Genomic DNA, 57671 nt, shown 5'->3' with positions numbered 1-57671 from the left:
TTAGGCCCTGGTAGAGCACATAGGGGAACTCGAATCGCACCTTGAAGATCGGGATCAAGAACCCGAAATAGAAGAACAGCAGCAGCGGCTTGAACAGGTTGTGAGTGAAGTTCACCCAGAACTCATGCAGCATTGGCGCCTCCCATACCTGGTGCGGCGATCCAGGAAGCACCCAGCGTCAGGGGAGCGACCAGGAATATCAAGTCGAATCTAGAAAGTGTGGCTCGGGCTTATTGAGCCGTTGAGACCAGGGATGGTCTAACGCCGACCCCCCGCTTGCGGTGTGTCACCGACCGCCACGCCGACGGCGAGTAGTGCGTGGTGGTTTCCTCGAACCCGTCGACCCGGCAGACCGTGAGGACGCCGGTTGCTGGGTTAATCGTCAGCTCGTCGCACTCGCCGTGGACTTCTTCGCCGTCGGCGAGCCGGATTACGAACATCGTCGGGTCCTCTCTGTTGACTGGCTAACGATCGGGCGATGCCTGGGCAGACCCAGCGGACATACCGAGCTTGGCGAGCCACGCGTACCGCGACTACGTCGTCGACCGGATGGTCTACGTGGTTAGTGAGTGATGTTAGGAGAATTCCGGCGAAGGCAAAACCTTGCTTTGTAGCTAGCCAGTAAACGGTTGGCAAAGGTTTCACGATTTCGTGTGCGTGAGTTGGCGGGCATGGTAACCGGCGAGCACCGGCCGCGACCGCCTCTGCCTGCGGAAATGATTACGCTGCGAAACGCAGTCCGCGGACCGTCCGGCCGTGGGTGGGTCCTGTCGCCGCCCCGGCTGGTGCCATTTGCTCCCGACGAGCATTTTCTTCCAGTCGAGCACGTTGGACATGCGACGACCCCGGGGGGCTGCGACCCATTAAGTAGGTTAGGCTACATTTACTAGCTGTGTCCGAGCTCAGCGTCGCGACAGGCGCCGTCAGCACCGCGTCGTCGTCCATCCCGATGCCCGCCGGTGTCAACCCCGCCGACCTGGCAGCGGAGCTGGCGGCGGTGGTTACCGAGTCCGTCGACGAGGATTACCTGCTCTACGAGTGCGACGGCCAATGGGTCCTGGCCGCCGGTGTGCAGGCGATGGTGGAGCTAGACAGCGACGAACTGCGCGTCATCCGTGATGGCGTTACGCGGCGACAGCAATGGTCGGGTCGCCCGGGAGCGGCCCTGGGCGAAGCCGTCGATCGGCTGTTGCTGGAAACCGATCAAGCTTTTGGCTGGGTCGCCTTCGAATTCGGCGTGCACCGCTATGGGTTGCAGCAGCGGCTGGCGCCGCACACCCCACTGGCCCGGGTGTTTTCGCCCCGAACCCGGATCATGGTGAGCGAAAAGGAGATTCGCCTGTTCGATGCTGGGATTCGCCACCGCGAGGCCATCGACCGATTACTCGCCACCGGGGTGCGAGAGGTGCCGCAGTCCCGCTCCGTCGACGTCTCCGACGATCCATCCGGCTTCCGCCGTCGGGTGGCGGTAGCCGTCGATGAAATCGCTGCCGGCCGCTACCACAAGGTGATTCTGTCCCGTTGTGTCGAAGTGCCTTTCGCGATCGACTTTCCGTTGACCTACCGGCTGGGGCGTCGGCACAACACCCCGGTGAGGTCGTTTTTGTTGCAGTTGGGCGGAATCCGTGCTCTGGGTTACAGCCCCGAACTCGTCACGGCGGTGCGCGCCGACGGAGTGGTGATCACCGAGCCGTTGGCCGGTACCCGCGCCTTGGGCCGTGGTCCCGCCATTGACCGACTGGCTCGTGATGACCTGGAATCAAACTCCAAAGAAATTGTCGAGCACGCCATTTCAGTGCGCTCTTCGCTTGAGGAGATTACCGACATCGCCGAACCAGGGAGTGCTGCGGTCATCGATTTCATGACGGTGCGCGAGCGCGGCAGTGTGCAGCACCTCGGCTCCACCATCAGAGCACGGTTGGATCCATCGAGCGACCGGATGGCCGCCCTGGAAGCCCTTTTTCCTGCTGTCACTGCATCCGGAATCCCGAAAGCAGCTGGCGTTGAGGCCATCTTTCGCCTCGATGAGTGCCCACGTGGGCTGTATTCCGGTGCGGTGGTGATGCTTTCGGCGGATGGCGGGCTAGACGCCGCGCTGACGCTGCGGGCGGCATACCAGGTCGGCGGGCGGACTTGGCTGCGGGCCGGCGCCGGCATCATCGAAGAATCGGAGCCAGAGCGCGAATTCGAGGAGACTTGCGAAAAGCTATCCACATTGACGCCTTATCTGGTTGCACGCCAGTAACGTTCAGAGGTCTCCACGTGCTGTTGTACTGCGGATGAACTGGGCAACATAGGTCATGGCTTTGGCCGCTTCGGGCGTCATCCGCGGCAGGGCCTGGAACACATGCATCTGATCAGGCCACACTTGCAACTCGCATATGCCGCCGGCAGCGCGGATGTCGGCATCGAGTTGTCTCGCATCGGCCTCGAGTATCTCGGCTCCACCCACCTGGATCAGCGTCGGTGGCAGCGGTGGCCCGCCGGCAACATCGAGCGCCAGCCGGTGGTGGGCGGGATCGACTCCGGTGTAGTACAGCGCAACCGACCGGGCCGCACGGTCAGCGCGCACGACAGGATCGGGGCGCTGCAGCTCACGACTGGCGCCCAGCCGGAAGGTGAGGTCGATCAGCGGCGAAAACAACACCACCGCCGCCGGAGGTCGGGCGGCGACCTCGGGTTGCAGCAGCATGTCGACGGTCAGATGGCCACCCGCGGAATCCGCGGCGATCACCATGTGCTCCGCGGCTAAGCCGCATACGTGCGCTAACCAATCCCAGGCTGCCCGCACGTCGGTGGCCGCGGTCGGGAAACGGTAGCGCGGCGCCAGTCGGTAATCGACACTGAATACCGGTAGCCCGGTCAATGACGACAGCCAGGATGTCAGCCGCCGGTGGGTTCGGGGCGAACACATCGTGTAACCGCTGCCGTGTACGTAATAGATGGCGCCGCCACCGGGTCCGGCATTGATCGCGTTGTTGTGCGGTCCATACACCCATTCGCCGACGACCCGGCGTCCGTCCGGCAGAACGGAGTTGACTTGTTCCACTCGGGTGCCCGCGAGCGAGGGCCCGAACGTGCCCATGAGTCCGGCGATGATCCGGCGCGAGGCCCATATCCCCCACGGCCCGTCTGGCGGAATCGCCCCGGTGATGGGCCGCAACACCATCGAGCTCACCGCTACCGCGCCGCGTGATCGAAGTGACCCGCGGGCCGGAACACCGTCGGTCATGCAACGCAGTCAATTCAACTTGTTGACGTCAGTCAATGGCAGCGCTGGGTCGTCACGGGACCCGTCGCGATGCCGAGCTGGCGGACGATCGCTCGTTTGTCGATCTTCCCGATCGGCGTTGTGGGCAGCGCCGGCATCGCGACCAGCTGGTCGGGTCGCGTATGCGCGGCCACACCACGCCGGTCAAGGTAGCCGTTCAACTCCGCAAGCGTAATCGGAGCTCCAGCGAAAACGACTGCAGCGCAGATTTTTTCCCCCAGATACTGGTCAGGTAGTCCCACCGCCGCGGCCGAGAAGATCGCCGGATGGCTCAGCAGCTGTTCTTCGAGGTCGCTGGCGGCGATGGTTTCTCCCGCACGGCAGATGACATCCTTGACGCGCCCGGTGACCACCAGATTGCCGTCGTCGCGGCGGCGGACCAGGTCGCCGCTGCGGTAGAAGCCGTCCGGATCGAAGCAGCGCTCGTTGTCGCGTTCGGCAGCAAAATAGCCGTTCAGCGTGTAGGGCCCGCGCACCAAGAGTTCGCCTTCCTCCCCGGGCCCCACCGGCTCACCATCGGCGTTGACGATGCGCAGTTCGTCGGCCGGGCATAGTGGCCGCCCCTGGGTGTGCTCCACCACTTCGGGTGGGTCGCCGATGCGGGTGAAGTTCAGCAGCCCCTCCGCCATGCCGAACACCTGCTGCAGGCCCGGGGTGAGCGCGGTGCGTACCCGGCGAGCGTCCTCGGGTTCTAGCTTGGACCCGCCAACCTGCAACAACCGCAGTGACTTCGGTGTCACCGGCTCCCACTCACAGGATTGGGCCCACAGTTTGGCCAGTGCCGGAACCAACGCGGTGACGGTGACACCGTGGCGCTCGATGGCGGCGAAGGCGGCCTCCGGGCTGGGATCGGGGGCGAACACGGCGGTGGCCCCGACGGTCATCGCGCCGAGCAGGCCCGGGCAGGCCAGCGGGAAATTGTGGCCGGCGGCCAGCACCACCAGATAGACGTCGTCGGCGCTAAGCCGACAGAGTGCGGCGCTGGCCGTCGCGTTGAACACGTAGTCGTCGTGGGTGCGTGGAATGAGTTTGGGCATGCCAGTGGTGCCGCCGGAGACCAGCAGCAGCGCTGGCGATCCGGGATCGGCCGGCGGTGCCGGCGAACCGGTGCCGGCCTGGGCGCACAGCTGCGCCCACGACACGAACGGTCCCGGATCGCCATCGACGATGACATGGCGCAGGGTGGGGTGATCGGCAACAAGTTCGCGCGCCATCGGCCGATAGTCGAACCCGCTGGCCACATCGGCGACCACCAGCCCGGTGGCCGCGCTGACGGCGGCGAAGTGGCCCAATTCGGCGGCGCGGTGACCGGGCAGGCACATCACTGGGATCGCTCCCGCCCGCAATAACGCGAACAGGGCAACCGCGAACTGGCAGCCGTTTGGCAGCTGGAGCAGTACCCGGTCGCCTGGCGTGATGCCCAGGCCGTGCAGCGCCGCGGCGGCCCGGTCGGCCCGCTGGTCGAGTTCGGCGTAACTGAGGCCGCCGTGGCCGGGACGATCACCGGCGTCGGCCACCGCGAGGCGGTCAGGCCAGCGCCGCGCGGCATCGGAGAGCACGGTGTCCAGGGTTCGCCCCGACCAATAGCCGGCCGCCCGGTACGACGCGGCCCGATCCGCGGGGAACGGTACAAAGCCACCCAGTCCGCCGTCGGGACTGGGTCGGCGGCCATCTGCCGCCTTCGGTGGCATGTGGGCTCCTTAACAGGGGGGCTGGTAGCGCAGGTGCGTGGTTCGAAGATAGGGTAACCACTAAAATTAGGGCAGCCTGTGCTAACAGGGGAGGGTTTGTGGTGCATGCTACGGCGTGCTCGGAGATCATTCGCGCCGAGGTCGCAGAGTTGCTCGGTGTCCGCGCCGATGCTCTGCACCCCGGCGCCAACCTCGTTGGTCAGGGCCTGGACTCGATCCGGATGATGTCGCTGGTGGGGCGCTGGCGCCGGAAGGGCATCGCCGTCGACTTCGCCACACTGGCCGCCACACCCACAATCGAGGCCTGGTCCCAACTGGTGTCCGCCGGCACCGGCGTCGCGCCCACGGCAGTTGCCGCACCAGGGGATGCCGGGTTATCCCAGGAAGGCGAGCCTTTCCCGCTGGCGCCGATGCAGCACGCGATGTGGGTCGGCCGCCACGACCACCAACAGCTCGGCGGGGTAGCTGGGCACCTCTACGTCGAGTTCGATGGTGCCCGGGTCGATCCGGACAGGCTCCGCGCGGCGGCCACCCGGTTGGCGCTGCGGCACCCGATGCTGCGGGTGCAGTTCTTGCCCGACGGCACCCAGCGCATCCCGCCGGCGGCGGGATCTCGCGACTTTCCCATCAGTGTTGCCGACCTGCGTCACGTGGCCCCGGATGTCGTCGATCAGCGGTTGGCGGGGATCCGCGACGCCAAATCGCACCAGCAGCTCGACGGTGCGGTATTCGAACTTGCGTTGACGTTATTACCGGGGGAGCGCACCCGCCTACATGTCGACCTGGACATGCAGGCCGCTGACGCGATGAGCTACCGCATCTTGCTGGCCGACCTGGCGGCCCTCTATGACGGCCGTGAACCGCCGGCACTGGGCTACACCTACCGGGAATACCGGCAGGCTATCGAGGCGGAGGAGACGCTGCCCCAACCGGTTCGCGACGCCGACCGGGACTGGTGGGCGCAGCGCATCCCGCAGCTGCCGGATCCGCCCGCGCTGCCTACCCGGGCCGGCGGCGAACGCGACCGGCGCCGCAGCACCCGGCGCTGGCACTGGCTAGACCCGCAGACCCGCGACGCGTTGTTCGCCCGAGCCCGGGCCCGCGGCATCACCCCGGCGATGACGCTGGCCGCGGCCTTTGCCAACGTGCTGGCGCGTTGGTCAGCGTCGTCGCGGTTCCTGCTGAACCTGCCGTTGTTCAGTCGCCAGGCCCTGCATCCAGACGTCGACCTGCTGGTCGGTGACTTCACCTCCTCGCTGTTGCTCGACGTCGATCTGACCGGTGCGCGCACGGCGGCGGCGCGGGCGCAGGCGGTGCAGGAAGCCCTGCGCAGCGCCGCAGGCCACAGTGCATACCCCGGGCTGTCTGTGCTGCGTGACCTCAGCCGCCACCGTGGCACCCAGGTGCTGGCACCGGTGGTATTCACCAGCGCGCTGGGGCTCGGCGACCTTTTCTGCCCGGACGTCACCGAGCAATTCGGCACACCCGGATGGATCATTTCGCAGGGGCCCCAGGTGCTGCTCGACGCCCAGGTCACCGAGTTCGACGGCGGTGTGCTGGTGAACTGGGATGTCCGCGAGGGGGTCTTTGCACCCGGCGTCATCGACGCCATGTTCACCCACCAGGTCGACGAATTGCTCCGGTTGGCCGCCGGGGACGACGCCTGGGATGCGCCGAGCCCGTCCGCGCTACCCGCCGCGCAACGCGCGGTGCGCGCGGCGCTGAACGGTCGCACCGCCGCCCCCAGCACCGAGGCGCTGCACGACGGGTTTTTCCGCCAGGCCCAACAGCAGCCCGACGCGCCGGCGGTGTTCGCCAGTTCCGGCGACTTGAGCTACGCCCAACTGCGCGACCAGGCATCGGCGGTGGCCGCGGCGCTGCGTGCTGCGGGCCTACGAGTCGGCGACACCGTCGCGGTGCTGGGTCCGAAAACGGGCGAACAAGTGGCGGCTGTGCTGGGGATTTTGGCCGCCGGCGGGGTCTATCTGCCGATCGGCGTCGACCAGCCCCGCGACCGCGCGGAGCGCATCCTGGCGACCGGTTCGGTCAACTTAGCGCTCGTTTGCGGCCCGCCATGCCAAGTGCGGGTGCCGGTCCCGACGCTGTTGCTGGCTGACGTGCTTGCCGCCGCGCCGGCAGAATTCGTGCCCGGGCCTAGCGATCCCACCGCGCTCGCCTATGTGTTGTTCACCTCGGGCTCAACCGGGGAACCCAAGGGTGTCGAGGTGGCGCACGACGCCGCGATGAACACCGTGGAGACCTTCATCCGGCACTTCGAGCTAGGCGCCGCAGATCGCTGGCTTGCCCTGGCGACGCTGGAGTGCGACATGTCGGTGCTGGACATCTTCGCCGCCCTGCGCTCCGGCGGAGCGATCGTGGTGGTCGACGAAGCGCAGCGCCGCGATCCCGACGCCTGGGCCCGGCTTATCGACACTTACGAGGTCACGGCGTTGAATTTCATGCCGGGCTGGTTGGACATGCTGCTCGAAGTCGGCGGGGGCCGGCTGTCGTCGCTGCGAGCGGTGGCCGTCGGCGGCGACTGGGTGCGTCCCGACCTGGCCCGCCGCCTGCAGGTGCAAGCGCCGAGCGCACGGTTCGCGGGGTTGGGTGGAGCCACCGAAACCGCGGTCCACGCAACCATTTTCGAGGTCCAGGACGCGGCCAATCTGCCACCGGACTGGGCCTCGGTGCCATACGGCGTCCCGTTTCCCAACAACGCCTGCCGGGTAGTGGCCGACAGCGGCGACGACTGCCCCGATTGGGTGGCCGGTGAGTTGTGGGTGTCCGGTCGCGGAATCGCCCGGGGTTACCGTGGCCGTCCCGAGCTGACCGCGGAGCGCTTCGTCGAGCATGACGGCCGCACCTGGTATCGCACCGGTGATCTGGCCCGCTACTGGCACGACGGCACCCTGGAGTTCGTCGGCCGTGCCGATCACCGCGTCAAGATCAGCGGGTACCGCGTCGAACTCGGCGAGATCGAAGCCGCGCTGCAGCGCTTGCCCGGTGTGCACGCGGCGGCGGCCACCGTGCTTCCTGGCGGGTCCGATGTGCTGGCCGCGGCGGTCTGCGTCGACGATGCCGGCGTGACCGCGGAGTCGATTCGACAGCAGCTCGCCGATCTGGTGCCCGCGCACATGATTCCGCGCCACGTCACGCTGCTAGACCGCATCCCCTTTACCGACAGCGGCAAGATCGACCGCGCGGAGGTTGGCGCCCTGCTTGCCGCCGAGGTCGAGCGGTCTGGCGACAGATCGGCACCCTATGCGGCGCCGCGAACGGTGCTTCAGCGGGCACTGCGCCGCATCGTCGCGGACATCCTGGGCCGTGCCAACGATGCCGTGGGCGTGCACGACGACTTCTTTGCCCTGGGCGGCGATTCCGTGCTTGCGACCCAGGTCGTCGCCGGTATCCGGCGGTGGCTGGATTCGCCGAGCCTGATGGTCGCCGACATGTTTGCCGCCAGGACCATTGCCGCGTTGGCCCAGTTGCTCACCGGTCGGGAAGCCAACGCCGACCGACTCGAACTGGTCGCCGAGGTGTACTTAGAAATCGCGAATATGACAAGTGCCGACGTGATGGCGGCGCTCGATCCGATCGAGCAGCCCGCACAGCCAGCCTTCAAACCGTGGGTGAAGCGGTTCACCGGTACTGACAAGCCCGGCGCGGTGCTGGTGTTTCCACACGCCGGCGGCGCTGCCGCGGCTTACCGGTGGTTGGCAAAATCGTTAGTGGCCAACGACGTTGACACGTTCGTGGTGCAGTACCCGCAGCGGGCTGACCGGCGCAGCCACCCGGCGGCAGACAGCATCGAGGCGCTGGCGCTCGAGCTGTTCGAGGCGGGCGACTGGCACCTGACGGCTCCGCTGACGCTGTTCGGCCATTGCATGGGTGCGATAGTGGCCTTCGAGTTCGCTCGCCTCGCCGAGCGCAATGGCGTGCCGGTACGTGCACTGTGGGCTTCCTCCGGTCAGGCTCCGTCGACGGTGGCCGCGTCCGGACCGTTGCCGACCGCCGACCGTGACGTCCTGGCCGACATGGTGGATCTTGGCGGCACCGATCCCGTGCTGCTCGAGGACGAGGAATTCGTTGAACTGCTGGTGCCGGCGGTCAAGGCCGACTATCGGGCCCTCAGCGGCTATTCATGTCCACCCGACGTGCGCATCCGCGCCAACATCCACGCGGTCGGCGGCAACCGCGACCACCGCATCAGCCGGGAGATGTTGACCAGTTGGGAGACTCACACCTCCGGTCGCTTCACGCTGTCGCACTTTGATGGTGGTCACTTCTATCTCAACGATCACCTCGACGCCGTGGCCCGGATGGTGAGTGCCGATGTCCGATAACGACCCGGTCGTCATCGTCGGGCTGGCCATCGAGGCACCCGGTGGTGTCGAAACCGCCGACGACTACTGGACACTGCTCTCCGAACAGCGCGAGGGACTCGGACCGTTCCCCACCGATCGAGGTTGGGCACTTCGCGAGCTGTTCGACGGGTCGCGTCGAAACGGATTCAAACCGATCCACAACCTTGGCGGATTCCTTTCCAGCGCAACTACATTCGATCCTGAGTTCTTCCGCATCTCACCGCGCGAGGCGACGGCGATGGACCCGCAGCAGCGGGTGGGGCTGCGAGTAGCATGGCGCACCCTGGAGAACAGCGGGATCAATCCCGATGACCTGGCCGGTCACGATGTGGGCTGTTATGTCGGTGCCTCGGCGCTCGAATACGGTCCCGCTTTGACCGAATTCTCCCACCACAGTGGCCATCTGATCACCGGGACGTCGCTGGGTGTCATCTCCGGGCGCATCGCCTACACCCTTGACCTGGCCGGGCCGGCGCTGACCGTCGATACCTCGTGTTCGTCGGCGCTGGCGGCCTTTCACACCGCGGTTCAAGCTATCCGGGCCGGCGACTGCGACCTGGCACTCGCCGGCGGCGTGTGCGTGATGGGTACGCCCGGCTATTTCGTCGAGTTCTCCAAGCAGCACGCGCTATCCGACGACGGCCACTGCCGGCCCTACAGCGCGCACGCCAGCGGAACCGCCTGGGCAGAGGGCGCCGCCATGTTCCTCCTGCAGCGCCGGTCGCGGGCAACCGCTGACCGGCGTCGTGTCCTCGCCGAGGTGCGTGCCAGTTGCCTGAACTCCGATGGACTTAGCGACGGGCTGACCGCGCCCAGCGGCGACGCGCAAACGCGACTGCTCCGGCGCGCCATCGCGCAGGCAGCAGTTGTGCCCGCCGATGTCGGGATGGTCGAAGGGCACGGCACCGCGACCCGGCTCGGCGATCGCACCGAATTGCGGTCACTGGCAGCCAGCTACGGCACCGCCCCGGCCGGACGCGGGCCGCTGTTGGGATCGGTCAAGTCAAACATCGGGCATGCTCAGGCGGCGGCGGGCGGGCTGGGCCTTGTGAAGGTCATTCTGGCCGCCCAGCACGCCGCGATCCCGCCGACACTGCACGTCGACGAGCCCAGCCGCGAAATCGATTGGGAGAAACAGGGTCTGCGGCTGGCCGACAAACTCACGCCGTGGCGGGCCGTTGACGGATGGCGCACCGCGGCGGTGTCCGCGTTCGGGATGAGCGGTACCAATAGCCACGTGATCGTTTCGATGCCGGACACCGTTTCCGCGCCCGAGCGTGGCCCCGAGTGTGGGGAGGTGTGATGGCCCCCAAACAGCTGCCCGATGGGCGGGTTGCGGTTTTGCTCAGCGCCCATGCCGAGGAACTGATCGGGCCGGACGCTCGGGCCATCGCCGACTACCTCGAGCGCTTTCCGGCTACGACCGTGACCGAAGTGGCTCGGCAGCTGCGCAAGACCCGACGGGTCCGTCGGCATCGGGCGGTGCTTCGGGCCGCCGACCGGCTGGAACTCGCCGAGGGCTTGCGCGCGCTGGCCGCCGGACGCGAGCATCCGCTCATCGCGCGGTCGTCGTTGGGCTCGGCCCCGCGCCAGGCGTTCGTCTTTCCCGGCCAGGGTGGTCATTGGCCGGGCATGGGCGCCGTCGCCTACCGCGAGCTGCCGACCTATCGGACCGCGACCGACACGTGCGCCGCCGCATTTGCGGCCGCTGGTGTCGACTCGCCGCTGCCATACCTGATCGCCCCGCCCGGAACCGATGAGCGGCAAGCGTTCTGCGAGATCGAGATCGAAGGCGCGCAGTTCGTCCATGCCGTTGCGCTGGCGGAGGTATGGCGTTCCTGCGGTGTGCTGCCCGATCTAACAGTCGGTCATAGCCTCGGCGAAGTAGCGGCGGCCTATCTCGCAGGAAGTATCACCTTGTCGGATGCTGTGGCCGTGGTGGCGGCCCGCGCCAACGTGGTGGGCCGCTTGCCTGGTCGCTATGCGGTGGCGGCGCTGGGCATCGGTGAACAGGACGCGAGCGCGCTGATCGCGACCACCGGCGGCTGGCTGGAACTGTCTGTGGTCAATGCCTCCTCGACCGTCGCCGTGTCCGGTGAGCGCCAAGCGGTAGCGGCCATCGTTGACACAGTCCGGTCCAGCGGTCACTTCGCCCGCGGGATCACCGTGGGCTTCCCGGTGCATACCAGCGTGCTCGAATCGCTCCGCGATGAATTATGCGAGCAGCTGCCTGACTCCGAATTTATGGAAGCGCCAGTGCAATTCATCGGCGGAACCACCGGCGACGTGGTGGCGCCAGGCACCACTTTCGGCGACTACTGGTACGCAAACCTGCGCCATACGGTGCGTTTCGACCGCGCTGTCGAATCGGCAATCCGCTGTGGAGCACGGGCGTTCATCGAGATATCGGCCCATCCCGCGCTGTTGTTTGCGATCGGTCAGAACTGTGAGGGCGCCGCCAACCTGCCGGACGGTCCCGCTGTGCTGGTCGGGTCGGCACGTCGTGGCGAGCGGTTTGTTGATGCGTTGTCGGCGAATATTGTTAGCGCGGCGGTCGCTGACCCTGGCTACCCGTGGGGTGACCTGGGCGGTGACCCACTCGACGGCGACGTCGATCTGTCCGGGTTCCCGAACGCGCCGATGCGTGCGGTGCCGATGTGGGCGCACCCCGAACCGCTGCCGCCGGTGTCCGGACTGACCATTGCGGTTGAGCGGTGGGAACGGATGGTGCCGTCGACACCGGTCGCTGGGCGGCACCGTCACCTCGCAGTGCTCGATCTCGGTGCTCACCGCGCGCTGGCTCAAACACTGTGCGCAGCAATTGATTCGCACCCCGATACCGAGCTGAGTGCTGCGCGGGACGCCGAGTTGATCCTGGTGATCGCGCCCGACTTCGAACACACCGACGCCGTCCGGGCCGCCGGTGCACTCGCCGACCTCGTCGGGGCCGGTTTGCTGGACTATCCGATGCATATCGGTGCCCGTTGCCAATCGGTATGTCTGGTCACCGTCGGCGCCGAGCAGGTCGACGCAGCGGACGCGGTGCCGTCGGCCGGCCAGGCCGCGCTGGCCGCGATGCATCGAAGCATCGGATTCGAGCATCCCGAACAGACTTTCAGCCACCTGGACTTGCCGTCGTGGGACTTGGACCCGGTCCTCGGCGTCTCGGTCATAACGGCGGTACTGCGGGGCTTCGGTGAGACCGCGCTACGCGGCTCGGTAAACGGGTACACGCTGTTCGAGCGAACCCTCGCCGATGCCCCGGCCGTCCCGAACTGGTCGTTGGACTCCGGCGTGCTCGACGATGTCGTCGTCACCGGTGGCGCGGGTGCCATCGGGATGCACTACGCGCGGTATCTCGCCGAGCATGGCGCACGGCGCATCGTGCTGCTCAGCCGGCGCGCCGCGGATCAGGCGACGGTGGCCATGCTCAGAAAGCAACATGGCACCGTGATCGTGTCGCCGCCGTGCGATATCACCGATCCCACCCAGTTGTCAGCGATTGCAGCCGAATACGGTGGCGTCGGCGCCTCGTTGATCGTGCACGCGGCAGGCAGCGTGATCTCTGGTACCGCACCGGGGGTGACGTCGGCCGCCGTCGTTGACAACTTCGCGGCCAAGGTGCTCGGCCTGGCCCAGATGATCGAGCTGTGGCCGCTGCGCCCGGATGTGCGAACCCTGCTGTGTTCCTCGGTGATGGGGGTGTGGGGTGGACACGGGGTGGTCGCGTACTCGGCGGCCAACCGGCTGCTCGACGTGATGGCCGCCCAGCTGCGCGCCCAGGGCAGGCACTGCGTGGCGGTGAAATGGGGCCTATGGCAGGCCCCCAAGGCCGGCGAACCAGCTCGGGGAATCGCGGATGCGGTTACGATCGCCCGCGTCGAGCGGTCTGGACTCCGCCAGATGGCGCCCCAGCAGGCGATCGAGGCGAGCCTGCACGAATTCACTGTCGACCCGCTAGTGTTCGCCGCCGACGCGGCCCGGTTGCAGATGTTGTTGGACAGCAGGCAATTCGAACGGTACGAGGGTCCAACCGACCCCAACCTGACGATCGTGGACGCGGTGCGCACCCAATTGGCGGCCGTGCTCGGGATCCCGCAGGCCGGCGAGGTGAACCTGCAGGAATCGCTGTTCGATCTCGGTGTCGATTCCATGCTGGCACTGGACTTGCGTAACCGACTCAAACGATCAATCGGCGCGACGGTGTCGCTGGCCACGCTCATGGGCGACATCACCGGTGATGGACTTGTCGCGAAACTCGAAGATGCCGACGAGCGCTCACACACCGCACAGAAAGTGGACATTTCGCGTGACTAATACCGCCGACATCGGCGCCCGCCTCGACGAGGCCCGATTGGAGCTGCTGCGTCGCAGGCTCGCCGACCGCGGCCTGTCCTCGGCTGCGCAGGACATTGGCCCGCACACTGACGATCGGCTCTCCGACGGCCAGGCCCGGATGTGGTTCGTGCAGATGGCCGACCCCAGCGGTGCGTTACTCAACATCTGTGTGTCCTACCGCATCACCGGTGACATCGATCTGGCCAGGTTGCGCGACGCAGTCAACGCCGTCGCCCGTCGCCATCGGATACTGCGTACCACCTACCCTGTCGGCGACGACGGAGTCGCCCAGCCGACCGTGCACGCGGATCTTCGCCCCGGCTGGACACAATACGACCTGACGGACCTGTCCCAACGCGCCCAGCGGCTGCGCCTGGAGGTGTTGGCTCAGCGCGAATTCTGCGCTCCCTTCGAGCTTTCCCGCGACGCGCCATTGCGAATCACGGTGGTGCGCACGGCTGCCGACGAACACGTGCTGCTGTTGGTGGCCCACCACATCGCCTGGGATGATGGTTCGTGGCGGGTGTTCTTCACCGATCTCACCCAGGCGTACTCGCGAGCTGACCTAGGGGCCGATCTGGGGCCAGAACACCGTCCGTCGGCCGCATCCGGACCCGACACTACCGAGGCCGACCTCAACTATTGGCGCGCGATCATGGCCGATCCGCCAGAGCCGCTGGAACTTCCCGGCCCAGCCGGAACGTGTGTGCCGACCAGTTGGCGTGCCGCGCGCGCCACGTTGCGGCTGCCCGCCGACACCGCTGCGCGGGTGGCCACGATGGCGAAGAACACCGGTTGCACTCCCTACATGGTGCTGCTGGCCGCGTTCGGTGCCCTGGTGCATCGCTACACCCACAGTGACGACTTCCTCGTGGCGGCTCCGGTGCTCAACCGTGGCGCCGGAACCGAAGATGCCATCGGCTATTTCGGCAACACGGTAGCGATGCGGCTGCGACCGCAATCGGCGATGAGTTTCCGGGAGTTGCTGACCGCCACCCGCGACATCGCCAGCGGGGCGTTCGCACACCAACGGATCAACCTCGACCGCGTGGTAAGGGAACTGAACCCCGATCGCCGGCACGGTGCCGAGCGCATGACCCGGGTCAGCTTCGGTTTCCGGGAGCCCGACGGCGGCGGATTCAACCCGCCAGGCATCGAGTGCGAGCGCTACGACCTGCGCAGCAACATCACGCAGCTGCCGTTGGGCTTCATGGTCGAATTCGACCGCGCGGGTGTGCTGGTCGAGGCCGAACACCTGGTGGAGATCCTGGAACCCGCCCTGGCCAAGCAGATGCTTCGACACTTCGGTGTGCTGCTCGACAATGCGCTGGCCGCCCCCGACAACACGTTGTCGGGGCTGGCGCTGATGGATGAGCGCGACGCCGCCAGGCTGCGCGAGGTGTCGCGCGGCGAGCGGTTCGATACCCCTGTCAAAACCCTCGTGGACCTGGTGAACGAGCAGACCACGCGGACTCCCGACGCCACCGCCGTGGTGTATGAGGGCCAACACTTCACCTACCACGACCTCAATGAGGCGTCGAACCGGTTGGGGCACTGGCTGATCGAGCAGGGGATAGGCAGCGAAGACCGGGTCGCGGTACTTCTTGACAAATCGCCGGACCTGATCGTCACGGCCTTGGGGGTGGTCAAGTCCGGGGCGGTGTATGTGCCCGTGGATCCCAGCTACCCGCAAGACCGGCTGGATTTCATCCTCGCCGACTGCGACGCGAAACTGGTGCTGCGCACGCCAGTACGTGAGCTGGCCGGATACCGCAGCGACGACCCCACCGACGCCGATCGAATCCGGCCGCTACGGCCAGACAACACGGCCTATCTCATCTACACGTCCGGTACCACCGGATTGCCCAAAGGTGTCGCGGTGCCACACCGCCCCGTCGCCGAGTACTTCGTCTGGTTCAAGGGCGAATACGACGTCGACGACACCGACCGGCTACTGCAGGTCGCCTCACCCAGCTTCGACGTCTCGATCGCCGAGATCTTCGGCACGCTGGCCTGTGGCGCGCGGATGGTGATACCACGCCCCGGGGGACTCACCGACATTGGATATCTCACCGCCCTGTTGCGCGACGAGGGCATCACGGCAATGCATTTCGTGCCGTCCCTACTCGGGCTGTTCCTGTCGCTGCCGGGTGTGAGCCAGTGGCGGACGTTGCAGCGGGTACCCATCGGCGGGGAGCCGCTACCCGGTGAGGTGGCCGACAAGTTCCACGCGACATTCGATGCGCTGCTGCACAACTTCTACGGTCCAACCGAAACCGTGATCAACGCCAGCCGGTTTAAAGTGGTGGGCCCACAGGGCACCCGCATCGTGCCCATCGGCCGGCCCAAGATCAACACCACCATGCACCTGCTCGACGATTCGTTGCAGCCGGTGCCGACCGGTGTGATCGGCGAGATCTATATTGGAGGGACGCATGTCGCATACGGATACCATCGCCGCGCCGGGCTGACCGCGGAGCGATTCGTTGCCGACCCGTTTAATCCCGGTTCCCGCATGTACCGGTCCGGGGATCTGGCGCGCCGCAATGCTGACGGTGACATCGAGTTCGTGGGCCGTGCCGACGAGCAGGTCAAGATTCGCGGATTCCGAATCGAACTCGGTGACGTAGCAGCGGCCATCGCGGTCGACCCTACGGTCGGGCAGGCCGTTGTGGTGGTTAGCGACCTGCCGCGGCTGGGCAAGAGTCTGGTGGGCTACGTGACACCCGCCGCGGGCGGCGACGGACCCGCCGATGTCGGCGTCGATCTCGACCGCATCCGCGCCCGGGTGGCCGCGGCACTGCCTGAATATATGCTGCCCGCGGCCTATGTTGTGCTGGATGAGATTCCGATCACCGCGCATGGCAAAATCGACCGCGCCGCGCTGCCGGAACCGCAGATCGCGTCGGACACCGAGTTCCGCGCGCCGCAGACCGCCACCGAGCGGCGCCTTGCCCAACTGTTCGGTGAGCTGCTCGGCCGCGACCGAGTGGGTGCTGACGACTCGTTCTTCGACCTCGGCGGTCACTCGCTGCTGGCAACCAAACTCGTTGCGGCCGTGCGCAACGCGTTCGGCGTCGATGTCGGTGTGCGGGAGATCTTCGAATTCGCCACGGTGACCGCGTTGGCCGGACACATCGATACGTTGGATTCGGATTCGGCGAGGCCGCGGCTGACCCGGGTGGATCATGACGGGCCAGTGCGATTGTCGTCGTCTCAAATGCGTAGCTGGTTCAACTATCGCTTCGACGGGCCCAACGCCGTCAACAACATTCCCTTCGCCGCGGCATTGCATGGGCCCTGCGACACCAACGCGTTCGCGGCGGCCATCACCGATGTGGTGGCACGCCACGAGATCCTGCGCACCGTCTACCGCGAGATCGGCGGCGTGCCACACCAGATCATCCAGCCGCCCGCCGAGGTGCCGGTGCGGTGCGCCGCCGGGTCCGACGCCGCGTGGCTGCGAGCCGAACTGAACAACGAGCGAGGTTACGTTTTCGACCTGGAAACCGACTGGCCGATCCGGGCGGCGCTGCTGAGCACGCCGGAGCAGACCGTGTTGTCGCTGGTGGTGCATCACATCGCCGGCGACCACTGGTCGGCTGGGGTGTTGTTCACCGATCTGCTGACCGCATACCGGGCCCGCAGCACCGGACAACGGCCGTCGTGGGCACCGCTGCCGGTGCAGTACGCCGACTACAGCGTGTGGCAGTCGGCGCTACTCGACGACGGTGCGGGCATCGTCGGTCCGCAACGCGACTACTGGATCCGCCAGCTGGGGGGCCTGGCAGGCGAAACCGGTCTGCGCCCGGACTTCCCGCGCCCGGCCCTGCTCAGCGGTGCCGGTGACGCGGTCGAATTTCGTCTCGGCGCCGCGATCCGCGACAAATTGGCTGCCGTGAGCCGAGACCTCGGTGTCACCGAGTTCATGCTGCTACAGGCCGCCGTCGCGGTGGTGTTACACAAGGCCGGCGGCGGGGTAGACGTCCCCATCGGCGCCCCGGTGGCCGGTCGCAGCGAGGCTAACCTGGACCAGCTCATCGGGTTCTTCATCAACATCGTGGTGTTGCGCAACGACCTGCGCGGGAACCCCACGCTGCGCGAGGTGCTGCAGCGCACCAGGCAGATGGCGCTGGCAGCGTATGCACATCAGGACCTGCCGTTCGACCAGGTGGTGGAGGCGGTCAACCCCCAGCGGTCGCTGTCCCGCAATCCGTTGTTCGACATTGTTGTGCACGTTCGCGAACAAATGCCGCAAGACCACGTCATCGACACCGGGCCCGACGGTGACACCACGTTGCGCGTGCTGGAGCCGACATTCGATGCCGCGCAAGCCGATCTATCGGTCAACTTCTTCGCCTGCGGCGACGAGTACCGCGGCCACGTCATCTACCGCACCGAGTTGTATGAGCGCGCCACCGCACAACGCTTCGCCGACTGGCTAGTCCGTGTCGTCGAGGCGTTCGCCGACCGTCCGGACCAACCGCTGCGCGAGGTCGAGATGGTCAGCGCGCAAGCCAGACGGCGCATTTTGGACCGGTCCAATGCGGGCGCCGGAACGGCCCGGGTGTACCTGCTTGACGACGCACTTAAGCCCGTTCCGGTAGGCGTGGTGGGTGACGTTTATTACGGTGGCGGTCCCGCCGTCGGTGCCCGGTTGGCCCGGCCATCGGAGACCGCGACCCGATTCGTTGCCGATCCGTTCGCCGCGCAACCGGGTTCTCGGCTCTACCGCAACGGCGAGCGCGGAGTGTGGAAGGCCGACGGCCAACTGGAGCTGCTGGCCGAAATCGAACGGCTGCCAACGGCGCAGGCGGCACCGGTGCCGGCCGAGCCCGCCGACACCGAAACCGAGCGCGCGCTGGCTGCCATCCTCGCCGACGTGCTCGAGGTGGGGGAGGTCGGACGCTACGACGACTTCTTCAACCTCGGCGGCGACAGCATCCTCGCGACTCAGGTGGCTGCCCGGGCTCGAGATGGCGGGATACCGCTGACCGCGCGGATGGTTTTCGAGCATCCCGTTTTGTGTGAGCTCGCCGCCGCGGTCGACGCCAAGCCTCACGTCGAGGCCGAGCCGGACGACAAGCATCACGCGCCGATGAGCACATCAGGGCTTTCCCCAGACGAACTGTCGGCCCTGACCGCGTCATGGGACCAGTGGCCGTGACGCGAGCCGACGCGCGGGGCGCCATCGACGATGTGATGGCGCTCAGCCCATTGCAACAGGGACTGTTTTCTAGGGCGACACTGGTCGCCGCGGAGTCCGGCTCTGAGGCCGCAGAGGCCGACCCGTATGTGATCGCGATGGCGGCCGACGCGGCCGGCCCGCTCGACATCGCCTTGCTTCGCGACTGCGCTGCCGCGATGCTGACCCGGCACCCCAACCTGCGGGCGAGCTTCCTACACGGGAACCTGAGCCGGCCCGTGCAGGTAATACCATCCAGTGCCGAGGTGCTTTGGCGTCACGTGCGCGCCCACCCCAGTGAGGTCGGGGCGCTGGCAGCCGAAGAGCGCCGGCGCCGCTTCGACGTCGGCCGCGGACCACTCATCCGGTTCCTGCTCATCGAACTACCGGACGAATGTTGGCATCTGGTCATCGTCGCGCACCACATCGTCATCGACGGATGGTCGTTGCCGCTGTTCGTCTCCGAGCTGCTCGCCTTGTATCGGGCTGGTGGTCACGTCGCCGCGTTGCCGGCAGCGCCGCGGCCGTATCGCGACTACATCGGCTGGCTGGCCGGCCGCGATCAGACGGCTAGCCGCGCAATGTGGGCGGACCACCTCAATGGCCTGGACGGCCCGACTCTGTTATCGCCGGCACTCGCCGACACTCCTGTGCAGCCGGGTATTCCGGGACGCACCGAAGTGCGCCTTGACCGTGAAGCCACCGCGGAGCTGGCCGATGCCGCCCGCACCCGTGGCGTCACGATCAGCACACTTGTTCAAATGGCTTGGGCTACCACGCTTTCAGCATTCACCGGTCGTGGCGATGTGACGTTCGGTGTGACGGTGTCCGGCAGGCCCAGCGAACTGTCCGGCGTGGAAACGATGATCGGCCTGTTCATCAATACGGTGCCACTGCGGGTCCGCCTGGACGCCCGCGCTACCGTCGGCGGGCAATGCGCTGTCCTACAACGTCAATTCGCCATGTTGCGCGACCACAGCTATCTCGGTTTCAACGAGTTTCGTGCCATCGCCGGTATCGGTGAGATGTTCGACACCCTACTGGTGTATGAGAACTTCCCGCCCGGCGAGGTGGTGGGCACCGCGGAGTTCGTCGCAAACGGGGTGACGTTCCGTCCGGTGGCGCTAGAGAGTTTGTCGCACTTTCCGGTGACCGTCGCCGCGCACCGCAGCACCGGTGAGCTCACGCTGCTAGTGGAGGTGCTCGACGGTGCGCTGGGCACGATGGCGCCCGAAAGCCTCGGCAGGCGGGTGCTGGCTGTGTTACAGCGCTTGGTCAGCCGGTGGGATCGGCCGCTGCGCGACGTCGACATTCTGCTGGACGGCGAGCACGATCCGACCGCACCCGGCCTGCCGGATGTGACGACGTCGGCACCCGCGGTGCATACCCGGTTCGCCGAAATCGCTGCGGCACAGCCTGACTCGGTGGCGGTCAGTTGGGCGGATGGTCAGCTGACGTACCGGGAGCTGGATGCATTGGCCGACCGGCTGGCCACTGGGCTGCGCCGCGCGGACGTGAGTCGCGAGACCCCGGTGGCCGTCGCGCTGTCCCGTGGTCCGCGCTACGTGGCCGCCATGCTGGCGGTCCTCAAGGCGGGTGGCATGATCGTGCCGCTGGACCCGGCGATGCCCGGTGAGCGTGTCGCCGAGATCTTGCGCCAGACATCGGCTCCGGTGGTCATCGATGAGGGCGTGTTCGCCGCTTCGGTTGGCGCTGACATACTCGAGGATGACCGTGCCATCACGGTGCCGGTGGACCAGGCGGCCTACGTGATTTTCACCTCCGGCACCACCGGTACCCCGAAAGGTGTCATCGGCACCCATCGGGCGCTGTCGGCCTACGCCGACGACCACATCGAGCGCGTGTTGCGGCCGGCGGCCCAGCGGCTCGGGCGCCCGCTGCGAATCGCGCATGCCTGGTCGTTCACCTTCGACGCGGCGTGGCAGCCGTTGGTCGCACTGCTTGACGGCCACGCGGTGCACATTGTCGACGACCATCGTCAGCGGGACGCAGGGGCGCTGGTCGAAGCGATCGACCGATTCGGTCTGGACATGATTGACACCACGCCGTCGATGTTCGCCCAGCTGCACAACGCTGGACTGCTCGACCGGGCGCCGTTGGCGGTGCTTGCGCTCGGCGGCGAAGCCTTGGGCGCCGCGACGTGGCGGATGATCCAGCAGAACTGCGCGCGCACGGCCATGACGGCCTTCAACTGCTACGGGCCTACCGAGACCACGGTCGAAGCCGTGGTCGCCGCCGTTGCTGAGCATGCGCGACCGGTCATCGGACGTCCGACCTGCACCACCCGCGCCTACGTCATGGACTCCTGGCTGCGGCCGGTGCCCGATGGCGTCGCCGGCGAGCTGTATCTGGCGGGCGCCCAGTTGACCCGCGGTTACCTCGGCCGCCCGGCCGAGACTGCGGCGCGCTTTGTCGCTGAGCCAAACGGGCGCGGTAGCCGAATGTACCGCACCGGAGATGTGGTGCGCCGCCTGCCCGACGGTGGACTGGAGTTCCTCGGGCGCAGCGATGACCAGGTGAAGATCCGCGGTTTCCGCGTCGAGCCGGGTGAGATTGCCGCGGTGCTCAACGGCCACCATGCGGTGCACGGTTGCCATGTGACGGCCCGCGGCCATGCCAGTGGCCCCCGGCTGACGGCGTATGTGGCAGGCGGACCACAACCGCCACCGGTGGCCGAATTGCGGGCGATGCTGCTAGAGCGGTTGCCGCGTTATCTAGTCCCGCACCATATCGTCGTCCTCGACGAGTTACCGCTGACTCCACACGGCAAGATCGACGAAAACGCTTTGGCGGCAATCAATGTCACCGAAGGACCGGCAACTCCGCCGCAGACACCGACCGAGCTGGTGCTGGCCGAGGCGTTCGCCGATGTCATGGAAACCTCGAACGTCGATGTCACCGCGGGCTTTTTGCAGATGGGTCTAGACAGCATCGTGGCGCTGTCGGTGGTGCAGGCCGCGCGCCGTCGTGGGATTGCGTTGCGGGCCAGGCTGATGGTGGAGTGCGACACCATCCGTGAACTCGCGGCGGCCATTGACTCCGATGCCGCATGGCAGGCACCGGCCAACGATGCCGGCGAGCCGATCCCGGTGCTACCCAACACTCATTGGCTCTACGAGTACGGCGACCCGCGCCGGCTGGCACAAACCGAGGTCATCAGGTTGCCCGACCGGATCACCCGCGAACGCCTGGATGCCGTGTTGGCCGCGGTCGTCGACGGACACGAGGTGTTGCGGTGCCGGTTCGACCGGGATGCGATGGCCCTTGTCGCACAACCGAAAACGGACATTCTCAGCGAGGTTTGGGTCAGCGGTGAACTGGTCACCGCGGTGGCCGAGCAGACTCTTGGCGCGCTGGCGAGTCTCGACCCCCAGGCCGGCCGACTGCTCTCGGCGGTGTGGCTGCGCGAACCCGACGGGCCCGGTGTTCTGGTGCTGACCGCCCATGTGCTGGCGATGGACCCAGCCTCCTGGCGGATTGTGCTGGGTGAACTCGACGCCGGCCTGCACGCGCTGGCGGCCGGGCGCGCGCCCAGCCCAGCGCGCGAGAACACCAGCTACCGGCAGTGGTCGCGGCTGCTGGCGCAGCGGGCTAAGGCGCTGGATAGCGTTGATTTCTGGGTCGCCGAACTCGAGGGCGCCGATCCGCCGTTGGGTGCCCGCAGGGTGGCGCCGCAGACCGACCGGGTTGGTGAGCTAGCGATCACCATGTCGATCTCCGACGCCGATCTGACCGCGCGGCTGCTTTCGACGGGACGGTCGATGACCGATCTGCTGGCTACCGCCGCTGCGCGGATGGTGACCGCCTGGCGCCGGCAACGCGGTCAACAAACACCAGCACCGCTGTTGGCGTTGGAGACGCATGGCCGCGCGGACGTCCACGTCGATAAGACTGCCGACACCAGCGACACGGTCGGGCTGCTCAGCGCGATCTATCCGCTGCGCATCCACTGCGACGGCGCGACCGACTTCGCGCGGATACCCGGCAGCGGCATCGATTACGGCCTGCTGCGGTACCTGCGCGCCGATACCGCGGAGCGACTACGCGCCCACCGCGAACCCCAGCTGCTGCTGAACTATCTGGGTAGCCTGCACGTCGGGGTGGGAGATCTGGCGGTCGACCGCGCACTACTGGCTGATGTGGGGCAACTGCCTGAACCCGAACAGCCGGTGCGCCACGAACTGACGGTGCTGGCGGCGCTCCTCGGGCCCGCCGACGCTCCCGTGCTAGCCACGCGGTGGCGCACGCTGCCCGACATCCTGTCCGCCGACGACGTCGCCACGCTGCAATCACTGTGGCAGGGCGCGCTGGCGGAGATAACAGCATGAATCCGACGCTCGCGGTCCTGGGCGCTGGAGCCAAGGCGGTGGCGGTCGCGGCCAAGGCATCCGTGCTGCGTGACATGGGGGTCGACGTGCCCGACGTGATCGCCGTCGAACGCATCGGGGTCGGGGCCAACTGGCAGGCCAGCGGTGGCTGGACCGACGGAGCCCACCGGCTGGGCACCAGCCCAGAAAAGGATGTCGGTTTTCCCTACCGGTCGGCGCTGGTGCCACGGCGCAACGCAGAATTGGACGAGCGGATGACCCGCTACAGCTGGCAGTCGTATCTGATCGCCACCGCGTCGTTCGCGGAATGGATCGACCGGGGCCGCCCGGCGCCCACCCATCGCAGGTGGAGTCAGTACCTAGCCTGGGTGGCCGATCACATTGGCCTCAAGGTGATCCACGGCGAGGTCGAACGGCTCGCCGTCACCGGTGACCGCTGGGCGTTGTGCACCCACGAGACCACCGTGCAGGCCGACGCGTTGATGATCACCGGGCCCGGCCAGGCTGAAAAGTCGCTACTGCCCGGAAACCCGCGCGTGCTCTCAATCGCACAGTTCTGGGACCGTGCCGCCGGCCACGACCGGATCAACGCCGAGCGGGTCGCGGTGATCGGTGGCGGAGAGACGGCCGCATCGATGCTCAACGAGCTGTTCCGGCATCGGGTCTCAACCATCACCGTCATCTCCCCGCAGGTAACCCTGTTCACCCGCGGCGAGGGATTCTTCGAGAACTCACTGTTTTCCGATCCGACCGACTGGGCGGCCTTGACGTTCGACGAACGGCGCGACGCGCTGGCCCGCACCGACCGAGGAGTGTTCTCGGCGACCGTGCAGGAAGCGCTGCTGGCCGATGACCGCATCCATCATCTGCGTGGCCGGGTCGCCCACGCGGTGGGCCGTCAGGGGCAGATCCGGTTGACGCTGAGCACCAACCGGGGCAGCGAGAACTTCGAGACCGTGCACGGATTCGATCTCGTCATCGACGGCTCGGGCGCCGATCCGCTGTGGTTCACCTCACTGTTCAGTCAGCACACCCTCGACCTGCTCGAGCTGGGACTGGGTGGACCGCTGACCGCCGACCGCCTGCAGGAAGCGATCGGCTACGACTTGGCAGTCACCGACGTCACGCCCAAGCTGTTCCTGCCCACCCTGTCCGGACTCACCCAGGGGCCCGGGTTCCCCAACCTGAGCTGCCTCGGCTTGTTGTCGGACCGGGTGCTCGGCGCCGGCATCTTTACGCCGACCAAACACAACGACACAAGGAGAAGCGGTGAGCACCAATCCTTTCGATGACGACAACGGCGCATTCTTCGTGCTGGTCAACGACGAAGACCAGCACAGCCTGTGGCCGGTGTTCGCCGATATCCCGGCCGGCTGGCGCGTGGTGCACGGCGAAGCCAGCCGTGCCGCCTGCCTGGACTACGTGGAAAAGAACTGGACCGATCTGCGGCCGAAGAGCCTGCGTGACGCCATGGCCGAGGACTGACCGCTCGCTCACAGCTACGACACAGACTTGCCCGGCGCGTGCACCGGTAGTTTGAACCAAACGCACAATCGACGGGCAAACGAACGGAAGAACACAACCATGAAGATGGTGAAATCGATCGCCGCAGGTCTGACCGCCGCGGCTGCAATCGGCGCCGCTGCGGCCGGTGTGACTTCGATCATGGCTGGCGGCCCGGTCGTATACCAGATGCAGCCGGTCGTCTTCGGCGCGCCACTGCCGTTGGACCCGGCATCCGCCCCTGACGTCCCGACCGCCGCCCAGTTGACCAGCCTGCTCAACAGCCTCGCCGATCCCAACGTGTCGTTTGCGAACAAGGGCAGTCTGGTCGAGGGCGGCATCGGGGGCACCGAGGCGCGCATCGCCGACCACAAGCTGAAGAAGGCCGCCGAGCACGGGGATCTGCCGCTGTCGTTCAGCGTGACGAACATCCAGCCGGCGGCCGCCGGTTCGGCCACCGCCGACGTTTCCGTCTCGGGTCCGAAGCTCTCGTCGCCGGTCACGCAGAACGTCACGTTCGTGAATCAAGGCGGCTGGATGCTGTCACGCGCATCGGCGATGGAGTTGCTGCAGGCCGCAGGGAACTGATTGGCGGGCCGGCTTCAGCCCGCTGTTCAGCTACGCCGCCCGCCTGGTGACGCGTCCATGTCGAACACTCGCGCGTGTAGCACGGTGCGGTTGCGCAGGGCCGCACGCACCGCCCGGTGCAAGCCGTCCTCGAGATAGGTGGTGCCTCGCCACTTCACCGCGTGGGGGAAAAGGTCACCGTAAAACGTGGAGTCCTCTGACAGCAGGCGGTCCAGCGCGAGCACCGTAGTCGTGGTGACCAACTCGTCGAGCCGGATCTGTTGCGGCGGTATCTGAGACCAGTCCCTATAGGACAGTCCATGCTCGGGATACGGCTTGCCTTCCCGCACCCCTTTGAAGATCATTGGCGGATCTTCCCTACCGAGTGGCTGAAGCCCGACGAGATCATGCTGGACACGTTAGTCGGGGCACACGCCCCCTGACCATCGGCAGACGCCTGCTAGATGACGGTCAGTGGCCGCCGAGAACGTAAAATGAAGCCGGTCAGGCAGCGTAAGAAGTGAGGTGAGCAGTCGATGGGAAGCGCCGACGAGCGTCGCTTTGAGGTGCTGCGTGCCATCGTCGCCGACTTCGTTGCAACCCAGGAACCGATCGGCTCCAAATCCCTGGTGGAACGCCATAACCTGGGAGTCTCGTCGGCCACAGTCCGCAATGACATGGCGGTGCTGGAAGCCGAAGGCTATATCACTCAGCCACACACCAGTTCCGGACGCGTGCCCACGGAGAAGGGCTACCGCGAGTTCGTCGACCGGCTCGAGGACGTCAAACCCCTATCGTCGGCCGAGCGCCGGGCGATCCAGAGCTTCCTTGAATCCGGTGTCGATCTCGACGACGTGCTGCGCCGTGCCGTGCGATTGCTGGCGCAGCTGACCCGCCAGGTGGCCGTCGTGCAGTACCCGACGTTGTCAACGTCGACCGTTCGCCACTTGGAGGTGATCGCGCTGACACCGGCCCGGCTGCTGATGGTGGTCATCACCGACTCCGGCCGGGTTGATCAGCGCATCGTCGAACTCGGCGATGTCATCGACGATCACCAGCTAGCCCAGCTGCGTGAAATACTCGGCCAGGCGCTGGAAGGCAAGAAGCTTTCAGCGGCTTCGGTGGCGGTCGCCGACCTCGCCAGCCAGCTGGGCGGCGCCGGCGGATTGGGCGACGCCGTGGGCCGCGCGGCGACCGTATTGCTGGAGTCGCTAGTGGAGCACACCGAGGAACGCCTTTTGCTGGGCGGTACCGCCAACCTAACCCGCAACGCTGCGGACTTCGGTGGTTCACTGCGGTCAATATTGGAAGCACTTGAGGAGCAGGTGGTGGTGTTGCGGCTGCTGGCGGCTCAGCAGGAAGCCGGCAAGGTGACGGTTCGCATAGGTCATGAGACGGCGTCTGAGCAGATGGTGGGCACCTCGATGGTGTCGACGGCCTACGGTACCGCCCATACCGTCTACGGCGGTATGGGTGTGGTGGGCCCCACCCGGATGGACTATCCGGGAACTATCGCCAGCGTGGCTGCGGTTGCTCTTTATATCGGCGACGTCCTGGGTGCTCGATGAACGCGCACCTGCTGCAGGGTTTGTGGATAGCCGCTTGAGAAGCGGCATAAAGACGCGGCATAGGAGAATCAAGCGTGGCACGCGATTATTACGGGCTGCTCGGCGTGAGCAAGAACGCCAGCGACGCGGACATCAAACGCGCCTACCGCAAGCTGGCGCGCGAGCTGCATCCCGACGTCAACCCGGACGAGGCTGCGCAGGCGAAATTCAAAGAAATCAGCGTCGCCTACGAGGTGCTCAGTGACCCGGACAAACGTCGCATCGTCGACCTGGGCGGGGATCCGCTGGAGAGCGCCGCTGCGGGCGGCAATGGGTTCGGTGGCTTCGGCGGCCTCGGCGACGTGTTCGAGGCGTTCTTTGGCGGGGGTTTCGGTGGGGGCGCGGCGTCCCGAGGGCCGATCGGCCGGGTCCGGCCGGGTTCGGACTCGCTGCTACGAATGCGGCTGGATCTCGAAGAGTGCGCAACAGGTGTCACCAAGCAGGTCACCGTCGATACCGCGGTGTTGTGCGACCGGTGCCAGGGCAAGGGCACCAACGGCGATTCGGTTCCGATACCCTGCGACACCTGCGGTGGCCGCGGGGAGGTGCAGACCGTGCAGCGATCGCTGTTGGGTCAGATGTTGACGTCGCGGCCGTGTCCCACCTGCCGCGGCGTCGGGGTGGTTATCCCCGACCCGTGCCAGCAATGCATGGGCGATGGCCGGATCCGGGCCCGTCGGGAGATCAGCGTCAAGATCCCGGCCGGTGTCGGCGACGGGATGCGAGTTCGGCTCGCCGCTCAGGGCGAGGTCGGGCCCGGGGGAGGGCCGGCGGGTGACCTCTACGTCGAGGTCCATGAGCAGGCGCACGACGTCTTTGTCCGCGAAGGTGACCATCTGCATTGCACGGTTTCGGTGCCCATGGTCGACGCGGCGCTGGGTGTTACGGTCACGGTGGACGCCATCCTGGACGGCCTGAGCGAGATCACCATTCCACCCGGCACGCAGCCAGGTTCGGTGATCACGCTGCGCGGTCGAGGAATGCCGCACCTGCGTTCCAACACGCGTGGCGACCTGCACGTTCACGTGGAGGTGGTGGTCCCGACCCGGCTGGATCACCAGGACATCGAACTGCTGCGCGAGCTGAAGGGTCGCCGCGACCGCGAGGTGGCCGACGTCCGTTCGACCCACGCCGCCGCCGGCGGACTGTTCAGCCGGTTGCGCGAGACCTTCACCGGGCGCTAATCACGGCCCGCACATGGTGGCGATGCTGTTTTACGTCGACACACTGCCCGACACCGGTGCGGTGGCGGTCGTAGACGGCGACGAAGGATTTCACGCCGCCACCGTGCGGCGGATCCGTCCCGGCGAGCAGTTGGTGCTTGGTGACGGTGTCGGTCGCCTGGCCCGCTGTGTGGTGGAGCAGGCCGGACGTGGCGGGCTGCGGGCCCGGGTGCTTAGGCGCTGGAGCGTCCCGCCCGTGCGGCCACCGGTGACCGTGGTGCAGGCGCTGCCCAAATCCGAACGCTCCGAATTGGCAATCGAGCTGGCCACCGAAGCCGGAGCCGACGCGTTCCTGGCATGGCAGGCGGCGCGCTGCGTGGCGAACTGGGACGGGGCGCGTGTCGACAAGGGTTTGCGTCGGTGGCGAGCGGTGGTCCGCTCGGCGGCCCGGCAATCTCGTCGGGCGCGCATCCCGCCGGTCGACGGCGTGTTGTCGACGCCAATGCTTGTACAGCGTGTCCGAGAAGAGGTGGCCGCCGGCGCGGCGGTGCTGGTCCTGCACGAGGAGGCGACCGAGCGGATTGTGGATATCGCTGCGGCGCAAGCTGGTTCGTTGATGCTCGTGGTTGGACCCGAGGGTGGGATCGCACCGGACGAGCTTGCCGCGCTGACCGATGCCGGCGCCGTCGCGGTCCGGCTGGGCCCGACGGTGCTGCGGACATCGACCGCGGCCGCGGTGGCATTGGGTGCTGTCGGTGTGCTCACATCTCGTTGGGATGCATCAGCGAGCGACTGTGAATACTGCGACGTGACACGCCGGTAGCCGGTCGTCAGAATCCCACTCGCCGGCTTGGCCGGGCGCACCCGAGCCGCCGGCCCCGCCGTTGCCCGGTCTCGGGCGCCCCAGCGGCCCCATCACCATCAACGGGCGACCCAGCCAAAGAGCGCCACGACGTCCGCCGACACCTCATCGGCGCCGGCGGCCAGCACGCTGGTGGTCGGTCTCGCCGCCGCCGCGGTGTCGGGCGCACCGATCGACGACCCGATGCGCGCCACATCCGGTACCGCCGTCACCACCAACTCCGGGGCCACGCTGACCAACGACATCGAGACCTCCTGAACGCTAAATGTCGACGACTCGGCAGGCGCACGGCCCGCTGCCGCCGCGGTGGGTAACCGTTCATCCCAATAATCCCGAACGCGCCACACCGGCTAAACGTCCACCACGGCTGAAGGAGTAAACCTCACCAACATTCCCCAGAACGTGGTGCACAACGCACCTAGGCAACTAGTCTCATCTCGTGGTATTGCCCAAACCCACACCGCGCGGACGTGAACTCATCCGCCAAGCAGCAAAAGTCGCCCTGCACCCCACCCCGGAATGGCTCGACGAACTCGACCGCGCCACCCTCGCCGCCCACCCATCCATCGCCGCCGACCCCGCCCTAGCAACAGTGGTCAGCCGCGCCAACCGCTCCCACCTGATCCACTTCGCCACCGCCAACCTGCGCAAACCCGGCCAACCCGTACCGGCAAACCTCGGCCCCGACCCGCTACGCATGGCCCGCGACCTGGTGCGCCGCGGACTAGACGCCTCAGCGCTGGACGTCTACCGCGTCGGACAAAACGTCGCCTGGCAACGATGGACCGAAATCGCGTTCGGACTCACCACCGACCCCCAAGAACTGCACGAACTGCTCACCCTGCCGTTTCGCTCGGCCTCCGAATTCATCGACGCCACCCTGGCCGGCCTGGCCGCACAAATGCAGCTCGAATACGACGAACTGACCCGCGACGTCCACGCCGAACACCGCCGCATCGTCGAACTGATCCTCGACGGCGCCCCCATCAGCCGCCAAAGCGCCGAAGCCAAACTGGGCTACCCCCTAGACCGATCCCACACCGCCGCCATCATCTGGTATGACGATCCCGACGACAACCAAAACCACCTCGACCACACCGCACGCGCGTTCGGCCGCGCACTGGGATGCCCACAGCCCCTGATCGCGGTCGCCAGCGCGGCCACCCGCTGGGTATGGGTCAGCGACGCGGCAACCCTCGACACCGACCGAATCCACCAGGTGCTCGACCACGCACCACATGCCCGCATCGCGGTCGGGACCACCGCACGAGGAATCGACGGGTTTCGGCGCAGCCACCGCGACGCCCTGGCCACCCAACGCATGCTGGCCCGGCTTCGATCCCAACAGCGCCTGGCTTTCTTCGCCGACATCCACATGATCGCGGTACTCACCGAAAACCCGGACAGCGCAGCCGATTTCATCACCAGCACCCTCGGGGACCTCGAATCGGCCAGCCCTCAACTGCTCACCACCGTATTGACCTACATCAACGAACAATGCAACGCCTCCCGCGCCGCGCACGTACTACACACCCACCGCAACACCCTGCTACGCCGACTCGAAACCGCCCAACGACTCCTACCCCGACCCCTCGACCACACGATCATCCAGGTCGCCGTGGCCATCAGCGCCCTCCAATGGCGCGGCAGTCAGACCAGCGACCCCGTGGAAACCCCCGTCGAAGGGATTACTAGCCCGCCACCCGAATCATTGGGGCGCCGACGCTCACGGCTGGCCCAGCTTGAGCGGTGATCGTCGGCTTGGCGGACCGGCATGGGCACGGTCGGGATGTTGCCGCGCACCGGCAGGCACAGCTGGCAGGCCCGAGAGTGGCTGCCGTTCGTCGGCATCGAACGGGCGGACACAGACAGGCCTCATCGCGGATAAAGGTGAGCGCGCACGGGCTCGGCGTTGTGCGTTGTGCTCCGACGCCGTCCCTGACCGGCGTTAGAATGAAACTTCAACACTCGTCAGTTCGACAGGTTCCAGTCGATAGGCCAGAAAGCAGGCATCAGAAGCCAGGTGACGTCCCGCGAGACCCGCGCTGCTGACGCGGCTGGAGCCCGGCAAGCCGACGCTCAAGTTCGCAGCAGCATCGACGTTCCGCCTGACCTCGTCGTGGGCTTACTCGGTTCGGCCGACGAAAATCTGCGTGCCCTCGAACGCACGCTGAGTGCCGACCTGCACGTGCGCGGCAACGCGGTGACCCTCTGCGGTGAGCCGGCGGATGTCGCGCTAGCCGAACGGGTGATCTCCGAACTGATTGCGATCGTGGCCAGCGGCCAGTCGCTGACCCCAGAGGTAGTGCGCCACAGCGTTGCCATGCTGGTCGGCACAGGCAACGAGTCACCGGCCGAAGTGCTCACTCTAGACATTTTGTCGCGTCGGGGGAAGACGATCCGGCCCAAGACGCTCAACCAGAAACGCTACGTGGACGCGATCGACGCCAACACCATCGTCTTCGGAATCGGCCCGGCCGGCACCGGAAAGACCTATCTTGCGATGGCCAAAGCGGTCCACGCGCTGCAGACCAAGCAGGTGACCCGCATAATCTTGACCCGACCCGCGGTGGAAGCCGGTGAACGCCTTGGATTTCTGCCGGGCACGCTGAGCGAAAAGATCGATCCGTACCTACGACCGCTCTATGACGCGCTGTACGACATGATGGACCCCGAGCTGATCCCGAAGCTGATGTCCGCTGGAGTCATCGAGGTGGCACCGCTGGCGTACATGCGGGGTAGAACCCTGAATGACGCGTTCATCGTCCTGGACGAGGCGCAGAACACCACGGCCGAGCAGATGAAGATGTTCCTCACCCGCCTGGGCTTCGGATCCAAGGTCGTGGTCACCGGAGATGTCACCCAGATCGACCTGCCGGGCGGCGCCCGGTCGGGTCTGCGGGCGGCGGTCGACATCCTCGAAGACATCGACGACATCCATATCGCGGAGCTGACCAGCGTGGATGTGGTACGCCACCGTCTGGTCTCGGAGATCGTGGACGCTTATGCGCGGTACGAGGAGCCCGGGTCGGGGCTGAATCGGGCGGCTCGGCGGGCGTCCGGCGCCCGCGGTCGCCGATGATGGGTGCGTGAGCATCTTATGAGCATCGAGGTAGCCAACGAGTCAGGCATCGACGTCTCGGAAGCGGAACTAGTCAGTGTCGCACGGTTTGTCATCGCCAAGATGGACGTCAATCCGTGCGCCGAATTGTCGATGCTGCTGCTGGACACCGCGGCGATGGCCGACCTACACATGCGCTGGATGGATCTTCCCGGGCCGACCGACGTGATGAGCTTCCCGATGGACGAGCTCGAGCCGGGTGGTCGCCCCGACGCCCCCGAACCGGGACCGTCCATGCTGGGCGATATCGTGCTGTGCCCGGAATTCGCCGCTGAGCAGGCGGCTGCGGCCGGCCACAGCCTGGGCCACGAATTGGCCCTGCTGACCATCCACGGTGTGCTTCACCTGCTCGGCTATGACCACGCCGAGCCAGACGAGGAAAAAGAGATGTTCGCCCTGCAGGACCGGTTGCTTGAAGAGTGGGTAGCCGACCAGGTTGAGGCCTACCAGCACGACCGGCAGGACGAGAAGGACCGCCGGTTGCTCGACAAGTCAAGGTATTTTGACCTTTGACCGGGTACTACCAGCTGCTCGGCTCGATCGTATTGATCGGTTTGGGTGGGTTGTTCGCCGCGATTGACGCCGCCATCAGCACCGTGTCTCCGGCCCGGGTGGATGAGCTAGTACGCGACCAGCGGCCGGGCGCGGGGTCGCTGCGTAAGGTGATGGCCGACCGGCCGCGGTACGTCAACCTGGTCGTGTTGCTGCGGACCAGCTGTGAGATCACCGCGACCGCGCTGCTGGTGGTTTTCATCCGATACCACTTCAGCATGGTGTGGGGGTTGTATCTTGCCGCGGGCATCATGGTTTTGGCCAGCTTTGTCGTCGTGGGAGTGGGGCCACGCACCCTTGGGCGCCAGAACGCATATTCCATCTCGTTGGCCACGGCCCTTCCGCTGCGGCTGATCTCGTGGTTGTTGATGCCGATCAGCCGCTTGCTGGTGTTGCTGGGCAACGCACTGACCCCCGGGCGCGGCTTTCGCAACGGGCCGTTTGCATCCGAGATCGAGCTGCGCGAAGTTGTCGACCTAGCCCAGCAGCGGGGCGTGGTTGCTGCCGACGAGCGCCGGATGATCGAGTCGGTCTTCGAGCTGGGTGACACCCCAGCCCGCGAGGTGATGGTGCCGCGCACCGAGATGATCTGGATCGAAAGCGACAAGACAGCCGGTCAAGCAATGACCCTGGCGGTACGCAGCGGACATTCCCGAATCCCGGTGATCGGCGAGAACGTCGACGACATCGTCGGCGTGGTGTACCTGAAAGACCTTGTCGAGCAGACGTTCTGCTCGACGAACGGCGGCCGCGAAACGACCGTCGCGCGGGTGATGCGGCCAGCTGTGTTCGTGCCGGACTCCAAGCCGCTGGACGCATTGCTGCGGGAAATGCAGCGCGACCGTAACCACATGGCCCTGCTGGTCGACGAGTACGGCGCGATAGCCGGCCTCGTCAGCATCGAAGACGTGCTGGAGGAGATCGTCGGCGAGATTGCCGACGAGTACGACCAGGCCGAGACGGCGCCGGTGGAAGACTTGGGCGACAAGCGTTTCCGGGTATCGGCGCGCCTGCCCATCGAAGACGTCGGCGAGCTGTACGGCGTGGAGTTCGACGACGACCTTGACGTCGACACGGTGGGCGGGCTGCTGGCCCTAGAACTGGGCCGGGTGCCGCTGCCCGGCGCTGAGGTGATATCGCATGGCCTGCGGCTGCATGCCGAGGGTGGCACCGATCATCGGGGACGGGTACGAATCGGCACCGTGTTGCTGAGTCCGGCCGAACCCGACGGCGCCGATGATGAGGAGGCCGATCACCCTGGCTGAGCAGCTAGATGCCGAGGACGCAAAGCTGGTTGTGTTGGCACGGGCGGCGATGGCACGTGCCGAGGCCGGTGCCGGCGCGGCGGTCCGCGATGTCGACGGCCGCACGTACGCGGCGGCGCCGGTGGCCCTGTCGGCGCTCGAGCTGACCGGTCTGCAGGCGGCGGTGGCCGCGGCCGTGTCCAGTGGGGCGACCGGTCTTCAGGCCGCCGTCTTGGTGGCCGGGTCCGTTGACGATCCGGGCATTGCCGCCGTCCGCGAACTCGCCCCGACCGCTGCGATCATCGTCACCGATCGGGCAGGTAACCCGCTATGACGCCGAACGTGCATTCACGGCGGAAAAAAGCGGGAAAAGTCTCCCTGTGTTCACGTTCGGCGAGGAAACCGGCATGACCGAATTCCATTCTGGCTTTGTGTGTTTGGTCGGCCGGCCGAACACCGGCAAGTCCACGCTGACCAATGCGCTGGTCGGGGCGAAAGTGGCAATCACGTCGACGCGCCCGCAGACCACCAGGCACGCCATTCGTGGGATCGTGCATAGCGACGACTTCCAGATCATCCTCGTCGACACTCCCGGTCTGCACCGGCCGCGCACTCTGCTGGGCAAGCGGCTCAACGACTTGGTCCGCGAAACCTACGCGGCGGTCGACGTCATCGGGCTATGCATCCCCGCCGACGAGGCGATCGGTCCGGGAGACCGGTGGATTGTCGAGCAGCTTCGTTCGACCGGCCCTGCCAATACGACACTGGTGGTCATCGTCACCAAGATTGACAAGGTGCCGAAAGAAAAAGTGGTCGCCCAGCTGGTAGCGGTCAGCGAACTCGTCACGAATGCGGCCGAGATTGTCCCGGTTTCGGCGATGACCGGCGACCGGGTAGACCTGTTGATCGACGTACTGGCCGCGGCATTGCCGGCCGGCCCCGCGTATTACCCCGACGGTGAGTTGACTGACGAACCCGAGGAGGTTCTGATGGCCGAGCTCATCCGCGAGGCGGCCCTTCAGGGCGTGCGCGATGAGCTGCCCCATTCGCTGGCGGTGGTGATTGACGAGGTCAGTCCACGTGAGGGGCGTGACGACCTGATCGACGTACACGCCGCGCTGTACGTCGAGCGAGATAGTCAGAAGGGCATCGTCATCGGCAAGGGTGGTGCCCGGCTGCGGGAGGTGGGTACCGCGGCCCGTAGCCAGATCGAAAACCTGCTGGGCACCAAGGTCTATCTCGACTTGCGGGTCAAGGTCGCCAAGAACTGGCAGCGCGACCCCAAACAGCTTGGCCGACTGGGGTTTTAGCTCGTCCACCACACCTGCGGCTGCTTGGTCGCCCAGCCACTGACGGCTTCCAACTCGGCGGCCAGCGAGATCAGCATGCCCTCGCTGTTGGCCGGTCCCATCAGTTGCACACCGATCGGCAAACCGTCGGAGGTGAACCCCGCCGGCACATTGATCGACGGCCAGCCCAGCAGGTTCCACGGCCAGGTCGACGGGCACGCGGCGATGATGGCGCGATCGGTGCCGAAGCTGCCCAACCGGTCAAACGCGCGCGCCATTGGCGGTGGTTGTGCTGTGGTCGGTGCCAGCACCACGTCGACGATGTCGAAGATCGAGCCGACCCGACGCTGGTCGGCGGCTTCGTGGCGGCGCGCGCTGCGCAGAATCGCCTGCGACAGCACGTGCCCCATGCGCAGGTTGGATACGGTGCGACGATCCAGGGTCACCTCGTCGCCTAGCCGCTCCGCCCATTCCCAGAGGCCCGCGGTGGACCGGGCAAGAAAGTTCCACGACAACCGTAGGCCGTAGTCCGGATTGCCTTTCACCACCGTATGGCCGAGCAGCTCGAGCTGGTCGCCCACCCTCTGGGTCGCGGCCAAGATCTCAGGATGCAACTTGGCCCGAAAGCCGGTGTACGGGAAGTGGGTTGACAAGGCAATCTTCAGCGGTCCAGGGGCGATGCCGACGAAATCGGACACCGTCACCGGGGGTGGCTGGTGGCGGTCGCCCTCGACGTTGCCGGACGCGGCGTCCAGCACCAGCGCCGCATCCTCCACAGTGCGGGCCAGTACGCCGTTGACCGTGACGCCGTTGAACGCCTCCGGCAGCGGCCAGGTGGAGATCCGACCGCGTTGTGGCTTGATGCCCACTAGGTGTGTCCATGCTGCGGGGATGCGGATGCTGCCGGCGCCGTCGGAGCCGATAGCGGCGGTAACCAGGCCGGCGGCCACCGCCGCCGCGCTACCGCCCGAGGATCCACCCGGCGTGTGCCGGCGCGACCAGGGGTTGCGGGTGTGTCCGAACCCGGGTCCGCTGGTGAACGGCCACTGGCCCAATTCACAAGTATTCGTCTTGCCGACGATCACCGCTCCGGCCGCCTTGAGGCGCCGGACGACCTCACAGTCGTCGGTAGCAGGCGCGACATAGCCCTGGGTGCCGAAGGCGGTTGGCACTCCAGCAACGTCGACGTCGTCCTTGACCGCGATCGGAATGCCCAGCAGCGGCGCCGTGTCGCCGGCCGCCCGCCGCTTATCGGCGGCCGCCGCGTCGGCCAGCGCGGATTCGGTGAGCACTACCCGGAAGGCGTTCAATGTGGGCTGGCTCACATCGATCGCGCGCAGGGAACGTCGCACCAACTCTTCGGACGTCACTGCGCGGGTGGCCAGCTGGTAGAGCAGGTCGGTCAGGGTGGGCAGGCGCTGGTTGCCAGAGCCGGAAATGGCTCCAGCATCCGACCCAGAAGCGCCAACCACGGGGTACGAGACTATCGGCGCGGATACCCGCGATGTCGTGGCGGGGTGCAAAACTATTGTGATGCGGCTGTATCGGGACCGGGCTGTTGTGCTGCGCCAGCACAAGCTCGGCGAAGCCGACCGGATCGTCACCCTGCTGACCCGCGATCACGGGTTGGTCCGCGCGGTGGCCAAAGGTGTTCGACGCACCCGCAGCAAATTCGGCGCGCGCCTGGAGCCGTTCGCGCATATCGAGGTGCAACTGCACCCTGGCCGCAACCTCGACATCGTCACCCAGGTTGTCTCTGTCGACGCGTTCGCCACCGACATCGTCGCCGATTACGGCCGCTACACCTGCGGATGCGCGATACTGGAAACCGCCGAACGCCTGGCCGGTGAGGAGCGGGCGCCCGCTCCGGCTCTGCACCGGCTCACGGTGGGCGCGCTGCGGGCGGTGGCCGATGGACAGCGGCCTCGGGACCTGTTGTTGGACGCCTATCTGCTGCGCGCCATGGGCATCGCCGGCTGGGCACCAGCGTTGACCGAGTGCGCCCGCTGCGCCACGCCTGGTCCGCATCGGGCGTTTCACATCGCGACCGGGGGCAGTGTCTGCGCACACTGCCGTCCGGCCGGCTCGACCACACCGCCGCTGGGCGTCGTAGACCTGATGTCCGCGCTGTACGACGGTGATTGGGAGGCCGCCGAGGCGGCGCCGCAATCGGCCCGCAGCCATGTCAGCGGGTTGGTGGCCGCACACCTGCAATGGCATCTGGAACGGCAGCTGAAAACGTTGCCGCTGGTGGAGCGGTTCTACCAGGCCGATCGATCGGTTGCCGAACGTCGCGCCGCGCTGATCGGGCAGGATATAGCCGGTGGCTAGGGATGCACGGAAGCGGACGTCCAGCAACTTCCCGCAGCTGCCTCCGGCCCCCGACGACTACCCGACCTTTCCTGATACGTCGACGTGGCCCGTCGTCTTCCCGGAGTTGCCGGCAGCGCCCTACGGAGGCCCCTGCCGGCCACCGCAGCACACTTCGAAAGCGGCCGCGCCACGAATACCGGCCGACCGGCTGCCCAACCATGTCGCCATTGTCATGGACGGCAATGGCCGCTGGGCCACCCAACGTGGGCTGGCCCGCACCGAAGGTCACAAGATGGGCGAGGCGGTGGTGATCGACATCGCTTGCGGTGCTATCGAACTTGGGATCAAGTGGCTCAGCCTCTACGCCTTCTCCACGGAGAACTGGAAGCGTTCGCCCGAGGAAGTCCGCTTCCTGATGGGCTTCAACCGCGACGTGGTGCGACGGCGCCGAGACACCCTAAAGAAGCTAGGGGTCCGGATCCGGTGGGTGGGTTCACGACCACGGCTGTGGCGTAGCGTCATCAATGAGTTGGCGGTCGCGGAGGAGATGACCAAAAGCAACGACGTCATCACCATCAACTATTGCGTCAACTACGGCGGACGCACCGAAATCACCGAAGCCACCCGCGAAATCGCTCGTGAGGTCGCCGCGGGCAGGCTCAACCCGGAGCGGATCACCGAATCCACGATCGCCCGCCACCTGCAGCGACCCGACATTCCCGACGTTGACCTCTTCCTGCGGACCTCGGGTGAGCAGCGCTCCAGCAACTTCATGCTGTGGCAGGCGGCCTACGCTGAATACATATTCCAGGACAAGCTCTGGCCCGACTATGACCGCCGCGACTTGTGGGCGGCCTGCGAGGAATACGCGTCGCGCACTCGGCGGTTCGGGAGCGCCTAGTGCCATCCCTACCGGACCGGCTGGCATCGATACTGCGCGATGTCCTTCCTGCCGAGGAGGAACCCGACGGCGCGCTGACGGTTCGCCATGACGGTACGTTTGCCTCGTTGCGGGTAGTGAGCATCGCTGAGGACCTCGAGCTGGTGTCCCTTACCCAGATCCTGGCGTGGGATCTGCCGTTGACCAAGAGGCTCACCGAGCAAGTGGCCAAGCAGGCACGCGACATCAACTTCGGCTCGGTGAGCCTGCGGGAAAAGGTCAGCGAGAAGGCTGCGCGGCGAAGCTCTGGTCGGCCCGCGTCCAACACCGCGGACGTGATGCTGCGATACAACTTTCCCGGCACCGGTTTGACCGACGACGCGTTGCGCACGTTGATCCTTTTGGTGCTGGAGACGGGCGCCACGATCCGCAGCGCGCTCGTTGGCTAGGAGTGTGCTCGCTGTGCGCCGAACGTGCCCTGGTGGCGGCGACACGCCGGGCGGAGCCGCCATGGTTGCACGTTCGGCGTGTGGGGTCGCTCGACCTCGGTGGTGTCCTAGCTCCGGCAGTCTGAGCAGGTGCCGAAGATCTCGATGGTGTGGCTGACGTCAGAGAATCCATGTTTGGTGGCCACCTCCGCCGCCCACGCCTCCACCTCGTGGTCACCTACTTCGATGGTGGAACCGCAGCTGCGGCACACCAGATGGTGGTGATGGTGCTCCGAGCATCTGCGGTAGACCGATTCACCGGTGTCGGTGCGCAGTGTGTCCACCAGTCCGGAGGATGCCATCGACTGCAGTGTGCGGTAGACGGTGGTCAGACCGATGTTCTCGCCGCGCCGGCGCAGTTCGTCGTGCAGTTCCTGGGCCGAACGAAAGTCGTCGAGCGTCTCTAACAGTGTCGAGATGGCTGCCCGCTGGCGGGTAGAGCGGACACCGGCTGCACTCATATTGCGTCCTCACCGGCGTGCGCGACGGCGTCGAGCACAATGTGCGCGAGGTGGTGGTCAGCAAGTCGGTACAGCACTTCTCGGCCCGATCGCTCCCCGGTGACCACGCCCGCCGCCTTGAGGATCTTCAGATGTTGGCTGACCAACGGCTGGGGCACGTGCAGTGCGTCGACCAGTTCGTGCACGCAGCGTTGAGATTCACGCAATTGCAGCACGATGGCGATCCGCACCGGTGCGGCCAGCGCACGCAGCAGCTCGCCGGCAGCGTCTAGGATCTCCCGCGGCGGTGGTGCGGGGAACGTGGGGCATTCGGCGAACCTATCCGCGGGATGCTGGTGACCGCCTACTTCGTCGGCACCCACATCTTCGTGGGCGGCGGTCGGCGTTGAGGGGGACGTCACCATATTGGAGTCTTCACCTCGAGAAGTGCCGTATTAGGAAGGACCTGCCACTGACCTCCACTGTCACATGCATGATGATGCATGTCAAAGGCAATAGGAGACCCAGGTCCCGATCGCTACCATGACTGATGTTTTGCGCGTAGTCGTGTCGGGCTGCGCGCGTCTGCCCGATCCCTCGAAGGGAGTGCACCACCCCGTGGCGCCCGTCATCGACACCGTGGTCAACCTAGCCAAACGGCGAGGCTTCGTCTATCCGTCGGGCGAGATCTACGGCGGCACAAAGTCGGCGTGGGACTATGGTCCGCTAGGGGTTGAGCTCAAAGAGAACATCAAGCGCCAGTGGTGGCGATCGGTGGTGACTGGCCGCGACGACGTTGTCGGAATCGATTCGTCGATCATCCTGCCGCGTGAGGTGTGGGTGGCTTCCGGTCACGTCGATGTCTTTCATGACCCGCTGGTCGAGTCGCTGATCACACATAAGCGCTACCGGGCCGACCATCTCATCGAGGCCTACGAAGCCAAACACGGGCATCCGCCGCCTAACGGGTTGGCCGACATTCGCGACCCGGAAACCGGCGAACCCGGCCAGTGGACGCAGCCACGCGAGTTCAACATGATGCTCAAGACCTACCTCGGACCCATCGAGACCGAGGAGGGGCTGCACTATCTGCGCCCGGAAACCGCGCAGGGCATCTTCGTGAACTTTGCCAACGTGGTGACAACTGCTCGTAAGAAGCCGCCATTCGGTATCGGACAGATCGGCAAGAGCTTTCGCAACGAGATCACTCCGGGCAACTTCATCTTCCGGACCCGCGAGTTCGAGCAGATGGAGATGGAGTTCTTCGTCGAGCCGGCGACTGCCAAGGAATGGCATCAGTACTGGATCGACAACCGGCTGCAGTGGTATATCGACCTGGGTATTCGTCGGGAGAACCTGCGGTTGTGGGAGCACCCCAAAGACAAGTTGTCACATTACTCCGACCGCACCGTCGACATCGAGTACAAGTTCGGCTTCATGGGCAATCCATGGGGTGAACTGGAAGGTGTGGCCAACCGAACCGATTTTGACCTATCGACGCATGCGCGGCATTCCGGCGTCGACCTGTCTTTCTACGACCAGATCAACGATGTTCGGTACACGCCGTACGTCATCGAGCCGGCAGCTGGCTTGACCCGGTCATTCATGGCGTTTTTGATCGACGCGTACACCGAGGACGAGGCCCCGAATACCAAGGGTGGGATGGATAAGCGCACGGTGCTGCGATTGGACCCGCGGCTGGCGCCGGTCAAGGCGGCGGTGTTGCCGCTGTCCCGGCACGCGGACCTGAGCCCGAAGGCCCGGGACCTGGGCGCCGAATTACGGAAATGCTGGAACATCGATTTCGATGATGCCGGCGCTATCGGGCGGCGTTACCGGCGCCAGGACGAGGTCGGTACCCCGTTCTGTGTGACGGTTGACTTCGACTCGCTGCAGGACAATGCCGTCACCGTGCGGGAGCGTGACGCCATGACGCAGGACCGGGTTGCGATGAGCAGCGTGGCCGACTATCTCGCGGTGCGGCTCAAGGGCAGCTAGCAGCCCCGGTCCGGGCACGACCCGGTGAGCTGTGGTGGCCGCTGGGTGGGCGGCGCCGTGGTGACGGGTGTCCGCGTGTCGTTTGGGGTAACGCGCGGGGGTGCGGTTGAGAATGATTTGTTAGAGGAGGGGCGGTAGTGGTGAATTTTTCGGTGTTGCCGCCGGAGATTAATTCGGGGCGGATGTTTTTTGGTGCGGGGTCGGGGCCGATGTTGGCGGCGGCGGCGGCCTGGGATGGGTTGGCGGCTGAGTTGGGGTTGGCGGCGGAGTCGTTTGGGTTGGTGACCTCGGGTCTGGCGGGTGGGTCGGGTCAGGCGTGGCAGGGTGCGGCGGCGGCGGCGATGGTGGTGGCGGCGGCGCCGTATGCGGGGTGGTTGGCTGCTGCGGCGGCGCGGGCTGGGGGGGCTGCGGTTCAGGCTAAGGCGGTGGCCGGCGCGTTTGAGGCGGCGCGGGCGGCCATGGTGGATCCGGTGGTGGTGGCGGCTAATCGCAGTGCGTTTGTGCAGTTGGTGCTGTCGAATGTGTTTGGGCAGAATGCGCCGGCGATTGCCGCTGCTGAGGCCACCTATGAGCAGATGTGGGCTGCCGATGTGGCGGCGATGGTGGGTTATCACGGTGGGGCATCGGCGGCGGCGGCGGCGTTGGCGCCATGGCAGCAGGCGGTGCCGGGCTTGTCGGGCTTGCTAGGCGGTGCGGCTAACGCACCGGCGGCCGCTGCACAAGGCGCTGCACAAGGCCTCGCCGAGCTGACCTTGAATTTGGGTGTCGGCAACATCGGCAGCCTCAACCTGGGCAGCGGCAACATCGGCGGTACCAACGTGGGCAGTGGCAATGTCGGCGGCACCAACCTGGGCAGCGGGAACTACGGCAGCCTGAACTGGGGCAGCGGAAACACCGGTACCGGCAATGCCGGCAGCGGAAACACGGGTGACTACAACCCTGGCAGCGGAAACTTCGGCAGCGGAAACTTCGGCAGCGGAAATATCGGCAGCCTCAATGTGGGCAGCGGAAACTTCGGCACGCTCAACCTCGCCAACGGAAATAACGGTGATGTCAATTTCGGCGGCGGGAACACCGGCGACTTCAACTTTGGCGGCGGGAATAATGGCACCCTCAACTTTGGGTTCGGAAACACCGGCAGCGGGAATTTCGGTTTCGGAAACACGGGCAACAACAATATCGGTATCGGGCTCACCGGTGATGGTCAGATCGGCATCGGCGGACTGAACTCAGGCACTGGAAACATCGGCTTCGGAAACTCCGGCAACAACAACATCGGCTTCTTCAACTCGGGTGATGGAAACATCGGCTTCTTCAACTCGGGTGACGGCAACACGGGTTTCGGGAACGCCGGAAATATCAACACCGGTTTCTGGAACGCAGGCAATTTAAACACGGGCTTCGGGAGTGCCGGCAACGGAAACGTCGGTATCTTCGACGGCGGGAACTCAAACTCGGGCAGCTTCAACGTGGGCTTTCAGAACACCGGCTTCGGAAATTCGGGTGCTGGAAACACCGGCTTCTTCAATGCGGGTGACTCGAACACCGGTTTCGCGAACGCAGGTAACGTCAACACCGGTTTCTTTAACGGTGGAGATATCAACACCGGTGGTTTCAATGGCGGCAACGTCAACACCGGTTTTGGCAGCGCGCTCACCCAAGCAGGTGCCAACTCGGGCTTCGGGAACCTCGGTACCGGCAACTCGGGTTGGGGGAACAGTGACCCCTCGGGCACCGGCAACTCCGGGTTCTTCAACACAGGCAACGGTAATTCGGGCTTCTCCAACGCCGGCCCAGCCATGCTTCCTGGCTTCAACTCCGGGTTTGCAAACATTGGCTCTTTCAATGCAGGAATTGCAAACTCGGGTAACAACCTCGCCGGTATCTCCAACTCGGGTGACGACAGTTCGGGTGCGGTAAATTCGGGTAGCCAGAACTCCGGTGCTTTCAATGCGGGTGTAGGACTTTCGGGATTCTTCAGGTAGTCGGCACTTGCCACGGCCCGGTTGGGTGTGCCCGGGTGACCCGTGCGGCCACGGTTCTTCCTGGTCGACGCGTCTCTGGCTCACCTTCAGATGCCGGTAGTGGGGTGCGGGTCGGCGCTGGATCGAGCTAGTTCGGCGTCCAGGCAACGTAAGACCTGAGTTGGTTCGAATTGGTGCGCATCGAGCGTCGGGCACATCGCACGGTCGCAACGGTCACATGTGTCACTGTACCGGGCGACACCCGATGTGCCCGGCTCTCAGCGACAGCTGCCTGACCGGCGGTTTTGTTCCCGAGTTGGTCGTGGCTGTGCGGGATTGGAGGCGGGCGTTGACCTGCAGAAACCGAGTTGTCGCGCTAAGGTGGGCACAGCGACCATCGCCGACGGCGAGGGCCAGTGTTGCGGACGTGACGAAAGAGCGGTACGGACAGCGGGAGCAGCACTCGGGTCAATTGAGTCATCTGGCGCGCCACCGTGGTTCGGCGGCGCCCCGGTTGGCCGTCCGGGCGTCCAGGTACTCCTGAGTGCATCAAGTGCACAATTTTCGACCCGTCACCAAGCAAACTCACAGGTCAACGGGCTCTATTAATGCTGAGCCGCAAATCGTGAGCCAAGTCGGGGATCGAGCCGGTTTGGCGCCCAGACAACGTAGGACGTCTCGGTGACGGGTGTCCGCGTGTCGTTTGGGGTAACGCGCGGGGGTGCGGTTGAGAATGATTTGTTAGAGGAGGGGCGGTAGTGGTGAATTTTTCGGTGTTGCCGCCGGAGATTAATTCGGGGCGGATGTTTTTTGGTGCGGGGTCGGGGCCGATGTTGGCGGCGGCGGCCTGGGATGGGTTGGCGGCTGAGTTGGGGTTGGCGGCGGAGTCGTTTGGGTTGGTGACCTCGGGTCTGGCGGGTGGGTCGGGTCAGGCGTGGCAGGGTGCGGCGGCGGCGGCGATGGTGGTGGCGGCGGCGCCGTATGCGGGGTGGTTGGCTGCTGCGGCGGCGCGGGCTGGGGGGGCTGCGGTTCAGGCTAAGGCGGTGGCCGGCGCGTTTGAGGCGGCGCGGGCGGCCATGGTGGATCCGGTGGTGGTGGCGGCTAATCGCAGTGCGTTTGTGCAGTTGGTGCTGTCGAATGTGTTTGGGCAGAATGCGCCGGCGATTGCCGCTGCTGAGGCCACCTATGAGCAGATGTGGGCTGCCGATGTGGCGGCGATGGTGGGTTATCACGGTGGGGCATCGGCGGCGGCGGCGGCGTTGGCGCCATGGCAGCAGGCGGTGCCGGGCTTGTTGGGCTTGCTAGATAGTGCACAGTCCAGCGCGCAAGCGGTGACCGCCCAAGCAGTCGGCTCCACCGTGCCTGGGCCTCTGCAGGGCATCAACTTCGGCTTTGGCAACATCGGGTCCCTCAATTTGGGCAGCGGAAATACCGGTGACACGAACGTCGGCAGCGGCAATATCGGCAACACCAACCTAGGCGGCGGCAATATCGGCAGCTTCAACCTGGGCAGCGGTAACCAAGGTGACATCAACCTGGGCATCGGTAACGTTGGCAACCTCAACCTGGGCAGCGGAAACTTCGGTAGCCAAAACCTGGGTAGCGGCAACATCGGCAGCACCAACGTGGGCAGCGGCAACATCGGCAGCACCAACGTGGGCAGCGGCAACATCGGCGACACGAACTTCGGTAACGGAAACAACGGCAACTTCAACTTTGGTAGCGGCAATACCGGCAGTAACAACATCGGCTTCGGAAACACCGGCAGCGGGAATTTCGGTTTCGGAAACACGGGCAACAACAACATCGGTATCGGGCTCACCGGCGATGGTCAGATCGGCATCGGCGGACTGAACTCGGGCAGCGGAAACATCGGTTTCGGGAACTCCGGCACCGGAAACGTCGGTTTGTTCAACTCCGGCACCGGCAACGTAGGCTTCGGGAACTCCGGTACTGCGAACACTGGATTCGGGAACGCGGGCAACGTCAACACCGGATTTTGGAACGGCGGCAGCACAAACACTGGCCTCGCTAACGCCGGCGCCGGCAACACAGGCTTTTTCGACGCTGGCAACTACAACTTCGGCAGTCTTAACGCCGGAAACATAAACTCGAGTTTTGGGAATTCGGGTGACGGCAACAGTGGTTTCCTCAATGCTGGCGACGTCAACTCCGGTGTGGGCAATGCGGGTGATGTCAACACTGGCTTAGGGAACTCGGGCAACATCAATACTGGTGGGTTTAATCCGGGCACGCTCAACACGGGCTTCTTCAGCGCGATGACCCAAGCTGGTCCGAATTCGGGCTTCTTCAACGCCGGTACCGGTAACTCTGGTTTCGGGCACAACGACCCGGCTGGCAGTGGCAACTCGGGCATTCAGAACTCGGGCTTCGGCAACTCGGGCTATGTCAATACCAGCACCACAAGCATGTTCGGCGGTAACTCAGGGGTGCTCAACACGGGCTACGGCAACTCAGGTTTCTATAACGCGGCCGTCAACAACACCGGGATTTTTGTGACCGGCGTGATGAGTTCGGGATTTTTCAATTTTGGGACGGGCAACTCGGGCCTGCTGGTCAGCGGCAATGGGCTTTCGGGTTTCTTCAAGAACTTGTTCGGATAGTGGTGGTTTCCGTTCGGTAGTGCGATGTAGTTGGTCTAATCACGGTTACCTCACTCGGTATGACGTGACCGTCTGACGGGATATTTTTGCCGCCTTATTTTTTCGTTGGCTTCGCGCAGTCTTTACGCGAGTTGCTGATGGCTCGCGGTGGCTAAAACTCTGGCCCGGAAATATCGCGAGCCGTGTAGCTGCGGATTGCGGCGAGGCCTGCCCGGTGGCTGCCTTCCGGTGTCCAGTTACTAGACACTTGCCCGGTGGCTGGCGGCGGTGACGTGCCGGCGTGAACGGCTCATGCCGAATTCATGAATAAAGTTTTGGTAAAAGTGCGGATTTTCGGTGTGGATTGTCTTACCATCCGCCCGTGGGCTGGTTTGTGTCTGGAGAGTGGTAGGCGGAGCCGTTGAGGCGGCTGGCTGGTTTGGGGTTGCGATGATTTTGGATTTTTCGTGGTTGCCGCCGGAGATCAACTCGGCGCGGATCTATGCCGGTGCGGGGTCGGGGCCGTTGTTTATGGCGGCGGCGGCGTGGGAGGGGTTGGCTGCGGATTTGCGGGCCTCGGCGTCCTCGTTTGATGCGGTGATCGCCGGGTTGGCGGCTGGGCCGTGGTCGGGTCCGGCGTCGGTGGCGATGGCGGGGGCGGCGGCGCCGTATGTGGGGTGGTTGAGTGCGGCGGCCGGGCAGGCGGAGTTGTCGGCTGGTCAGGCTACCGCGGCGGCGACGGCGTTTGAGGCGGCGTTGGCGGCCACGGTGCATCCGGCGGCGGTGACGGCGAATCGGGTGTTGTTGGGGGCGTTGGTGGCGACGAACATTTTGGGTCAGAACACGCCGGCGATTGCGGCCACTGAGTTCGATTATGTGGAGATGTGGGCTCAGGACGTGGGTGCGATGGTGGGGTATCACGCGGGGGCGGCGGCGGTGGCTGAGACGTTGACGCCGTTTAGTGTGCCGCCGCTGGATTTGGCGGGGTTGGCTTCCCAGGCCGGTGCGCAGTTGACCGGGATGGCGACGTCGGTTTCGGCTGCGTTGTCTCCGATCGCGGAGGGTGCGGTGGAGGGGGTGCCGGCTGTGGTGGCTGCGGCGCAGTCGGTGGCGGCGGGGTTGCCGGTGGATGCGGCGCTGCAGGTGGGGCAGGCCGCGGCGTATCCGGCCAGTATGTTGATTGGGCCGATGATGCAGTTGGCGCAGATGGGGACTACGGCCAACACGGCTGGGTTGGCCGGTGCGGAGGCTGCGGGGTTGGCTGCGGCGGATGTGCCGACGTTTGCCGGTGATATCGCTTCGGGGACGGGCCTAGGTGGTGCCGGTGGTCTGGGTGCGGGGATGTCGGCGGAGTTGGGTAAGGCGCGGTTGGTGGGGGCGATGTCGGTGCCTCCGACCTGGGAGGGGTCGGTTCCTGCGCGGATGGCCAGTTCGGCGATGGCGGGTTTGGGGGCTATGCCTGCTGAGGTGCCGGCGGCAGGCGGGCCCATGGGGATGATGCCGATGCCGATGGGTATGGGGGGTGCTGGGGCGGGTATGCCGGCCGGGATGATGGGCCGCGGTGGCGCAAATCCGCATGTGGTGCAGGCTCGGCCCAGTGTGGTGCCGCGGGTCGGGATCGGATAGCGCGCAGGGCGCGTCGACGCGGGAGTCATCGCGGCGGCGACGTCGTTGGAAATCCCTGGCCTTGGTGCCGTGATTGTCGGCGAAATGAAGTGCACCGAAGCGGTCGCGCTCGCGAAAGAGAGCTAAGTCTTTAGGCGTGGCCCAGTCCGCTGGCCATGCGGAAAGCCCCTCCGGCCGTGAGCCCGGCGATCAGCAGCGCCAGCACAACCATCGCGATCTGAAGGTGTCCGCTGGTGGAGTTCGCGCTGGCAAGTTCGGCCGAGTGCACGCTTGAAAGCGTGAAGTCCGCTTGCCCGAAGAGCACGTCAACAGCCAGGGCAACACTTGTCGCTATGCCCCGGAGCCAGAATGCAAGCAATGGGCGGACAAAAGAACGCCAGTTCGGATCCGGACGGTGTCAGCCGTCGCCACCAGAGTCAACACCAGCACCGTAGTCCACATGGTACGGACGCTGCATTGGCGGCGCGGTTGGGCAGATACGAAATTAGTTTACCGATAGCGCGATATCCCGTCGCTGACCTCGAACTGTCTAGTGACTTAAGCGCCGAAGCCGGCCGGTGAGATCGGTCATATCAAGTTTTTGTCAGGAATGCGGGATTCGAATAATTTTTTACTGTCGGCGAGTGCCCGATACCCAGCGACAATCATGGTTACGGCACCCTTCCCGCTGCGATATCCCCTAGACGGCCGTCGGCCGCGCCAAACGGTGCGGTTGCGGTTGCTGGAACGCGAAAATCCGCGTGCGACACGCCGGTTGGCGTATCGCGATGGACCGCTGTCGTCACTATAACGTGATCTGAGCTGAGTGCAGGAAGGCAGGGCAAGTGAGCGCAAGCCCACTCCTCGGAATGTCACGTCGAGAGTTTTTGACAAAGCTCACTGGCGCAGGCGCAGCGGCATTCCTGATGGACTGGGCTGCACCGGTGATTGAAAAGGCCTACGGCGCCGGGCCTTGTCCCGGACATTTGACCGACATCGAGCATATCGTGTTGCTGATGCAGGAGAACCGGTCATTCGACCACTATTTCGGAACGCTTTCCAGCACCAATGGGTTCAACGCCGCGTCGCCGGCATTCCAACAAATGGGTTGGAACCCCATGACGCAGGCGTTGGACCCCGCCGGGGTCACCATTCCGTTCCGCTTGGACACCACCCGAGGCCCCTTCCTGGACGGCGAGTGCGTCAACGACCCCGAGCACCAGTGGGTGGGGATGCACCTGGCCTGGAACGGTGGTGCCAACGACAACTGGCTGCCGGCGCAGGCGACCACCCGCGCAGGACCCTATGTCCCTTTGACCATGGGTTACTACACGCGCCAAGACATCCCGATCCACTATCTGCTGGCCGACACGTTCACCATCTGCGACGGCTACCATTGCTCGCTGCTGACGGGCACCCTGCCCAACCGGCTCTACTGGTTGAGCGCCAACATCGACCCCGCCGGCACCGACGGGGGACCCCAATTGGTAGAGCCGGGCTTCCTGCCGCTGCAGCAATTCAGTTGGCGCATCATGCCGGAAAACCTCGAAGATGCCGGGGTCAGCTGGAAGGTGTACCAGAACAAGGGCCTCGGGCGATTCATCAACACGCCCATCAGCAATAACGGGCTGGTGCAGGCCTTCCGCCAGGCAGCTGATCCGAGGTCGAACTTGGCCCGCTACGGTATCGCCCCGACCTACCCTGGGGACTTCGCTGCCGACGTCAGGGCCAACCGGCTACCCAAGGTCTCCTGGTTAGTTCCCAACATCCTGCAGTCCGAACACCCCGCCCTGCCGGTAGCGCTTGGCGCGGTGTCCATGGTGACCGCGCTGCGGATCTTGCTGTCCAATCCCGCGGTGTGGGAAAAGACCGCACTTATCGTCAGCTATGACGAGAACGGCGGCTTCTTCGACCACGTCACGCCCCCCACGGCACCGCCCGGGACACCCGGCGAATTCGTCACGGTGCCCAACATCGACGCAGTACCCGGGTCCGGTGGCATTCGTGGTCCGCTCGGTCTGGGTTTTCGCGTTCCCTGCATTGTCATTTCGCCGTACAGCCGCGGCCCGCTGATGGTCTCCGACACGTTCGACCACACCTCGCAATTGAAGTTGATTCGCGCCCGGTTCGGCGTGCCGGTTCCCAACATGACCGCCTGGCGCGACGGCGTGGTTGGCGACATGACCTCAGCGTTCAACTTTGCGACTCCACCGAATTCGACCAGACCCAACTTGAGCCACCCGTTGCTGGGAGCGCTGCCGAAGCTGCCGCAGTGCATCCCTAACGTGGTGTTGGGAACCACCGACGGCGCGTTGCCGAGCATTCCCTATCGGGTGCCCTATCCGCAGGTGATGCCAACTCAGGAAACCACACCCGTCCGCGGGACTCCCAGCGGGCTGTGCAGCTGAAATTTCCCGGTAATCTCCCGGCGTTCGATTTGCTTGCATGTGCGCGAGCAAATCGCCCGCACCAATCCCGCGCCCGCCCCGGCAGGCAGGCGGAATCAGAACACGACACGCCGGTCGGCAAGGCATAGCCGATCGCGGCCGCAACTATACCGTGATCAGCAATGGCCGTGTGGGCCGTCAAGGAGGGCGCGTGGGGAGCGAACACCCCGTCGACGGAATGACCCGCCGACAATTTTTTGCCAAAGCCGCCGCCGCTACCACCGCCGGGGCCTTCATGTCCTTGGCTGGTCCGATTATCGAAAAAGCCTACGGAGCGGGGCCTTGCCCCGGACATTTGACCGACATCGAGCACATCGTGTTGTTGATGCAGGAGAATCGGTCATTCGATCACTACTTCGGCACTCTTTCTGACACCCGCGGGTTCGATGACACCACCCCGCCGGTGGTATTCGCGCAGTCGGGCTGGAACCCGATGACACAGGCGGTTGACCCCGCCGGCGTCACCCTTCCATATCGCTTCGACACCACCCGGGGCCCGCTGGTCGCCGGCGAATGCGTCAACGACCCGGACCACAGCTGGATCGGCATGCACAACTCGTGGAACGGCGGCGCCAACGACAACTGGCTGCCGGCGCAGGTCCCGTTCAGTCCGTTGCAGGGCAACGTGCCGGTCACGATGGGTTTCTACACGCGTCGTGACCTGCCCATTCACTACCTGCTAGCCGACACGTTCACGGTCTGCGACGGCTATTTTTGCTCGCTGCTGGGCGGGACCACGCCCAACCGGCTCTACTGGATGAGCGCCTGGATCGACCCCGACGGCACTGACGGCGGGCCGGTGCTGATCGAGCCCAATATCCAACCTCTGCAGCACTACAGCTGGCGCATCATGCCGGAGAACCTCGAAGATGCCGGGGTCAGCTGGAAGGTGTACCAAAACAAATTGCTGGGGGCTCTCAACAACACCGTCGTCGGCTACAACGGGCTGGTCAATGACTTCAAGCAGGCCGCGGATCCGAGGTCGAATCTGGCCCGTTTCGGCATCTCACCGACCTACCCGCTGGACTTCGCCGCCGACGTCAGAAACAACCGATTACCCAAGGTCTCCTGGGTGCTGCCCGGGTTTCTGCTGTCCGAACATCCCGCATTCCCGGTGAACGTCGGCGCCGTTGCAATTGTCGATGCACTGCGGATCTTGCTGTCCAACCCTGCGGTGTGGGAAAAGACCGCGCTGATCGTCAACTACGACGAGAACGGCGGGTTCTTCGACCACGTCGTGCCGCCGACACCGCCGCCGGGGACGCCCGGCGAATTCGTCACGGTCCCCGACATCGACTCGGTGCCCGGCTCGGGTGGCATTCGTGGGCCGATCGGTCTGGGGTTTCGCGTCCCTTGCCTCGTCATCTCTCCCTATAGCCGCGGCCCACTGATGGTCCACGACACCTTCGATCACACGTCAACGCTGAAGCTCATCCGCGCGCGGTTCGGCGTCCCGGTTCCCAATCTCACCGCTTGGCGGGACGCGACGGTCGGCGATATGACTTCGACGTTCAACTTCGCCGCTCCGCCGAACCCGTCGAAACCCAATCTGGACCACCCGCGGCTCAATGCGCTTCCGAAGTTGCCGCAGTGCGTGCCCAACGCAGTACTGGGAACGGTGACCAAGACGGCAATTCCCTATCGGGTGCCATTCCCACAGTCGATGCCCACCCAAGAAACCGCACCCACTCGGGGGATTCCCAGCGGTCTCTGTTGACCCACAGTCGGCGATGGCCGCGACGGTAAGCCGAAATACACGAGGGAGAGCCGATGTGGTGAGCCAAGGTGCATTCGCCGGAATGTCACGCCGAGCATTCCTGGCTAAGGCGGCTGGAGCCGGGGCAGCGGCGGTTTTGACGGACTGGGCCGCACCGGTGATCGAAAAGGCCTATGGTGCCGGTCCCTGCTCGGGTCATTTGACCGATATCGAGCACATCGTGCTGTGCCTACAGGAGAACAGGTCGTTCGATCACTATTTCGGCACGCTTTCTGCCGTCGACGGGTTCGACACTCCGACGCCGCTGTTTCAACAAAAGGGCTGGAACCCGGAGACGCAGGCGCTGGACCCCACCGGCATTACGCTGCCCTACCGCATCAATACCACCGGGGGTCCCAACGGGGTTGGCGAGTGCGTCAACGACCCAGACCACCAGTGGATTGCCGCGCACTTGTCATGGAACGGCGGCGCCAATGACGGCTGGCTGCCGGCGCAGGCGCGGACCCGGTCGGTGGCCAACACGCCCGTGGTGATGGGCTATTACGCACGTCCTGACATACCGATCCACTACTTGTTGGCCGATACCTTCACGATCTGCGACCAGTACTTCTCGTCGCTTCTTGGCGGGACGATGCCTAACCGGCTCTATTGGATCAGCGCCACCGTCAATCCCGACGGGGATCAAGGTGGGCCGCAGATCGTCGAACCCGCCATCCAGCCGAAGTTGACCTTCACCTGGCGCATCATGCCGCAGAACCTCAGTGACGCCGGCATCAGTTGGAAGGTGTACAACAGCAAGCTGCTCGGCGGGCTCAACGACACTTCCTTGAGCCGTAACGGGTATGTGGGCAGTTTCAAACAGGCCGCAGATCCGAGGTCGGACCTGGCCCGTTATGGCATCGCCCCGGCCTACCCGTGGGATTTCATCCGCGACGTCATCAACAACACGCTGCCCCAGGTGTCCTGGGTCGTTCCGTTGACCGTCGAGTCCGAACATCCGTCATTCCCGGTGGCAGTCGGTGCGGTGACGATCGTGAACTTGATAAGGGTGTTGCTGCGCAATCCGGCGGTGTGGGAGAAAACCGCGTTGATCATCGCCTATGACGAACATGGCGGCTTCTTCGACCACGTCACACCGCTCACCGCGCCGGAGGGCACACCCGGCGAATGGATTCCCAACAGTGTTGACATCGACAAGGTCGACGGCTCCGGCGGAATACGTGGACCCATCGGCTTGGGCTTTCGCGTGCCCTGCTTCGTCATTTCGCCTTACAGTCGCGGCGGGCTGATGGTCCATGATCGGTTCGACCACACATCGCAGCTGCAATTGATCGGCAAGCGTTTCGGGGTGCCGGTTCCCAACTTGACACCCTGGCGTGCCAGTGTCACCGGCGATATGACGTCGGCATTCAATTTCGCGGCCCCGCCGGACCCGTCGCCACCCAATCTGGACCACCCGGTCCGTCAATTGCCGAAGGTCGCCAAGTGCGTGCCCAATGTGGTGCTGGGTTTCTTGAACGAAGGCCTGCCGTATCGGGTGCCCTACCCCCAAACAACGCCAGTCCAGGAATCCGGTCCCGCGCGGCCGATTCCCAGCGGCATCTGCTAGCCGGGGATGGTTCAGACGTAACGGTTGGCTAGGTCGAAACCCGCGCCAGGGCCGCTGGACGGGCTCATGGCAGCGAAATTAGAAAACCCGGGATATTGTCCGCGGATTGTCATACGATGCTGAGTGCTTGGTGGTTCGTGTTTAGCCATTGAGTGTGGATGTGTTGAGACCCTGGCCTGGAAGGGGACAACGTGCTTTTGCCTCTTGGTCCGCCTTTGCCGCCCGACGCGGTGGTGGCGAAACGGGCTGAGTCGGGAATGCTCGGCGGGTTGTCGGTTCCGCTCAGCTGGGGAGTGGCTGTGCCACCCGATGATTATGACCACTGGGCGCCTGCGCCGGAGGACGGCGCCGATGTCGATGTCCAGGCGGCCGAAGGGGCGGACGCAGAGGCCGCGGCCATGGACGAGTGGGATGAGTGGCAGGCGTGGAACGAGTGGGTGGCGGAGAACGCTGAACCCCGCTTTGAGGTGCCACGGAGTAGCAGCAGCGTGATTCCGCATTCTCCGGCGGCCGGCTAGGAGAGGGGGCGCAGACTGTCGTTATTTGACCAGTGATCGGCGGTCTCGGTGTTCCCGCGGCCGGCTATGACAACAGTCAATGTGCATGACAAGTTACAGGTATTAGGTCCAGGTTCAACAAGGAGACAGGCAACATGGCAACACGTTTTATGACGGATCCGCACGCGATGCGGGACATGGCGGGCCGTTTTGAGGTGCACGCCCAGACGGTGGAGGACGAGGCTCGCCGGATGTGGGCGTCCGCGCAAAACATCTCGGGCGCGGGCTGGAGTGGCATGGCCGAGGCGACCTCGCTAGACACCATGACCCAGATGAATCAGGCGTTTCGCAACATCGTGAACATGCTGCACGGGGTGCGTGACGGGCTGGTTCGCGACGCCAACAACTACGAGCAGCAAGAGCAGGCCTCCCAGCAGATCCTCAGCAGCTAACGTCAGCCGCTGCAGCACGATACTTTCACAAACTAAGGAGAACAGGTTCGATGACCATCAACTATCAGTTCGGTGATGTCGACGCTCATGGCGCCATGATCCGCGCTCAGGCCGCGTCGCTGGAGGCGGAGCATCAGGCCATCGTTCGTGATGTGTTGGCCGCGGGTGACTTTTGGGGCGGCGCCGGTTCGGTGGCTTGCCAGGAGTTCATCACCCAGCTGGGCCGTAACTTCCAGGTGATCTACGAGCAGGCCAACGCCCACGGGCAGAAGGTGCAGGCTGCCGGCAACAACATGGCGCAAACCGACAGCGCCGTCGGCTCCAGCTGGGCCTGACAGGGTCGACGAACCCTAGGAAGAAGCCTAGGTCGACGGCCACACGCGCCAGCGTACGGGTATCCCCGTGCGCTGGCGCGTGGCTTAGAACCGCCCGCCGCCGCCCAAGAACCCGCCGTCGGGTGAACTTCCCGGCGCGTTCGACGAACCGCCGAACGACGTGGGGATCCATCCACCCAACCCGCCTCTGGTGCCTCCGCTAAGCAGGTCGCCGATGATGATGCCACCGAGGATCGCGCCGGCGTTGTTGCCCCCACGACGGGTGTATGCGCGCTGGGCGGATTGCACGTCGGCATTGGCCAGCGACTGCGCATGTGCGGCCAGCGTCGATGCCGCGTTAGCGTAGGCGATCGCTTCGGTCGGGTTGCTCGATTTCCGGTCATGTGCGGCTTCCAGCTGCCGTTTCGCCTCGGCCAGCCGGGTCCGGGCCTCCGGCCCGATGCTGCCGCGGCGGGTGTCGATGTACTCCGAGACGGCGCGCACCCGCGACTCCGCGGTAAACAGCGCCTGCTCAAGTGAGCGGTTGAGCCGATCGGCGGTTGCCTGTTCTTCGGCCAGGGTGGCGAGCAGCCGGTCGAGGTCAGCGTCGACCTTGGTCAACTGGTCAAATGCGGTCAACGGATCGGCGGCTCCGCGCGCGCGATCGAGGGCCCTGGCCGCCGCATCGCGGGCTGCGATCAGGTCACCGGTGCGCCCGGTTTGGGGTTGTTGCGCCTGCTGTAGGTGTTGGTTGGCTCGCTTGATGCCCGTCTGGATGTCGGCCACGACCGCCGGCAGCGACGCGACGGCGTGCCGGATGTCGGTGGCGGCGCTGTCCACCGCGTCGAGCAGCGCCCGGGCTTGCCCGAGTGCCGACTCGGCGGCACGCACCGCATCCACCAGTCCGGCTTGCCGTCCGCTCACTGCCTGGTCGGCCAGATCCCGAGCCGCGCTGATGTTACGGTCGGCGAACGCCAGCCGCTCGGTGGCGGTGGTGACATTGCCGGCGATCGACGTCATCGCCGCAGCGTCGAATTCGGTATGCAGCTCGGCCAGGCGTTGCTGAGTCGGGCCGATCCGGGTGGTCAGTTCGACGTACTGCTGGGTGAGCAGATCAAGCCGGGCCGGGGCGTTGATCACCAAATCGCGTAGCTTCTCGAAGGCCTCGGTTTGCGACGCGAGTTCACGGTCGGCGTGCGCCGCCGACACGATCACTCGGGTGAGTAGCTCACGTCGCTGCGCCGGCGTCTCGGGCGTGTTGTCATCAAGTTGTTGGCGTACGGTGAACGCCTGGGACAGAGCCGCTTTGGCGTTGTTCACCGCTTGGGTAAACGGTGCGGTTCGCCGTTCGCCGAACTCCTCGATGGCCAGCGCGAGCTCGTTGGTGCTGGTGCGCACGGCGTTGTCGACGTCTACCACCATCGACCGGGAGAGGTCATCGAGGGCCTGAAGCGGCACGGCGGCCAGTGCCATTACGTTGGTAGGGTCGACGCGGCGTGCCGCGGCCAGCTCGTCGGCGCGGCGCCGCCGGTTGCGGTGGCGCATCACCACCAGCAGGACCGCGACGACGATGACGATGATGCCGACCGTGACCAACAACACCACTCGACTCGACGAACTGGGTGACCGGTTGAGTCCTTTCGCCGCCGCAACGGCCGCGCCGCTGTAGTCGCCGTCGTGCAGCGCCGGTTCGATCTGATAGCGCCGCACGTTGTCGACCTGCCCCTCGCTGACACCCGGCATCGCGGATGGCACTAGAAAGGCATATTCGCGACCGGTGGTGGCCACGGCCAGAAGCGCGTCATAGTTACCCAGCTCGCTAGTCCGCGTCGTGCGCTGCGCCCAGTTGAGCGCACTCTGACCGGAGAAGTTCTCGACGTAGACCACCCACAGTCGGATGCGGCGATCGGCATAGAGCCGGTCGACGGCCGCCGTCACCGCGGTGCGACCGGAGCTAGTCAGCACGCCCGCGTTGTCGGTCACGTAGTTCGACAGCCGGAAAGGTGGTTGCGCGCCAGCGGGCGGCCCCAGCAGCAGCCCGGCGGCGAGGATAGTCAGGACCATGCCGAGCAGGCGAACGAGACGCATACCGTCAATTTAGACGCTGTGCCGGCGGATACGGGCGTGCGGCGACCACCCTGGCAGACTGTGGGTCGGTGAGCGCGAGTGAGCACGACCCCTACGACGACTTCGACCGCCAGCGGCGGGTAGCCGAAGCGCCAAAGACTGCCGGTCTGCCGGGCACTGAGGGTCAGTACCGCTCCGACTTCGCCCGGGACCGGGCCCGGGTGCTGCACAGCGCCGCACTGCGCCGGCTAGCCGACAAGACCCAGGTGGTCGGACCCCGGGAAGGGGATACGCCGCGTACCCGGCTGACCCACTCGCTGGAAGTGGCTCAGATCGGACGGGGAATGGCGATCGGGCTGGGCTGCGACCTTGATCTGGTCGAATTGGCCGGTCTAGCCCATGACATCGGGCACCCGCCGTATGGACACAACGGTGAGCGGGCGCTTGATGAAGTCGCAGCCAGCCACGGCGGTTTCGAGGGCAACGCGCAGAACTTCCGTATCTTGACCAGCCTTGAGCCCAAAGTAGTTGACGCACAAGGACTTAGTGCGGGGCTGAACCTAACTCGCGCGTCCCTGGACGCGGTCACCAAGTATCCGTGGATGCGTGGTGACGGGCTTGGCAGCCAGCGGAGGAAGTTCGGCTTCTACGACGACGACCGCGAATCGGCGGTATGGGTTCGGCAAGGCGCGCCCCCGGAGCGGGCGTGCCTGGAAGCGCAGGTGATGGACTGGGCCGACGACGTCGCCTACTCGGTTCACGACGTCGAGGACGGCGTTGTCTCCGAACGCATCGACCTGCGTGTGCTGGCCGCCGAAGAGGACGCTGCCGCGCTGGCCAGGTTAGGGGAGCGCGAGTTCTCCCGGGTGAGCGCCGACGAGTTGATGGCGGCCGCGCGGCGGCTGTCGCGGCTGCCCGTGGTGGCCGCCGTCGGCAAGTATGACGCCACCTTGTCGGCATCGGTCGCGCTCAAGCGGTTGACCAGCGAGCTGGTGGGCCGCTTTGCATCGGCCGCGATCGCGACCACCCGGGCCGCGGCCGGTCCGGGACCGTTGGTGCGCTTCCGGGCCGACCTGCAGGTGCCCGATCTGGTACGTGCCGAGGTCGCGGTACTGAAAATCCTCGCGCTGCAGTTCATCATGTCCGACCCTCGGCATCTGGAAACCCAGGC

General features: G+C 65.6%; 43 protein-coding genes and 1 pseudogene (2 of these 44 running past the window's edge). 33 read left to right on the top strand and 11 right to left on the bottom strand.

Annotated elements, in window-relative coordinates; translation table 11 throughout:
- Both FF952_RS12670 and FF952_RS12665 read right to left on the bottom strand, forming a co-directional pair.
- Positions 1 to 133 carry the 5' end (the start) of a sodium-dependent bicarbonate transport family permease gene (locus FF952_RS12670; protein WP_003412289.1) on the bottom strand. Its footprint begins 1121 nt before the window's first position, so only the first 133 of its 1254 coding nucleotides appear in the window; the start codon lies at positions 131 to 133; its stop codon lies beyond the left edge, outside the window.
- 97 nt (positions 134 to 230) lie between these two features.
- The gene (locus FF952_RS12665; RefSeq protein ID WP_003899302.1) at positions 231 to 440 is read right to left on the bottom strand and encodes a hypothetical protein; all 210 of its coding nucleotides are present in this window, start codon (positions 438 to 440) and stop codon (positions 231 to 233) included.
- A 452-nt stretch (positions 441 to 892) separates the two neighbouring features.
- Between FF952_RS12665 and mbtI the strand changes: the two genes are divergently transcribed.
- Complete coding sequence (mbtI, locus tag FF952_RS12660; protein ID WP_003412287.1) at positions 893 to 2245, top strand: mycobactin biosynthesis salicylate synthase MbtI; 1353 nt, start codon at positions 893 to 895, stop codon at positions 2243 to 2245.
- Positions 2246 to 2248: 3 nt separating this feature from the next.
- Here mbtI and mbtJ read toward each other — a convergent pair whose 3' ends face one another.
- Positions 2249 to 3232: an acetyl hydrolase/esterase MbtJ gene (gene mbtJ, locus FF952_RS12655; protein WP_003899300.1), complete on the bottom strand. Its 984-nt coding sequence runs from the start codon at positions 3230 to 3232 to the stop codon at positions 2249 to 2251.
- Between the two features lie 32 nt (positions 3233 to 3264).
- The gene (gene mbtA / locus FF952_RS12650; protein ID WP_003412282.1) at positions 3265 to 4962 is read right to left on the bottom strand and encodes a bifunctional salicyl-AMP ligase/salicyl-S-ArCP synthetase MbtA; all 1698 of its coding nucleotides are present in this window, start codon (positions 4960 to 4962) and stop codon (positions 3265 to 3267) included.
- 98 nt (positions 4963 to 5060) lie between these two features.
- Between mbtA and mbtB the strand changes: the two genes are divergently transcribed.
- The 8 genes from mbtB to FF952_RS12610 all read left to right on the top strand — a co-directional run bounded on the left by mbtB (position 5061) and on the right by FF952_RS12610 (position 25289).
- Positions 5061 to 9305, top strand: coding sequence for a phenyloxazoline synthase MbtB (mbtB, locus tag FF952_RS12645; RefSeq protein WP_003899299.1), 4245 nt, complete (start codon positions 5061 to 5063; stop codon positions 9303 to 9305).
- A complete protein-coding gene (gene mbtC, locus FF952_RS12640) occupies positions 9295 to 10629 on the top strand; it encodes a polyketide synthetase MbtC (protein WP_003412278.1) in 1335 nt (444 codons plus the stop codon). The genes mbtB and mbtC overlap by 11 nt, the downstream gene beginning before the upstream one ends.
- Positions 10629 to 13643 carry a mycobactin polyketide synthase MbtD gene (gene mbtD / locus FF952_RS12635; RefSeq protein ID WP_003412277.1) on the top strand — a complete coding sequence of 1005 codons (3015 nt, stop codon included), beginning with the start codon at positions 10629 to 10631 and terminating at the stop codon, positions 13641 to 13643. Before mbtC ends, mbtD begins: the two co-directional genes overlap by 1 nt.
- On the top strand, positions 13636 to 18831 hold the full coding sequence (gene mbtE, locus FF952_RS12630; RefSeq protein ID WP_003899297.1) for a mycobactin non-ribosomal peptide synthetase MbtE: 5196 nt from the start codon (positions 13636 to 13638) through the stop codon (positions 18829 to 18831). Before mbtD ends, mbtE begins: the two co-directional genes overlap by 8 nt.
- Entirely contained in the window at positions 18828 to 23198 is a 4371-nt protein-coding gene (mbtF, locus tag FF952_RS12625) for a mycobactin non-ribosomal peptide synthetase MbtF (protein ID WP_003917623.1), read from the top strand. The genes mbtE and mbtF overlap by 4 nt, the downstream gene beginning before the upstream one ends.
- Entirely contained in the window at positions 23195 to 24490 is a 1296-nt protein-coding gene (gene mbtG / locus FF952_RS12620) for an NADPH-dependent L-lysine N(6)-monooxygenase MbtG (RefSeq protein ID WP_003899296.1), read from the top strand. Before mbtF ends, mbtG begins: the two co-directional genes overlap by 4 nt.
- On the top strand, positions 24468 to 24683 hold the full coding sequence (gene mbtH, locus FF952_RS12615; RefSeq protein WP_003412265.1) for a mycobactin NRPS accessory protein MbtH: 216 nt from the start codon (positions 24468 to 24470) through the stop codon (positions 24681 to 24683). The genes mbtG and mbtH overlap by 23 nt, the downstream gene beginning before the upstream one ends.
- Before the next feature lie 99 nt (positions 24684 to 24782).
- On the top strand, positions 24783 to 25289 hold the full coding sequence (locus tag FF952_RS12610) for an MTB12 family secreted protein (protein ID WP_003412264.1): 507 nt from the start codon (positions 24783 to 24785) through the stop codon (positions 25287 to 25289).
- 26 nt (positions 25290 to 25315) lie between these two features.
- On the opposite strand, the gene FF952_RS12605 is transcribed toward FF952_RS12610, so the two are convergent.
- Entirely contained in the window at positions 25316 to 25633 is a 318-nt protein-coding gene (locus tag FF952_RS12605; RefSeq protein WP_003412258.1) for a type II toxin-antitoxin system VapB family antitoxin, read from the bottom strand.
- Between the two features lie 171 nt (positions 25634 to 25804).
- Between FF952_RS12605 and hrcA the strand changes: the two genes are divergently transcribed.
- From hrcA to FF952_RS12590, 3 genes are all read left to right on the top strand, one after another.
- Positions 25805 to 26836, top strand: coding sequence for a heat-inducible transcriptional repressor HrcA (gene hrcA / locus FF952_RS12600; RefSeq protein ID WP_003412252.1), 1032 nt, complete (start codon positions 25805 to 25807; stop codon positions 26834 to 26836).
- A 74-nt stretch (positions 26837 to 26910) separates the two neighbouring features.
- Positions 26911 to 28059 (top strand): molecular chaperone DnaJ, encoded by a 1149-nt coding sequence (gene dnaJ, locus FF952_RS12595; RefSeq protein WP_003903863.1) that lies wholly within the window; start codon positions 26911 to 26913, stop codon positions 28057 to 28059.
- A 13-nt stretch (positions 28060 to 28072) separates the two neighbouring features.
- A complete protein-coding gene (locus tag FF952_RS12590) occupies positions 28073 to 28861 on the top strand; it encodes a 16S rRNA (uracil(1498)-N(3))-methyltransferase (RefSeq protein ID WP_003900509.1) in 789 nt (262 codons plus the stop codon).
- 101 nt (positions 28862 to 28962) lie between these two features.
- On the opposite strand, the pseudogene FF952_RS12585 reads toward FF952_RS12590, so the two are convergent.
- A pseudogene (locus FF952_RS12585) lies at positions 28963 to 29145 on the bottom strand (PE family protein); the annotation flags it as partial.
- Between the two features lie 194 nt (positions 29146 to 29339).
- Here FF952_RS12585 and FF952_RS12580 point away from each other — a divergent pair.
- The 7 genes from FF952_RS12580 (at position 29340) to era (ending at position 35127) form a co-directional block, all read left to right on the top strand.
- Positions 29340 to 30653: an Rv1453 family transcriptional regulator gene (locus tag FF952_RS12580; protein ID WP_003899293.1), complete on the top strand. Its 1314-nt coding sequence runs from the start codon at positions 29340 to 29342 to the stop codon at positions 30651 to 30653.
- Positions 30650 to 30952, top strand: coding sequence for a hypothetical protein (locus FF952_RS12575; RefSeq protein ID WP_003902257.1), 303 nt, complete (start codon positions 30650 to 30652; stop codon positions 30950 to 30952). Before FF952_RS12580 ends, FF952_RS12575 begins: the two co-directional genes overlap by 4 nt.
- Positions 30924 to 31982, top strand: a complete 1059-nt coding sequence (locus tag FF952_RS12570; protein ID WP_003412235.1) for a PhoH family protein — start codon at positions 30924 to 30926, stop codon at positions 31980 to 31982. The genes FF952_RS12575 and FF952_RS12570 overlap by 29 nt, the downstream gene beginning before the upstream one ends.
- An 18-nt stretch (positions 31983 to 32000) precedes the next feature.
- Positions 32001 to 32534, top strand: coding sequence for an rRNA maturation RNase YbeY (gene ybeY, locus FF952_RS12565; protein WP_003899292.1), 534 nt, complete (start codon positions 32001 to 32003; stop codon positions 32532 to 32534).
- Entirely contained in the window at positions 32531 to 33838 is a 1308-nt protein-coding gene (locus FF952_RS12560; RefSeq protein WP_003412229.1) for a hemolysin family protein, read from the top strand. The genes ybeY and FF952_RS12560 overlap by 4 nt, the downstream gene beginning before the upstream one ends.
- On the top strand, positions 33810 to 34151 hold the full coding sequence (locus FF952_RS12555; protein ID WP_003412226.1) for a cytidine deaminase-like protein: 342 nt from the start codon (positions 33810 to 33812) through the stop codon (positions 34149 to 34151). Before FF952_RS12560 ends, FF952_RS12555 begins: the two co-directional genes overlap by 29 nt.
- Positions 34152 to 34224: 73 nt before the next feature.
- Positions 34225 to 35127: a GTPase Era gene (gene era, locus FF952_RS12550; protein ID WP_003412224.1), complete on the top strand. Its 903-nt coding sequence runs from the start codon at positions 34225 to 34227 to the stop codon at positions 35125 to 35127.
- Here era and FF952_RS12545 read toward each other — a convergent pair.
- Positions 35124 to 36578: an amidase gene (locus FF952_RS12545; RefSeq protein WP_003412223.1), complete on the bottom strand. Its 1455-nt coding sequence runs from the start codon at positions 36576 to 36578 to the stop codon at positions 35124 to 35126. The genes era and FF952_RS12545 overlap by 4 nt on opposite strands.
- 61 nt (positions 36579 to 36639) lie before the next feature.
- On the opposite strand from FF952_RS12545, the gene recO reads away from it, so the two are divergent.
- The 3 genes from recO to FF952_RS12530 are packed head-to-tail and all read left to right on the top strand — an operon-like array spanning position 36640 to position 38748.
- Positions 36640 to 37437 (top strand): DNA repair protein RecO, encoded by a 798-nt coding sequence (gene recO / locus FF952_RS12540; protein ID WP_003412222.1) that lies wholly within the window; start codon positions 36640 to 36642, stop codon positions 37435 to 37437.
- Positions 37430 to 38320: a decaprenyl diphosphate synthase gene (locus FF952_RS12535; protein WP_003412212.1), complete on the top strand. Its 891-nt coding sequence runs from the start codon at positions 37430 to 37432 to the stop codon at positions 38318 to 38320. Before recO ends, FF952_RS12535 begins: the two co-directional genes overlap by 8 nt.
- The gene (locus FF952_RS12530; RefSeq protein WP_003412208.1) at positions 38320 to 38748 is read left to right on the top strand and encodes a hypothetical protein; all 429 of its coding nucleotides are present in this window, start codon (positions 38320 to 38322) and stop codon (positions 38746 to 38748) included. Before FF952_RS12535 ends, FF952_RS12530 begins: the two co-directional genes overlap by 1 nt.
- A gap of 107 nt (positions 38749 to 38855) precedes the next feature.
- On the opposite strand, the gene FF952_RS12525 is transcribed toward FF952_RS12530, so the two are convergent.
- Positions 38856 to 39248: a Fur family transcriptional regulator gene (locus FF952_RS12525; protein ID WP_003903860.1), complete on the bottom strand. Its 393-nt coding sequence runs from the start codon at positions 39246 to 39248 to the stop codon at positions 38856 to 38858.
- On the bottom strand, positions 39245 to 39652 hold the full coding sequence (locus FF952_RS12520) for an ArsR/SmtB family transcription factor (protein WP_003412205.1): 408 nt from the start codon (positions 39650 to 39652) through the stop codon (positions 39245 to 39247). Before FF952_RS12520 ends, FF952_RS12525 begins: the two co-directional genes overlap by 4 nt.
- 181 nt (positions 39653 to 39833) lie before the next feature.
- On the opposite strand from FF952_RS12520, the gene FF952_RS12515 reads away from it, so the two are divergent.
- The 4 genes from FF952_RS12515 (at position 39834) to FF952_RS12495 (ending at position 47418) form a co-directional block, all read left to right on the top strand.
- Complete coding sequence (locus tag FF952_RS12515; protein WP_003412200.1) at positions 39834 to 41225, top strand: glycine--tRNA ligase; 1392 nt, start codon at positions 39834 to 39836, stop codon at positions 41223 to 41225.
- Positions 41226 to 41362: 137 nt separating this feature from the next.
- Positions 41363 to 43210, top strand: coding sequence for a PPE family protein (locus tag FF952_RS12510; protein ID WP_003904827.1), 1848 nt, complete (start codon positions 41363 to 41365; stop codon positions 43208 to 43210).
- A gap of 737 nt (positions 43211 to 43947) precedes the next feature.
- On the top strand, positions 43948 to 45813 hold the full coding sequence (locus tag FF952_RS12500; protein ID WP_003904826.1) for a PPE family protein: 1866 nt from the start codon (positions 43948 to 43950) through the stop codon (positions 45811 to 45813).
- Between the two features lie 429 nt (positions 45814 to 46242).
- Positions 46243 to 47418, top strand: a complete 1176-nt coding sequence (locus FF952_RS12495; protein ID WP_003900505.1) for a PPE family protein — start codon at positions 46243 to 46245, stop codon at positions 47416 to 47418.
- Between the two features lie 130 nt (positions 47419 to 47548).
- Here the strand turns inward: FF952_RS12495 and FF952_RS12490 are convergent, their stop codons facing one another.
- Positions 47549 to 47686, bottom strand: a complete 138-nt coding sequence (locus tag FF952_RS12490; protein WP_021083104.1) for a hypothetical protein — start codon at positions 47684 to 47686, stop codon at positions 47549 to 47551.
- Positions 47687 to 48266: 580 nt separating this feature from the next.
- Between FF952_RS12490 and FF952_RS12485 the strand changes: the two genes are divergently transcribed.
- From FF952_RS12485 to esxN, 6 genes are all read left to right on the top strand, one after another.
- Positions 48267 to 49805: a phospholipase C gene (locus tag FF952_RS12485; RefSeq protein WP_003904825.1), complete on the top strand. Its 1539-nt coding sequence runs from the start codon at positions 48267 to 48269 to the stop codon at positions 49803 to 49805.
- 217 nt (positions 49806 to 50022) lie between these two features.
- Positions 50023 to 51561, top strand: a complete 1539-nt coding sequence (locus FF952_RS12480; protein WP_003899285.1) for a phospholipase C — start codon at positions 50023 to 50025, stop codon at positions 51559 to 51561.
- Between the two features lie 82 nt (positions 51562 to 51643).
- Positions 51644 to 53170 (top strand): phospholipase C, encoded by a 1527-nt coding sequence (locus tag FF952_RS12475; protein ID WP_003899284.1) that lies wholly within the window; start codon positions 51644 to 51646, stop codon positions 53168 to 53170.
- Between the two features lie 191 nt (positions 53171 to 53361).
- A complete protein-coding gene (locus FF952_RS12470) occupies positions 53362 to 53688 on the top strand; it encodes a hypothetical protein (RefSeq protein ID WP_003412119.1) in 327 nt (108 codons plus the stop codon).
- A 134-nt stretch (positions 53689 to 53822) separates the two neighbouring features.
- Positions 53823 to 54119: a type VII secretion system ESX-5 protein EsxJ gene (gene esxJ / locus FF952_RS12465; protein WP_003904824.1), complete on the top strand. Its 297-nt coding sequence runs from the start codon at positions 53823 to 53825 to the stop codon at positions 54117 to 54119.
- A gap of 50 nt (positions 54120 to 54169) precedes the next feature.
- On the top strand, positions 54170 to 54454 hold the full coding sequence (gene esxN, locus FF952_RS12460; protein ID WP_003408840.1) for an effector: 285 nt from the start codon (positions 54170 to 54172) through the stop codon (positions 54452 to 54454).
- Positions 54455 to 54538: 84 nt separating this feature from the next.
- On the opposite strand, the gene FF952_RS12455 is transcribed toward esxN, so the two are convergent.
- Positions 54539 to 56521, bottom strand: a complete 1983-nt coding sequence (locus tag FF952_RS12455; RefSeq protein ID WP_031680794.1) for a TPM domain-containing protein — start codon at positions 56519 to 56521, stop codon at positions 54539 to 54541.
- 68 nt (positions 56522 to 56589) lie between these two features.
- On the opposite strand from FF952_RS12455, the gene FF952_RS12450 reads away from it, so the two are divergent.
- Positions 56590 to 57671: the 5' portion of a deoxyguanosinetriphosphate triphosphohydrolase gene (locus tag FF952_RS12450; protein ID WP_003899281.1), read on the top strand. 214 nt of this gene lie beyond the right edge of the window; only the first 1082 of its 1296 coding nucleotides appear in the window; it begins with the start codon at positions 56590 to 56592; its stop codon lies off the right edge, out of view.

The sequence above is a fragment of the Mycobacterium tuberculosis complex sp. N0072 genome (genome assembly GCF_030323725.1).
GTDB classification, from domain to species: Bacteria; Actinomycetota; Actinomycetes; order Mycobacteriales; family Mycobacteriaceae; genus Mycobacterium; species Mycobacterium tuberculosis.
The sequence above is the reverse complement of the archived record's forward strand: the minus strand, read 5'-3'. Positions and strand labels throughout refer to the sequence as shown.

Bases quoted from the DNA above. Each gene is read 5' to 3' on its own strand.
- FF952_RS12665 (WP_003899302.1), bottom strand. From the start codon at position 440: ATGTTCGTAATCCGGCTCGCCGACGGCGAAGAAGTCCACGGCGAGTGC.
- mbtJ (WP_003899300.1), bottom strand. From the start codon at position 3,232: ATGACCGACGGTGTTCCGGCCCGCGGGTCACTTCGATCACGCGGCGCG.
- mbtA (WP_003412282.1), bottom strand. From the start codon at position 4,962: ATGCCACCGAAGGCGGCAGATGGCCGCCGACCCAGTCCCGACGGCGGA.
- mbtC (WP_003412278.1), top strand. From the start codon at position 9,295: ATGTCCGATAACGACCCGGTCGTCATCGTCGGGCTGGCCATCGAGGCA.
- mbtD (WP_003412277.1), top strand. From the start codon at position 10,629: ATGGCCCCCAAACAGCTGCCCGATGGGCGGGTTGCGGTTTTGCTCAGC.
- mbtG (WP_003899296.1), top strand. From the start codon at position 23,195: ATGAATCCGACGCTCGCGGTCCTGGGCGCTGGAGCCAAGGCGGTGGCG.
- FF952_RS12610 (WP_003412264.1), top strand. From the start codon at position 24,783: ATGAAGATGGTGAAATCGATCGCCGCAGGTCTGACCGCCGCGGCTGCA.
- FF952_RS12605 (WP_003412258.1), bottom strand. From the start codon at position 25,633: ATGATCTTCAAAGGGGTGCGGGAAGGCAAGCCGTATCCCGAGCATGGA.
- hrcA (WP_003412252.1), top strand. From the start codon at position 25,805: ATGGGAAGCGCCGACGAGCGTCGCTTTGAGGTGCTGCGTGCCATCGTC.
- FF952_RS12590 (WP_003900509.1), top strand. From the start codon at position 28,073: ATGGTGGCGATGCTGTTTTACGTCGACACACTGCCCGACACCGGTGCG.
- ybeY (WP_003899292.1), top strand. From the start codon at position 32,001: ATGAGCATCGAGGTAGCCAACGAGTCAGGCATCGACGTCTCGGAAGCG.
- FF952_RS12555 (WP_003412226.1), top strand. From the start codon at position 33,810: ATGATGAGGAGGCCGATCACCCTGGCTGAGCAGCTAGATGCCGAGGAC.
- era (WP_003412224.1), top strand. From the start codon at position 34,225: ATGACCGAATTCCATTCTGGCTTTGTGTGTTTGGTCGGCCGGCCGAAC.
- recO (WP_003412222.1), top strand. From the start codon at position 36,640: ATGCGGCTGTATCGGGACCGGGCTGTTGTGCTGCGCCAGCACAAGCTC.
- FF952_RS12525 (WP_003903860.1), bottom strand. From the start codon at position 39,248: ATGAGTGCAGCCGGTGTCCGCTCTACCCGCCAGCGGGCAGCCATCTCG.
- FF952_RS12520 (WP_003412205.1), bottom strand. From the start codon at position 39,652: ATGGTGACGTCCCCCTCAACGCCGACCGCCGCCCACGAAGATGTGGGT.
- FF952_RS12495 (WP_003900505.1), top strand. From the start codon at position 46,243: ATGATTTTGGATTTTTCGTGGTTGCCGCCGGAGATCAACTCGGCGCGG.
- FF952_RS12485 (WP_003904825.1), top strand. From the start codon at position 48,267: ATGTCACGTCGAGAGTTTTTGACAAAGCTCACTGGCGCAGGCGCAGCG.
- FF952_RS12480 (WP_003899285.1), top strand. From the start codon at position 50,023: ATGACCCGCCGACAATTTTTTGCCAAAGCCGCCGCCGCTACCACCGCC.
- FF952_RS12475 (WP_003899284.1), top strand. From the start codon at position 51,644: ATGTCACGCCGAGCATTCCTGGCTAAGGCGGCTGGAGCCGGGGCAGCG.
- esxJ (WP_003904824.1), top strand. From the start codon at position 53,823: ATGGCAACACGTTTTATGACGGATCCGCACGCGATGCGGGACATGGCG.
- esxN (WP_003408840.1), top strand. From the start codon at position 54,170: ATGACCATCAACTATCAGTTCGGTGATGTCGACGCTCATGGCGCCATG.
- FF952_RS12455 (WP_031680794.1), bottom strand. From the start codon at position 56,521: ATGCGTCTCGTTCGCCTGCTCGGCATGGTCCTGACTATCCTCGCCGCC.